Raw genomic sequence first — 43,098 nt, 5'->3', positions numbered from 1 at the left:
CGGTTTCATAATCCCAGGATGCGACGTAGAGTTGCCGCTCAGGATCAGAAGTTATCAGCCGTTTTAAAACCGTCCGTGGAAACGGGGTAGAACCCGAGTCTACGTTGCCCACTTACGGTCGAACAGACGAAGGCGTTGCGTCTTTACTACTCCGAGTACCTCGCTCATCTTGTCTCGGCAACTGAGCTGTTGCTGGAGAAAGAATACCCGCATCGAAAAGCATTCAAGAAACTTCTTGAGGAGCAGTTTGTATTTGAGGAGTATCCAGATGGTAGTGCTAACTACTCATTTGTTCGGGAACTTCGTAACAGCGTAGTACACCGCGTCTATGACATCACTTCTGCTGCCCACGTTGAGGGCGATCTGCTATTAGTCATTGCACCACCCTCAGTAACTAATAGAGGTGGATCTAAGATATATCAAGGTCTCGGCTATTACCTGCTAGAGGTGATTGCCAAATGTGAAAGCGTTATCGGTCCAGTCATTGCGAGGCACTTGTCGGAAGTGGGGCTTCTTAGCGCTTCCGTAGAGCCGGACCAAGCCGTTGATGAAGCAAAAGAGTCTATAGAGGCATCTCATGCTATGCCTCCTTGGGCTAAGGAGCTGGCATTTGGCAGCCTCGACCAAGTAGATTTTACCGAGGTGCGGCTGGCTCAGATCGACGCTCTCGTCAGGATTCTGAACACCAATGGACTTCAGGAAGGTAGCATCCAACAAGGCGCTCCATCCGCAGGAGGAGAAAAGCGATGCCGGAAATGATGAAATGGATCATCTTTCCCGTGTTGGCTTTTCCTGCTCTTGGGTTAGCTGAGGCTGAGTCGGAATTTAATTTGTGCTCATCCTACGTGGAAAAATCTGAAGTTGGGGCGCCGTCAGATCTTGGCTGGCCGGTTTTCGTGAAGTTGACCGAGGTCGGTACCACGAGTTTGGCGGCATTCAAGGAAGCAAACACCGGCAAAGAGATTCGAATTGTTGTCGGTCGTCGCGAGTTCTCTAGGGCGACAGTGTGGGTGCCAGTTCCCAGTGGAAATTTACATGGGATGTTCAACTCCCAGGAAGTTGCTACCGATTGGCAACAAACTTTAGCAAGCGGGCTGCCGGCAGCCCCGTGCGGGGCAAGGAATTGAGGGTGCCTGCTATTGACCTTGGCGTCACCCCTGGAGAATTTTGACCATCGCATCTTCGATCTCGCTGCTTCTTTCCGGGCGGACGACCCGTGCCATTTCTTTGCCATCCTTCAAGAAAATCAGAGTCGGCCAAAGCTTAACGCCAAACGTTCGCCCCAATCTGCGCCCTTTTCCATCCTCAACCTTCACATGCGGAATGTCTGGGTGATTGTCCATTGCCGTCTTGATGTGCGCCTGCGCGCCCTGGCAGATCCCGCACCAGTTGGTGCCGAATTCGATCACCATTGGACCCGTGTTCTGGTCCAGTTCATCACGGCTCTGGGTTTCTGGTGTGTATTGTCTGGTGTATGACATGGTGTCTCCTCTTATGGTTATCGGAAATGATGGCGCTTGAGTCTGGCTGATTTGCTCAATATTTAACCTCATCACAGATTCGATATTAATTCATGGTTAGCATTGCCATATCGATCAAACTCCACGCAGGGGTCATGTGATGAAAAAACAGATCTGCGCTTCACTTTTTGCTTTGGTGGTTGCTTGTGCATCCCAGGGCGTTGTGGCTGAGGAGCGGGGTCTGCCCGCAGAGGGCATGAAATCGGACGTTGCTTTCGCTGGCTCAGGGCCGGGCGTTGGCGCTATGGGTTTGGAAACCCGCACCCGCGATGATGCGCTTCAGGAAGGGCAGGCTGTTGCAAGCGTGCAATTTCGGCACGGTGCCGTCTTTTTTGGGGGCGAGGCGCGTTACCAGGCTACCGCTGAAGATCGGCTTGGGGCTAGAGGCTGGGACGCCGATAATTTGCGTGTGTTGCTCAAAGTGGGCGTGAATCTCTAGTAAACCAGGCCCTGCTGATGCCCCAGCTGTTGAATGAAATCTGACCACCGAAATATCTTCTCTAACCCGACAAGTTATCCGGCTCCCCGCCATCTCCCGTATCGCCTTCCTTGCCACTCCGCAGATATCCCGTTATGACCATGCTCGGTACAACGTGCCTTGTTGAGCTACATTTATGGGTAAGGATGCCACGGAATCGGGTGTCTTCAGTGAGGCCAAGTCGTCATCAATACAATACCAGCCCAACAAAAATGGAAAGGGGGAGTTGTATGAAGTTCTTGCTGGCACTGGGTGTTATTGCGGTCATTGTGTTCGCGGTGCTAAAGATGAAGCCCAAGGGGGGTAACAGGAAAAACCGGGATAAACAGTCGCGTAAACGCGTCGGTCAAGTAGGGGCCGGTAACGGCCAGTCCGCCTTCAGTGCCACTACAATCGTTCCGGGAAAGAGTGCCTGCCAGGCAGCACGGGACTTACAAGGCAAGCTCTTTCTGGACAGTGAACTCAATGTGCCCAAATTACCCCTGCAGGAATGTACCCAGGTTCAGGACTGTCATTGTAGATACAGTCACCAGGGTGATCGGCGTACGGATGAGGGGGATCGGCGCGCCCATACACTAGAGACCGAGCTTTATCCTGTTGCTGAAGGCGAGGACAGGCGAGAGCTAAAGCGGGGGCGCAGGTCTACTGATTAAACTTCGGTATCGCTAATTTCCTATCCTTTCAATTGCCTCAAGAACCGCATTGGCGCCATCACGGATCTCGGCAATCACGCCTTCTGCGGCGCGTGATTGCTGACGGCCTTCCACGGCGACATCCAGAACGTCGGTGATCTGCTTTTCCACGCCCCCGGACAGTTCCAGAATGGTGTGAATCACCTCGGCAATTTCGTCGGTGGCCTCGCTGGTATTCGCCGCCAGTTTACGCACCTCATCAGCAACCACGGCAAACCCTCTGCCGTGTTCGCCGGCCCGGGCGGCCTCAATGGCTGCGTTGAGTGCCAGCAGGTTGGTTTGGTCGGCCACGCCGGAAATGGTATCCACCATTTTCTCGATGCTCTGGGAACGTTCGTTCAGCTCGCCAATAATGTTGTTGGCCTTGTTCACGCCGGTTTCAATGGTTTCGGCGGTTTCTTTCGATTGCTGCAAGGCCTGCTCAGCTCGGCCGATGATGCTGACGGTCTGGCTGGCTGTGGACGATGCCACGGCGGCGGCGTCCTGGGTCTGAATGGCCTTTTCCACCCGATCAGTGATGTCACTGGCAAATTTCACCACTTTTTCCACTTCGCCGCGCTCGTTAAGAACCGGGTTATAGCTGGCTTCAAGCCAGAGGTCAGAGCCATCGGCCCGGCGACGATGAAAGTGCCCATTTTGATATTCGCCGGCGGACAGCTGCTGCCAGAAATCCGGATTTTCCCGGTAGAAGTCGTCATCACAAAAAATGCGGTGGTGTTTGCCGCGAATGTCATCAAGACGATAACCAATGGTCTGGAGGAAGTTGTCGTTGGCTGTGATGATCGTGCCATCCGGCTCAAACTCGATGATTGCCATGGAGCGGTTGATGGCCGTAAACATTGCGCGCTGGTCACGTAAACGGTCGTGCTCGGGAGTGACATCGCTGGCAATTTTCAATATCCGTTCAACCTGGCCCTGGTCATCTTTAACCGGAATGTAGGTGGCTTCCAGCCATATCTTTCTTCCATGGTTGTCACGACGGGGAAAGGTATCTGATTGGGAGTGGCCTGCCCGCAGGGCATCCCAGAAGTCGCGATAAGCTTGGGAAGTGACGGTGTCCTGGTCGCAGAAAATGCGGTGGTGCTGTCCCTGCACCTCGTCCCGCGCGTAACCCACCACATCAAGAAACAGGTTGTTTGCATCGAGAATGAAGCCGTCGGGCGTGAACTCGATGGTTGCCACTGAACTGTGGATGGCCCTGGTAACGGCCTCGCTCTCACGGGCTCGGTCCTGGCAGTCGGCAATTTCCTGTTTCTTTTTCTCGGTCATGAACATAGAGATGTCTCTCAGGGCTTGGCTGGTTTGTTCATCACCTTGTACGTTGCATTCTGTCTACTGGTTTTCTGGAAACAAAAAAGGCCAATCCCGAAGGATTGGCCTTTCTCGTATTTCTGATTGGTCGGGACGGCAGGATTTGAACCTGCGACCCTCTGCACCCCATGCAGATGCGCTACCAAGCTGCGCTACGCCCCGTTAACATCGCAAGCGCTGAAAAAGAGGTTTCTTTCAGCGGCTTAGCGGGAGCGAAGTCTACACTAGCTTTGGGCGAAAATAAACATCCCTGTGCAGCTTTTTGTTGGTGTTCAGCGCAGCTTGGTTTTACGTAATTCCTGTATGAACCGCGGGGGTTCGAAGTTGTGGGGATCTGCCTCGCGCCAGTATTTGTCGTAGAGGGCCACGCCGGTCTGGCCTTCCAGCAGGGAGCCGGGCTCCAGGAAGGGGAAGAGGTCCAGATAGCTGTGGACTTCGGTCTTCGAGACGCGGCGAATGATGTTCTCCGGCCCCAGTTCCGAGGGGTGGTTCAGCCCGGAGGCTTCAAGCAGGTTCTTGAGGGCATCCAGGGTCTTGTTGTGAAAATTATAGACCCGCTCGCTTTTCAGTGGCACGTCCAGCTTGCTGCCACGGCGCGGGTCCTGGGTGGCCACGCCGCTGGGGCAGCGCCCGGTATGGCAGTTCAGTGCCTGTATGCAGCCCAGGGAGAACATGTAGCCGCGGGCGGAGTTGCACCAGTCCGCGCCCAGCGCCAGGGTGCGGGCGATGTTGAACGCGGAGGTGATCTTACCTGCCGCGCCAATGGCGATGTCTTCCCGCAAATTGGTGGCCACCAACGTGTTGTGGACCAGCAGGAGTGCTTCGGTCATCGGCGTGCCCAGTCGGTTGATGAACTCCAGAGGCGCCGCGCCAGTGCCGCCTTCGCCACCATCCACGACAATGAAATCCGGCCTTTTGCCCGTTTTCAGCATGGCTTTGACCAGGGCAAACCATTCCCATGGGTGGCCGATTGCCAGTTTAAAGCCCACTGGCTTGCCGCCCGAAAGTTGTCGCAACCGGTCCAGAAAATCCATCAGCTCCAGCGGTGTTGAAAAGGCCGAGTGGTGGGCGGGCGAGATGCAGTCTTCACCAGGCTCAACGCCACGGGCCTCGGCGATTTCTTCGCTCACCTTGGCGCCGGGCAGAATGCCGCCGTGGCCGGGCTTGGCACCCTGGGAGAGTTTTACCTCGATCATTTTCACCTGATCCAGGGTGGCGTTTTTCTGGAATTTCTCTTCGCTGAAGGTGCCGTCGGGGTTTCGGCAGCCGAAATAGCCGGAGCCGATTTCCCAGACCAGGTCACCACCCGGTTTACGATGGTAACGGGAAATCGATCCCTCGCCGGTGTCGTGATAGAAGCCACCTTTTCGCGCGCCGGTATTCAGGGCCAGGATGGCGTTGGCGGAGAGCGAGCCGAAGCTCATGGCGGAAATATTGAACACGCTGGCGTTGTAGGGTTTCTCGCAGTTTTTGCCAATCAGTATCCGGAAATCACTGTCAGGAATTTCAGTGGGAGCCATGGAATGACTCATCCATTCGAAACCCTCTTCGTACATGTGTAACTGGGAGCCGAAAGGCCTTTTGTCGAGAACATCCTTAGCGCGCTGGTAGACGATAGCGCGCTGCTCTCGGGAAAACGGACGCTCTTCGGTATCGGACTGAATGAAATATTGACGGATTTCAGGGCCAACCGATTCAAACAGGTATCGGAAATTGGCCATGATGGGGTAGTTACGGCTGACGGTGTGGCGGCGCTGGAGAAGGTCCCGGGTGCCGATGGCTGTCAGGATGGCGAAGATCAGGGGGAAAACATAGCCGGCATCCATCCAGATGGTAACCGGCAGTGAAATCACAAGGCCCGCTATGCTGATTGCGTAGGCCGAGTAGCGTAGCGGGAAGGTTGTGGTTTTCGCCATGGAGACTCCTTTGCTTCTGGCGGAATTTGGCTATGCTCAATATGTTAAACGATTGTTCGTTTTTTTGATGTTTTGAGATCAAAGTAATAGCATTGCGCGCTTGTAACGTTTGAATGCCAATCATAACGACAAGAAATCCGAACTCATATTCAGATGTGCAGAGAAATCACACCAAAACCAGGAGGCTCATAACGTGGGCGAGGTAGTGAAAGACGAATATCAGACGGATTACGTCGCAGGCCAGGATAATATTAATCCGTTTGGCCTGGATCTCCACAACTGGGTTTTCCCAGTGTCTGCCATTATTGTGGTGCTGTTTGTTGTCGGCACCCTGATGTTCCCGGCTCAGTCCAAAGAAATGTTGGATGGCGCGAAGTGGGACATTATTGCCAGCTTTGACTGGTTTTTCCTGCTCAGTGCGAACATCTTTGTGATCGTCAGTCTCGCGCTGATCTTCTTGCCAGTGGGTAAGATCCGCCTTGGCGGGCAAGATGCGAAGCCTGAGTTTTCAACGATGTCCTGGTTTGCCATGCTGTTCGCAGCAGGCATGGGCATTGGCTTGATGTTCTGGGCCGTCGCAGAACCTGTCGCCTATTACACAGGCTGGTACGAAACCCCATTTAATGTGGCACCAAACTCCCCGGCAGCGCAGGACCTTGCCATGGGGGCGACCATGTACCACTGGGGTCTGCATCCCTGGGCGATCTACTCGATTGTGGCATTGTCTCTTGCGTTCTTTGCGTTCAACAAGAACATGCCACTGACCATCCGTTCGGCCTTTTTCCCGCTCCTGAAGGACAAAGTCTGGGGCTGGCCTGGCCACATCATCGATGTGCTGGCGGTAGTTGCGACCATTTTTGGTCTGGCAACGTCTCTGGGCTTCGGCGCGCAGCAGGCGGCATCGGGCCTGGATTACCTGTTTGATCTTGGATCAGGCACCAACATTCAGATGGCCATCATTGTCGGCGTTTCTGCCGTGGCTCTGGTTTCCGTGCTTCGCGGTCTGGATGGCGGCGTTAAGGTGTTGAGTAACATCAACATGGCCACCGCTGGCGTGCTGCTGTTCTTCATCATCTTTGCCGGTCCGACAATGACGATTCTGGAAACACTCTGGACAACGGGTTCTTCCTATGTGGCGAACGTTGTGCCGCTGAGTAATCCGTTTGGTCGCGAAGACGAAGCCTGGTTCCAGGGCTGGACTGTCTTCTACTGGGCCTGGTGGATTTCCTGGTCACCGTTCGTAGGTATGTTTATCGCGCGGGTTTCCAATGGCCGTACGGTCCGTGAATTTGTGACTGCGGTATTGATCATCCCGACCTTGATTACCTCTGTGTGGATGAGTGGCTTTGGTGGTACTGCCCTGGAGCAGATTCAGCAGGGTGTCGGGACGCTGGCTGAAAATGGCCTGACTGAAGTGTCTCTGGCGACGTTCCAGATGTTCGAGCATCTGCCACTGACGGGCATTATTTCCTTCGTGGGGATTATCCTGGTGTTGGTGTTCTTCGTGACCTCTTCAGACTCTGGTTCGCTGGTCATTGACAGCATTACCGCCGGTGGCAAGACCGACGCCCCGACCGCTCAGCGGGTGTTCTGGGTGGTTATGGAAGGCGCCATCGCCGCAGCGCTGATTTTCGGTGGCGGTGAAGACGCCCTTGGCGCAATCCAGGCGGTTGCCATCAGTGCAGGGCTCCCGTTCACGGCGATCCTGCTGGTTATGACCTGGGGGCTGCTGAAAGGCCTCTCTCACGAGAGGAAGCTGCTGTTGCAGCGTGGCGAGCTCTAATCGTGACCAGGTAGTGAAAAAAACCGGGGCTTTCGAGCCCCGGTTTTTTTATGCCATGACGCTTAGCTTTGGTCGAACGTGGTCATGGCGTATTGAGCCCGTTCGGCCGGGCTGAAGTGCAGGCGCTTGAGGCTTTCGATATGTTTCAGGCGAGGTAGCAGGCCGCAGCCATTGGCCATCTGGATGGCCAGGCCCGGGCGGGCATTAAGTTCCAGCAGCAACGGCCCCTCTTTGGCGTCCACCACCAGATCCACCCCCATGTAGCCCAGCCCCGTTGCTTCATAGCAGCGCGAAGCCATTTCCAGCATGGTTTCCCAGTCTTCAATGCGAATGTTTTCCAGTGCCAGGCCAGTGTCCGGGTGGAGGATGGCCGGGCGGTTGAACTGAACGGCGTTCAGGCTGTTCCCGGTTCCAATATTCAGGCCCACGCCAATGGCCCCCTGGTGCAGGTTGGCTTTGCCGTCGGAGGCCTTGGTGGCCAGTCGCAACATGGCCATGACGGGGTAGCCCTGAAAGACCACAATGCGGATGTCCGGCACCCCCTCGAAGGAGTATCGCGCGAGTGACGGAATGCACTGCACGAGGCTTTCGACAATGGCGACATCGGGCGTGCCGGCCAGGGAATAGAGCCCTGCCAGAATGTTGCTCAAATGGCGCTCCAGTACTTCCGAGGATTCGCGGGCGCCGGAGCCCTTGATGAATTCGTCCCCGTCGCGACCGGAGATAACCGTGATGCCCTTTCCGCCGGAGCCTTTGGCCGGTTTGATGGCAAAACCATCCAGCTCGCTGGCCATTTCACGGAAATGGGAAATCTCGTGCTGCTGGCGAACCACCTGGAGCAGCTTGGGGGTTTTAACGCCGTATTCCCGTACCGCAAGCTTTGTTCTCAGCTTGTTGTCCACTAATGGGTACGACGAGCGTTCGTTGTACCGACCAATGTAATCGACATTGCGCCGGTTCATGTTCAACATTCCGAGCCTGTTCAGCCGGCGGGCGGAAATCCAGCTCATATCACTCGTAGGCCTTCATGGGTGAAAAACGACGCAACTCACTCAGCTTGTAGCCGGTGTATTGACCCATTAACAGGATCAGGCCCAGCACCACCAGATGGAGTTCCGGGAAGTTGAACGTCAGGTGTCGTGACAGAGGCGCATCCATGGCCAGGAAGGCAAGAATGGCGACGATCAGGCTGCCGGACCCTTGAATCATGACTTCCCGGGCCCCTTCCTCCTCCCAGAGAATGGACATGCGCTCGATGGTCCAGGCCAGGATCACCATGGGAAAGAAAGTGATGGTCATGCCGGTGTTAAAGCCCATCTGGTAGCCGACAATGCTCAGCCCGGCGGTGATGAAAATCACCAGGATGATGAGTGCCGAGATCCGGGATACCAGCAGAAGGTTCAGGCTGGAGAGATACCCACGGAGCAGCAGGCCGATGGCAACCACCGAGAGAAAGGCGATCAGCCCGGGCAGAAGCGTGGTCTGCACAAAGGCGATGGCAATCAGCACGGGCATGAAGGTCCCGGACGTGCGGATGCCGACAATGATCCGCATGAACGCGACGATCAGGGCACCCAGCGGGAGCAACATCAACATGCGGAACATGCTTTGCTCTTCAATCGGTAACTGGTAAAAGCCCAGCACGCCCAGGCCGTTTTTGTTGGCCTCCATGGTCGCCAGTTGCAGCGCCGGCAGGGTCTGGCGCAGCATTGAGAAGCTGACTTCCGAATTGTCACCACCAACCACATCCAGCAGCGATTCCGAGCCCTGGCGCCAAAGCAGCAGGTTGCCCGGCACGCCCTGTTCTCCGGTGCGCGGGTCAAAGGTCAGCCATTGGCTGCCGTCGTAAATCTGGAGAAAGGGAATCAGGTGCTGGCGGCGTCGTGCGTCTTCCAGGCGCAGGCCGTCGGCGGTACGGGCCGGGATGCCTGCGTGGTTGAGTATGCGCCCGAGCATGGGTATCCGGTTGTTCTCCGATACCAGCAATGCGGCGTTCTGGGTCTGGCTGTCGGGCTGGAGTAGGCGGATCAGTTCCCGGGTGAAGCTTTCGGGGCTGCTGGACCGCTCCCGCGCCTGGTCAATGAGCTCCTGTACGGCGGTGGCCTCTGGTTCTTCCCAGAATTCGTTGCTGGCCTGCGGTGCCTGCTCAGGGATCGAGGCCGGGCGAGTCTGATCTGGAACAAACTGCGCCTTGAAATAGAGCGTCTGTGGCCCGGAGACATTGCGTTTGGTCCATTCCGCCCGGCGACTTCCAGAATTATCCAGAATCGAGAAGCCATAGCCGGGGGAGGCGGCCTGTTCGGTCAGGATGCCGAACCCGGGTGGGTCCTGGGGTATGTGAAGGCTGACTTTGGCGGCCTCCCCGAGGCCCTCAAAGTCCACGCGCGCCTCAATCATCCAGACGGGACGCTGCTCTCCGGTCATCCAGGGTACGCCAAGTTCCAGGTGGCGCCAGACGGCAATGGCAATCCCTGCCGCAATCAGCAGCAGGACGAAAGCGTAGAAAGGAACTCGGGATTTCGCCGTCATTCGGCTTCTCCACCATTGTTGGTCTCCAGATAGGAGGAAGGTAGTTCGGTGGCGAATTCCTTGCCGACGTCAATCAGCATCACGTCCCGCAGAATGTTTCGTCCAATGAGTACGTCGTAGGTCAGATTTTTTCGGTTGGCGAGGGTAAATTCCGCCACCTGGTGATGGTCTCCGATGGCAAACTGCAATTCCACGACCACCCGGTGCTCAGCTTCTTCGGAGTTGGCCTGGATGATTCGTACCCAGCGTGACACTTCTTTTTCCAGGGTGACCCAGGATTCGGAGTTTTCACCAGGTACCGGAACATCAAACCGGACCCAGTTGTTCCCGTCCCGCTCAAAGGGCTGAACGTTACGGGCATAGATGGACGATGTTTCGGCGCCGCTGTCGATTCGGGCGTTGTATACCAGCCCCGGCCCCGCCAGATAGAATTTTTCCAGTTCACCCACAATCAATTTGCCTTCCAGTCGCGCAGACTGTTCACTCTTGGCCAGGGCGGCTTTACATACCGGAGTTTCCTCGGGAGGCGGGCAGTTGGGCTTTTCCACCTGGGTGGCAATGGCATCCAGAATGGTTTGGGTGGACTGGGCGTTTTTGTTTAAAAGCTGCTCATGGCGGGTGGCAGCGTTTTCTTCCATGGTAACCAGCGTCGCTCTTTGGGCACTGACGGATTGCTGAACGCTTTCAAGGTTGTTCTTCGGCACCATCAAGTAGCGGTCTGCCGTGCAGCCGGTGAGAAAGACAAGCAGTGCCGAGGCAATCAGGAAACGCGAGCGGGAGCGAGTTGGTCTATACCCCATGAATACCCTCTGAAACGACCGTAAAGATGCGAGTGTGGTCCGTGGATGTGTTGTTAAACGAGCGGGCAAGTATACTACAGGCTTCAACCCCAATGAGTTTACAGATGGTTAAGGCGCTCTGGATGACTGTATTACTACTAAGTCCAGGTGCTTTGGCCAGCTTGAGGAGTTTTGACCAGTGATGGAGGCATTGAGCCAGGCAATGGTGGCAAACCCGGCCGGGATGGCGGGATGGTTTTTGGTTCTGGGGGCGGCGACTGTGCTGGCGCTGGGTGGTTTTGTTTGGGCCGTGCTGGCCCAGAAACGTGAGCGCCAGCAACGGTCCGCGGGCGAGGCAGCCCTGGCAGAAGCCCGAGATCAACTGCAGTCGGCACAGCAGGCCCAGGCATTGCACGATCAGCAAACCCGGCATCTCGAAGGTTTGCTGGAGGAGCAGAGAAGCCGGGCGGGCCAGTTGGAAGAAACCATTGAAAGCTGGCGCCAGAAAGCGGCGGGTCTGGAAAACCGTCTGGCGGCGGCGGATTCGGACCTGGCGGCGCGCCGTGAGCGTATCGACCGGCTGGAGCAGGAGGCACAGGCCCATCGCAACAAAGCCGATTCCCTGGCCTCGGAGTTGGGGCAGGTTCAGGTGGAGCTGCGGGAACAGCAGGTGACCCTGGACAAAGAGCGCCGCGCCGCCAACGAAAAGCTGGAGCTGCTGGAGAAAAACCGGGACGCCCTGAAGCAGGAATTCGAGAACCTGGCCAACCGCATCTTCGACCAGAAAAGCGAGAAATTCAGCCAGCAGAGCAAGACCAGTCTGGATTCATTGCTCGCGCCGTTCCGTGACCAACTGCAGGATTTCCGCAAGCGGGTGGATCATGTCTATACCAGCGAAAGCAACGACCGCCAGGCCCTGCGCAGTGAGATCAAATCCCTGCAGGAGCTGAACCGCCAGATCACCGAGGAAGCCTCCAACCTCACCAGGGCCCTGAAAGGTGACAAGAAGATTCAGGGCAACTGGGGCGAGCTCATCCTGGAGCGCGTGCTGGAGCGCTCCGGGCTGCGCAAGGGCGTGGAATACGAGACCCAGGGCAGCTATCGTGACAGCGACAACCAGCTGCTGCGCCCGGACGTGGTGGTGCACCTGCCGGATCACCGGAACCTGATTATTGATTCGAAAGTGTCCCTGCTGGCCTACCAGGAGTGGGTCAACACCGAGGACGAAGCCCTGCGGGAAGATGCCCTCAAGCGCCACGTGGAGGCGGTTCGCAGCCACATCCGCACCCTTAGCGAGAAGGACTACAGCCAGCTCAACGGCCTGCACTCGCCGGATTTCGTGTTGCTGTTCATGCCCATTGAACCGGCCTTCGTGGCTGCGTTCCAGCAGGACGAGAACCTGTTCGCCGAGGCCTTCGAGCGCAAGATCATCGTGGTGACGCCCACCACCTTGCTGGCCACGCTTCGCACCATCGAGAACATCTGGCGCTACGAGCGCCAGAGCCAGAACGCGAAGAAAATCGCCGAACGGGCCGGCGCGGTGTACGACAAGTTGCGGGTGTTTGTGGAGTCCATGGAGCGCCTTGGCGGCCAACTGCACACCGCCCAGGGCACCTACGACGCCGCCATGAACACCCTGACCCGGGGCCGGGGCAACCTGATTTCCCAGGCCAACCGTTTTGTGGAGCTGGGAGTTCGGGTCAAAAAGGAGCTGCCCAAGGGTATTGTGGACCAGGCCGAAGTGGATGCTGACGAGATAGAAGAGACTGCCGAAGAGCCGTCAGCGGTTAAGGAGCCATCAGCCCATAAGGAGCCATCAGCGGATAAAGAGCCATCAGCCGATACGGAAACGCCCTCCACGGAACGCCAGGAAAGCTGACCACCGGAGCGTTCTTTCGCTTCGCCTTCTGTCGCATCACGCGCCTGTCGGAATTTCTGGTAAACTCTCGCTTCTTTATTAAAGATCGGAGCTGCCATGCGGCTCCGAGACTTCCTACAATCAGAAAGCTGATGAGGCGACTATGACCACCGTTATCCGCCAGGACGACCTGATCGAAAGCGTAGCCGACGCGCTGCAGTTCATCTCTTATTACCATCCGAAAGATTTCATCGACGCCGTACACGAGGCCTACCAGCGGGAAGAATCCCAGGCCGCGAAAGACGCCATGGCCCAGATCCTGATCAACTCGCGCATGTGTGCCCAGGGCCACCGCCCGATCTGCCAGGACACCGGCATCGTGACCGTGTTCGTGAACATCGGTATGGATGTGAAATTCGAGTGCGATCAGCCGCTGGATGACGTGATCAACGAAGGCGTACGCCGCGCCTACACCCACCCGGACAACGTACTGCGTGCGTCTGTGCTGGCCGATCCGGACGGCAAGCGCCAGAACACCAAGGACAATACACCGGCCATCATCCACTACAAGATGGTGCCGGGTAACACCGTGGAAGTTCACGTGGCGGCCAAGGGCGGCGGTTCTGAAGCCAAGTCCAAGTTTGCCATGCTGAACCCGTCCGACGACGTGGTGGAGTGGGTACTGAAGATGGTGCCGCAGATGGGTGCCGGCTGGTGTCCGCCGGGCATGCTGGGCATTGGTATTGGCGGTACCGCCGAGAAGGCGATGGAACTGGCCAAGGAATCCCTGCTGGACCCCATCGACATCCACGACCTGCAGGCCCGTGGCGCCTCCAACCGTGCTGAAGAGCTGCGCCTGGAGCTGTTCGAGAAAGTGAACGAGTTGGGCATCGGTGCCCAGGGCCTGGGCGGTCTGACCACCGTTCTGGATGTGAAGGTCAAGGACTACCCGACCCACGCCGCCAACAAGCCGGTGGCCATCATCCCGAACTGCGCCGCGACCCGTCACGCGCATTTCACCCTGGATGGCACAGGTCCGTCCCTGCAGACGCCGCCAAGCATTGAAGACTGGCCGGAAATCACCTGGGAAGTGGGCGAGAACGTACGCCGCGTGAACCTGGACACCGTCACGCCGGAAGACGTGAAAGACTGGCAGCCGGGTGAAACCGTTCTGCTGTCCGGCAAGATGCTGACCGGCCGTGACGCGGCCCACAAGAAGATGGTCGACATGATCCAGAACGGCGAAGAACTGCCGGTGGACCTGACTGGTCGCTTTATCTACTACGTGGGCCCGGTTGATCCGGTGGGCGAAGAAGTGGTTGGCCCGGCTGGCCCCACCACCGCCACCCGCATGGACAAGTTCACCCACACCATGCTCGAGAAGACCGGCCTGACCGGCATGATCGGCAAGGCCGAGCGTGGCCAGGTGGCCATCGACTCCATCAAGGAATTCGGAGCTGTTTACCTGATGGCCGTGGGCGGCGCAGCGTACCTGGTGTCCAAGGCCATCAAGGACGCCAAGGTTGTGGCCTTCGAAGAGCTGGGTATGGAAGCCATCTACGAGTTTGAGGTGGAAGACATGCCGGTCACCGTGGCCGTGGATTCCCGTGGCAGCTCCGTGCACCAGACCGGTCCGGTCGAGTGGCACGAAAAGATCATCGCCGCCAAGGCGGTCTGATCGGCTGACTGCATCAGTGCAGCCCTGGGCAACCGCTCAGGGCTGCCACTGAAAGTCCTTCATTCTTACCCTTCCTTTAATCACCTCAACTCCTTCCATCCGTAGCTTCTCGGTTTGCAGCTGACGCGCTTCCGTGCCTTCCCCGAAGGCAATCTGGCCATTGCTGCGAATCACCCGATGCCAGGGGATGCTGTGCCCGCCGGGCAACCTGCCCAGGGCCCGACCCACAAACCGCGCCTGCCGGCCAAGGCCCGCCATGGCTGCGACCTGGCCGTAGCTGGCCACGCTTCCTTCCGGAATCGCCGCTACCACCTGCCATATTTTCTGCTCCCGGGAGGGTTCTTGCTCGAAGGTATCCATTTATTACCTGTGTGTTATTCGTCGGTGCCTTCCTTGAACTTTCACGGTTTGCCCTAACCAAGTTATCAGGTAGTTTTATTTCTACGTGTCTGAGCGAGTTACAGGAGGCATCTTGCCCGTTTTCCTTTTCCTTTTCATTATCATGCCCGTCACCGAGCTGGCGGTGCTGATTCAGGTCGGCAGTGTGATTGGTGTGATGAACACCATCGGGCTGGTGCTTCTGACCGCCGTTGTCGGTGCCTGGCTGCTGCGCCAGCAGGGCCTGGCAACCCTGCTGCGTGCCAATGAGCGCCTGAACAGTGGTGAACTGCCTGCCAAGGAGGTGGCCGAAGGGCTGATTCTGGCGGTCGGCGGTGCCCTGTTGCTCACCCCCGGGTTCATCACCGACACCTTCGGTTTTCTCTGCCTGATTCCGGTGACCCGCCACTGGCTGGCGGCTAAGGCATTGAAGCGCATGACAACCACCAGCCGAGGGCAGGGCTTTCATTTCCAGGCCGGTTCCTTCCGCCAGGGGCCCTTTGGCGGCCAGAGCCCGTTTGACCGTGATGCCAACGGTGACATCATCGAAGGGGAATATGAAGAAGAGCCGGAAAAGGACCGCGATCGGATTGAAAAAAAGTAAAAAAATTTTTCAGGGCAGGTGTTGAAAACCGTTACCCCAACCCCATTTATCCTGCACGAGTTCGCTACGGGCTGAAAAGCACTGGCTATCAGCTGCTTGAGGCCCTGGCACATTGTCGGGCCTGTCCCGGTCCGGCGTTTTAACATGCAATTGTCATTGCCACATTAATCTGACTACTGGAGAAACAGAGCAATGAAAATTCGTCCGCTACACGATCGTGTTGTCGTACGCCGTAAGGAAGAAGAAGAGAAAACTGCGGGTGGCATCGTGCTGCCGGGTAATGCCAAAGAGAAGCCTTCCCAGGGTGAAGTTATCGCTGTGGGTAACGGCCGTATTCTCGACAATGGCGAAACTCGTGCACTGGCGGTCAAGGTGGGTGACACCGTGGTCTTCGGCCAGTTTGCCGGTAACACCGTGAAGGTTGACGGTGAAGAGCTGCTCATCATGAGCGAGAACGAAATCTACGGCGTGCTTGAGTGATCGCGAACGCGACAGGTACCAACGCTCATTAATCCGATCAAACAACTTCGGTTTAACGAACAGGAATAGGAAACATGGCAGCAAAAGACGTTAAATTCGGTGATAGCGCTCGTAAGCGCATGGTCGCAGGTGTCAACGTACTGGCGGACGCAGTTAAGGTAACTCTGGGCCCGAAAGGTCGTAACGTGGTGCTGGAGAAGTCCTTTGGCGCTCCGACAGTAACCAAAGACGGCGTTTCCGTGGCCAAGGAAATCGAACTGAAAGACAAGTTCGAGAACATGGGCGCCCAGATGGTGAAAGAAGTGGCTTCCCAGGCCAACGAAACCGCCGGTGACGGTACCACCACTGCGACCGTTCTGGCTCAGTCCATCGTTAACGAAGGCATTAAGGCAGTGACTGCCGGCATGAACCCGATGGACCTGAAGCGCGGTATCGACAAGGCGACTGCGGAAGCTGTTAAAGCCATCCGCGAAATGGCCACGCCGTGCAACGACAGCCGTAACATCGCCCAGGTTGGCACCATTTCCGCCAACGGCGACGAAACCATCGGCAAGCTGATCGCAGACGCCATGGAGCGTGTGGGTCAGGAAGGCGTGATCACCGTTGAGGAAGGTCGCAGCCTGGAAGACGAGCTGGACGTGGTTGAAGGCATGCAGTTCGACCGCGGCTACCTGAGCCCGTACTTCATCAACAACCAGGACAACATGTCTGCCGAGCTGGATGACCCGTACATCCTGCTGGTCGACAAGAAGATCTCCAACATCCGCGAGCTGCTGCCGGTGCTGGAATCCGTCGCCAAGGCTGGCAAGCCGCTGCAGATCATCGCCGAAGACATCGAAGGCGAAGCACTGGCCACTCTGGTAGTGAACAATATGCGTGGCATCGTGAAGGTGAACGCAGTTAAAGCACCTGGCTTCGGTGACCGTCGCAAGGAAATGCTGCAGGATATCGCCATTCTGACTGGTGGTACTGTGATTTCCGAAGAAGTGGGCCTGACCCTGGAAAACACCACCCTGGATGACCTGGGTACCGCCAAGCGCGTGAACGTCACCAAGGAAAACACCACCATCATCGGCGGTGCTGGTGCCGAGGCTGACATCGAAGCGCGTGTTGAACAGATCCGCAAGCAGATCGAAGACAGCACCTCTGACTACGACAAAGAGAAGCTGCAGGAGCGCGTTGCCAAGCTGGCCGGCGGTGTTGCCGTGATCAAGGTGGGCGCTGGCTCTGAAGTGGAAATGAAAGAGAAGAAGGCCCGCGTTGAAGACGCGCTGCACTCTACCCGCGCTGCCGTTGAAGAAGGCATCGTAGCCGGTGGTGGTGTAACCCTGATCCGCGCCATCCAGGCACTGGAGAAGGCCGACGCCATCAACGAAGAGCAGAAAGCCGGTGTCAACATCCTGCGCCGTGCCATGGAAGCTCCGCTGCGCCAGATCGTATTCAACGCAGGTGGTGAGTCCTCCGTGGTTGTCGCCAAGGTTCGCGAAGGCGAAGGTTCCTTCGGCTACAACGCTGCTACTGAAGAGTACGGCGACATGCTGGAAATGGGTATCCTGGACCCGGCCAAGGTCACCCGCTCTGCACTGCAGGCGGCTGCGTCCGTGGCTTCCCTGATCATCACGACCGAAGCCATGGTTGCTGATGAGCCGGAAGAAGAAGGTGCCGGTGGCGGTATGCCGGACATGGGTGGCATGGGCGGTATGGGAGGCATGGGCGGCATGATGTAATGCCGGCCAGTCTCTCTGGAGTCGGCTAGTTCCGGCTCCAGCCTGACACCTTGAAACCCCGTATCGGCTCGCCGGTGCGGGGTTTTTTATTGGCGGCCCGGCGGCGAGGGCAGAGGACCGGTGCTATAGTTCGGGAAGCAATGCTCCGGTTTCAGGGACTCTTTGCCAGATGAAAAAACATCAACGCTGGTTCACCCGCACTGTCCTTTGCGCCCTGTTTTTGTTGTTGATGTCGTCGGCCCAGGCCCAGGAGGAAACCTGGCAGATTAACCTCCGGCAGGCGGACATCCGGGCGTTTATTACCCAGGTGGCCGATATAACCGGTCGCAGCTTTGTGGTGGACCCTCGCGTCACCGGCCAGGTGACAGTGCTTTCCAGCACACCCATGACAAAGGATGAAATCTACGAACTGTTCCTTTCCGTGCTTAATGTCCATGGTTACGTTGCCATTCCCGGGGCAGAGGTCACCAAGATCCTTCAGGAAGTGGATGGCAAGCAGTCGGGCAAGCCCCAAACCAACGTCGAACCCATACCCTCGGAGCAACTGATCACCCGTGTGATCAACGTGGAGTACGCGTTGTCGCAGGAACTGGTGCCGGTGTTGCGGCCCCTGGTGGCCGAGTATGGTCACCTCGCGGGTGTTCCCCGGACCAACGCCCTGATCATTAGCGACCATCGAGCCAATATCGAGCGTATCGAACAGATCGTCCGGGAACTGGATTCGCCGCCGAAGTACGAAGTCGATGTCATTCAGCTTGAGGAAGCCTGGGTGGGAGACATGGTTACCCTGCTGCAGGAGCTGGCGCCGGGAGAGCTGGGTAGTGGCGGTGGAAATACTGCCACGGGCAAGTACAGCGTAACGGCGGATGAGCGCAGTAACCGGCTGATTCTCCGGGGTGACGAAAACTTTCGCAAGAAGATGCGCGGCTTGATTCAAAAGTTGGATCAGCCCACCGCGACGGGCGGAACCACCAAGGTAGTTCGGCTGAAACACGCCGACGCGGTAAACCTGACCGAGATTCTCAAGGGCGTCATGGGCGAGTTATTGAAAGAAAATGGTTCCGGGGCCTCCGAGGGTCAGCCCGGCAACAGTTTTGCGGTTTTTGCCGACGAGGGACTTAATGCCCTGGTGTTGCGGGGGGATCCTTCATTGATGCAGGAGGCAGAGGCCATCGTGGCCCAGCTGGATGTTCGCCGTGCCCAGGTGATGATTGAAGCCGCGATTGTCGAGATCAGCGATGAACTGGGAGACCAGCTTGGGGTCCAGGTCGGGGCTTTGGATGAGTCATCCGATGCGGGACCGATCGTGGGAACGAACCTGGCCACCGGGCCCGGTATGCTGGGCCTGAACTCCGTCATCAGCGCCTTGGTGGGCGACACGCTACCACAGCTTGGAGGAGGGCTTACCGCTGGCGGAGGCAACCGGGATGAGAACGGTCTGACCTGGGGGGTGCTGATCCAGGCGCTGTCGTCCTCCGCCGCCGCCAACCTGTTGTCAACGCCCAGCATTATCACACTGGATAACCAGGAATCCGAAATCATCGTCGGCCAGAACGTTCCCTTCCGGACTGGTGAAACCATCGTAAACGGCGATGGCACCACCAACCCCTTTACCACGATCGAACGCCGGGACGTCGGCCTTTCCCTCAAGGTTACCCCCACCATCAGCGCCGATGGCCTGGTGCGGCTGGTGGTGGAGCAGACCACCGAAGACATCGCCACGACCAATGTGGCCGGTGCCTCGGATCTGATCACCAACAAGCGTGAGATCAAGACGACGGTGCTGGCGGATGATGGGGAAACCGTGGTGCTGGGCGGTTTGATCCGTGATGATCTTCAGATCAATAAGAGTAAGGTGCCGCTGCTAGGGGACATTCCGGTACTCGGTCGCCTGTTCTCCTCGGAATCAGAAACCCGGGTGAAACGGAACCTGCTGGTGTTCCTGCGCCCGACCATCATGCTGGGCAAGGAAGAGGCCAGCGCGGCCACCAGTGAGAAGTTCAACCGTCTGTGGGACGTCAGCCTGGAAGTTCGGGAAAAGCTGGGCCTGCCGGACAAGGATGACCAGCCCACCGTTGATATGTTGTTTGAAGGGCGGCGCGACTGACGCCGCTGCCGCCACGAGTGGTCACAGCGGCGGCATGGGGCTGTCCAGTTGGTCCGCCACCAGGCGCATCAACTCATATTCCTTGACGGCCACTTGGCCATCATGGGTCACGCAGTGGGCGCAGGCGTCGATCACCGCTGGCTTCAATAGGGGTGACAGCCGATTTAATCGAGCCAGGGCCTGGTGCAATTCCTTCAGGGAAACACTGGCCGGCACTTCAGCCTTTTCGGCTCGAACGCTAAAGCCCGCCATGGCCTCATGAAAGAGTTTTTCCGCTTGCTCCCGGGACTCCGTGCCAGCACGGGCAAACAGACCCAGCAGGCGCTCCAGATCCGTAACCACGGGCTTGTACTTTCGGTACTGCACTGGCACGGCCCGCTCTGCATCGTCTCCCAGGTGTCTTTCCAGGAAACTGATCAACGACAACTCGAACAGGCTGATGCGCTGGTCCGCCGCAGCCAGCTTGCGCACATTGGCGATCAGTTGGCGACGTTCTTCCGGGTCCAGCTTGCGCAGGGCTGGCATGGCCAGTTCCAGGACCGGGAAACGCACGCCGTCACCCAGGCTTTGCAGCCCCTCGATCAGCTTTTGGGCCAGCTCCTGGCGGGGAGCCAGGGAAGGGTGGTCGGGCAGCAGGGCCAGGTTGTCAGTCTGTGAGGTTTTGGGGAGATGGTACACCAGCAGGGCATAGCACAGCTGGATGGCCCCGGTGCGGGTGTACAGAAGAGTCCGGAACGTGGCCGGTAGCTGGCTCAGCCATTGTATGGCGAAAGCTTCGCTTTGCCTTGATACCGTGCCTACCCGGCGCGACAGGGTAGGGGCGCCTCGGTCGGCTGTTGGCTCTTGAGGCGCCCTGGCGGCCACCGGAGACAACCGGCTGGCGCTGGCAATCGGACTGGTAACCTGGCTGACCAGATCACTTACCCGGGTGCTGGCTTCGCCGGCCAGGTCCTGGCGCAGGTTTGCCGAGGGCTCGGTATCGCGCAGGCGGCTGCGAAGGCGCGCCACCAGGCCCGGCTGAATGGCGTTGATACGTTCCTCAATGGGCGGGTGTGAGGCGAGCATTGAGGTAAACTTCATGCGCGCGGATTCGCCGAAGCACATATGGTTCATGTCGCTGGCGTGGCTTGTGGAATCCAGGTAGCCGCCTTTCATGCCGATCTTGAAGAGTGCGCCGCCTATGCCTTCGGGGTTGCGGGTAAACTGGACCGACGAGGCGTCGGCCAGCATCTCCCGCTGGCGGGAGACCGCTGCCTGTATCAAACGGCCGAAAAAGACACCAACATACCCGATGATTAACAAGGCCAGGCCAATGAGCCCCATGGCAGCCTGACCACGGCTGTCCCGGCTACTGGAGCGAAAGCGTCGGCTGCCCGAGCTGTAGAAGCCCGCCCGCAGCAGGAACTGGCCGATCTGACCGATCATCAGGATGCCGGCGAGCAGGGCGATCAGCCTGACGTTAATGCGCATGTCGCCATTGAGAATATGGCTGAACTCGTGGGCGACCACGCCCTGCAGTTCGTCCCGGTTCAGTTGTAAAAGGGCGCCGTGGGTCACCACCATGATCGCTTCGCCGCTGCTGTAACCGGCGACAAAGGCGTTAATGCCTGGCTCCTGCTCCATAACGTACAGGTCAGGAACCGGGACGCCGCTGGCGATGGCCATTTCCTCAACAATGTTACGCAGTTGGCGTTCGTCGGAATCCCGCGTGTCTGGCTCTATAAGACGCGCGCCCACCATTTTTGCGACCCGGGAGCCACCGCCGGCCAGGTCGGCCCACCGGATCATTGAGCCAATGCCGATCAGGCCAACCACGCTGCCGGCGGTAATCAGGCCATGATTGGACAATAACCAGTGGTGGAACGGCAGGTAGGAGTCTTCGCCCCGGGTAATGAAGTAGCCCAGCAGGCACACCGCCAGAGTGATCAGTGTGACTGCGGTGGTAAATAGGGCGGTGAGCACACCGGTGTTGCGCCGGGCATGGGCCTGGCGCTCAAAAAAGCCTGGATTTGCCATGGATCAGGCCTTCAGAAACTGACTTTCGGGGCCTGACGGGCTTCCGGGGTTTCCAACTGCAGTTGCGCCCGGTCTTTGAACGCGAACATGCCGGCAATGATGTTGTTGGGGAATTTCTCGCGGAAGATGTTGTAGTGCATCACGCCGTCATTATAGGCCTGGCGAGCAAAGGACACCCGGTTCTCGGTGCTGGAGAGCTCTTCCATGAGATCCTGAATGGTTTGGTCCGCCTTCAGCTCCGGGTAGTCTTCGACCACTGCGTTGAAGTTGGCGAGGGCTTTGGTCAGCATGTTCTCGGCACTACCCAGGCGCTGCATTTTGTTGCCATCGCCGGGATCCTTGGCCGCGTCTTTTTGGGCGCTGACGGCGTTGTTTCTGGCTTCCATGACCTGGGTGAGGGTGGACTTTTCATGTTCCAGATACGCCTTGGCCGATTCCACCAGGTTGGGAATCAGGTCATGGCGGCGCTGCAACTGCACATCAATCTGCGCAAAGCCGTTCTTGAACTGGTTTCGTAGCGAGACCAGACGGTTGTAGATGACGACGAGGTAGATAACGACAACGGCAATAACTGCAAGGCCGATGACTGTGGTTTCCATGTTGATTCCCCGGTGGTTGGTTTTTAGCTGTGATTATCCACGGTTTCAGCGTGGAAGGCTTTGACGAACCTCTCGAATTCCCTGGCAATGACGGGTTTGCTGTAATAGTAGCCCTGCCCAATCTGGCAGCCCCGCTCGTTCAGGTAGACCTCCTGTTCTTCCGTTTCAACACCTTCGGCGATAACGGTCAGGTTCAGACTCTTGCCCAGGTCAATGATGGTGTTGGCGATTCGGGTGTCGTCTTCGTTGTTCAGCAGGTCGCTAATGAACTGTTTGTCGATTTTCAGATACTGCACGGGCATCTGCTTGAGGTATGTCAGGGAGGAGTAGCCGGTGCCGAAATCATCCACCGCGATGCGAATACCGGCACGGTTCAGCTTGTGTAGCTTATCGACCGCGTCCTTGATGTTGGTCATGAAGCTGGTTTCCGTGACCTCCAGTTCGAGCTGGCTGGCGGAGAGCTTATGGCGTTTCAGCGTTTCCAGAATGTCGTTGACGATCGATTCCTGGCGCAACTGGACCGCTGACAGGTTCACGGCAATGCGTATGGGCGAGCCCTCACGGCTCCACTGGGCGGCCTGCCAGCAGGCCTGATCCAGCACCCATTGGCCAATCTCAACAATGGTGCCATTGGCTTCGGCAATGGGGATGAAGCGGTCCGGCGGGATGAGCCCTTTTTCCGGGTGCTGCCAGCGCAAGAGGGCTTCGGCACCCACCACGCGACTATTGGCGAGATTCACCTGCGGTTGGTACACCACGAACAGTTCGTGGTTGGGCAGCGCCAAAGCCAGCTCTTTCTCAAGCTGTTTCCGTTCACGGATGTCGTGGTCAATGCTGGCCACAAAGAACTGGAAGTGGTTATGACCGACCTGCTTGGCCAGGGCCATGGTCTGCTCTGCACTTTGTAGCAGGCGCTCACCGTCCTTGGCATCTGACGGGTAGAGGGCAATGCCAATGGTGGCCGTCATGGATACCCGGTGATTGCCGGAGTTGATGGGCGTGGAGAAGCTTGCCAGCACCTTTTCAGCCGTTTCAGCGGCCTGGAAGCCATCGCGCAGGCGTTTTTCCACGATCACGAACTGGTCACTGCCCAGGCGGGCCAGCATGAATCGTTCGGAGGACAGATTCGCCGTCAAACGGCTAGCCACGGTTTGCAGGATGGTGTCGCCGGTACGGAACCCACACTGTTCGTTGATCGATTTGAAGTCGTCGATGCCACAGACCATGAGTGCCATGGAGACAGACTGCGGGCTTGCCTCGCTGATCATTTCCTTCAGGTTGTCCATGAAGGTGTCGCGGCTGGGCAGGTTGGTGAGCTGATCGAAGCGCGTGAGTTGCGACGCCCGGTTTTCGGCTTCCTGGTGTTTCTGGTGGCTGTCGGCAATGGAGATCAGCAGGTTGTTGGTGGCATTCACCCACAGCCCCAGCTCATCGGCCCGGTGGCCTTTGGGGATGGAAATCAAGCGGTCATCGGGCTTATCTGGATCGACTTTTTTAACCGAGGTGACAATGCGGAGTAGTGGGCGTGTGAGCAGCAGATAGAAGACAAAATACAGCACCGTGCCGAGAATCAGGGCCAGGGCAATGCCAGACGCAAAGGTGACCACTGCCCGGTTTAACCATAGCTCGGCGTAGGGGGCTGTATCGTAATAGATATCCAGGTAGCCGTAGAGCTCGCCGGGGCGTGTGGTCAGTTCCAGGGGCTCATGATATCGGCGGATGGTGCCAAAAATCGGGTCGGTTACCGGGCGGAAGGCGGCATCCTGGAGCGGGCGTTGCCGGCTGGCCAGCTCTTGCCCGTCCGGGTGGGTAATTTGTACTCGGTGAATCGCATCCAGGGCAAACAGACCGTCCACAACCTGTCGGGCGAGCACCTTATCGATACTGAACACTGCCTGAGTGGCGGCGTCCCTGACCATGGTGACGGTTTGGTGTGCCTGATGCTCCAGTTCACTGGAAGCTCTTCTGGCGTCAATGACCACCTGGGCGGTACTGGCGAGTATGCCACCGAGCAGGGCGATCAGCATTATCCAGCGGAGAATGCGGTAGCCGAGTCGATGTTGCACTTCAAAATGTTTATGCATTCCGCCGTTCTTAATGACTCACACTGAATGTTGGTGTCGTGGTGATATTTGAGAGATTTGAGATTATCACGTTAACAAGTTGCAGAGTATGGACGAGTTTTTTTGCAACTTCATGGAGTTTGGTCGAATTTTTCTTTTTTGCGATAAAAAACACCCGCCGGGCGGGGCCCGACGGGTGTTTGGGTAGCAGTCGAAGCTGCTGTCAGCCAATGGCTGCTGATCAGGCCAGGTTTTCGTTCACGAAATCCCAGTTGACCAGATTCCAGAACGCTTCCAGATAGTTCGGACGGCTGTTCCGGTAATCGATGTAGTAGGCGTGCTCCCACACATCAACAGTCAGAACCGGCTTGTCTTCGCCTGTCAGCGGAGTTTCCGCGTTGCTGGTGTTGACGATGGCAACGCTGCCGTCCGCCTTCTTGACCAGCCAGGTCCAGCCAGAACCAAAGTTGTTGGCGGCCTTGTCGTTGAACTCTTTCTTGAAGTCTTCGAAAGAGCCGAAGGCCTTTTCGATGGCTTCCTTGGCGGGACCAGTCGGCTCACCACCGCCATTCGGAGCCAGGCAGTGCCAGTAGAAGGTGTGGTTCCAGACCTGAGCGGCGTTGTTGAACAGCGGGCCGCTGGCGCTCTTGATAATCTCTTCCAGAGATTTGTTGGCGTTGTCGGTACCTTCAATCAGACCGTTCAGCTTGGTCACGTAGGTGTTGTGATGCTTGCCGTAATGGTACTCCAGGGTTTCCTGGGAGATGTGCGGTTCCAGTGCGTTCTTTTCGTACGGCAATGCGGGAAGTTCAAATGCCATGAGGTCGTTCTCCCTGTCTCTCTGTTTTCGTGAATGTACGTCTCAGGAATATAGGGTTGGTTTGAGTTAAATCAACCCCTTGTTTTCATTTTCCTGTTAAGGAGCTTTCAAACTCCGGGCAACCGGGCAGAAACTGGGCGCAGTTTTTCACTCGCCACACCAGTTCTTCGTAGCTGTCCGCGAGGATGTTCACGTGGCCCAGCTTCCGGCCCGGGCGTTCGCCCTTGTTGTACAGATGAACATGAGCGTAGGGCAGTTCCAGGATTCGTTCAATGTCACCGTGTTCGCCGATGATGTTGATCATGCAACTGACACCGCGAGCCGCGACGTTACCCAGTGGATGGCCGCTGACGGCGCGAATGTGATTTTCGAACTGGCTGGTCATGGCGCCTTCGATGGTCCAGTGCCCGGAGTTATGGACGCGCGGTGCCATTTCGTTGGCCATCAGGCCTTCCGGGGTTTCGAACAGTTCGAGGGTCAGTACGCCGACGTAGTTCAGTTCGTTCAGCAGTGATTTGATGTAATCCTCGGCGTCGGCCTGCACGTGTGGTTGCAGTTGTGGTGCCGGGGCAATGGAGTAGCGCAGGATGCCTTCGTGGTGGGTGTTCTCCGCCATGGGGTAGAAGGCCAGTTCGCCGTCTTCCGCACGCACCGCGATAATGGAGACTTCCCGGGTAAAATTGACGAATTTTTCGACGATTACCCGCGGGTGGCCAATGGAGGCCCAGGCCTGTTCGGCCTCTTCCGGGCTTTTGAGCACGGCCTGGCCCTTGCCGTCGTAGCCTTCAGTGATGGATTTGGCTACCACCGGGCAGCCCAGTTCCTCGGCGGCTGATTTCAGGCTCTCGGCGCTGTCGGCAACCTGCCACTGTGGGGTGGGGATGCCAAGGCGGCCAAACAGGGTTTTCTCGGCCTCACGGTTCTGGCAGACCTCCAGGGCGCGAGGGCAGGGGTGTACCGGTTTGTGCTCGGCGAGCTTCTCGGCCACTTCCACGGGTAGGTGTTCGAATTCGTAGGTGACCCGGTCAACTTTGTTGAGGAAGTCGTCGAGCTGGGTGCCTTCGGGGTCGACAATGGTCTCGCCAATGCCGGCGCTGGGCTTGCCGGACATGTCGTAGAATACGAAATCTTTGGCCAGTGGATAGCCGGCCAGGGCCAGCATGCGGCCGAGTTGGCCTGCGCCTAGTACGCCAATTTTCATTCGGGGTCTCCTGCTTTATCCAGCTTTCGGAGTATGAGCCTGCCGGGTAGCCCTTTCCAAAACACGCTCCTTGCGGCACCTCCCTGTGTCGCTTGGGCTCCGCCATCCCTGGCTCCGCACAGTTTTGGAAAGGGCTACCCGGCAGGCTCAGTCAAGCTCTGAAGTTAAACTCATTGATCCCTTGGATCAGGATTGTCCAGGACGCTTTGGGTCTGCTCTGCGCGGAACGCATCCACTTTTTTCTGCAGCTCGCTGTCGGCGGTTCCGAGAATCTGTGCAGCCAGCAGTCCGGCATTTTTGGCGCCGGAGTTGCCAATGGCAAGGGTGCCCACGGCTACGCCGCCCGGCATCTGGGCGATAGACAGCAGGGAGTCCAGACCGTTCAATGCCTTGGACTGTACGGGAACGCCCAACACCGGCAGGGAAGTCTGGGAGGCCACCATGCCCGGCAGGTGAGCCGCGCCTCCGGCGCCGGCGATGATGACTTTCAGGCCCCGCTCGTTGGCGCTTTTGGCGTAGTCAAACAGTAGGTCCGGGGTACGGTGGGCAGAGACGACTTTGGTTTCGTAGGGCACGCCGAGTGTGTCGAGCATGTTGGCGGCGTGTTCCATGGTGGGCCAATCCGACTTGGAGCCCATGATCAGTCCTACAAGCGGCTGCATATGCAACGTCCTGAGAAGATAATTGGAAAGCCGGCCATTGTATGTCCTGGCTAATAGGCGTGCAACTTTCAGCTGTGTACACGGATTGGGTATGATCAGGGCCGCAACCAAACAAACTGCAGGAGCGTAAATGGAACCCATTCGCCCGGATGATGATGAGTTAAGAACAAGAGCGCCGGTTGGCGGAGCCGATAAAAAAGAGTCGGACACCGTTAAGAAAAACAGTCCCAAGGGGCATTCCGGTCGGGATTCCGGTGGTTCGCAGGTGGTTGCCTCAGACGCTGGTGGGGGGGCCGGTTTCCGCACTCCCGTAGGGCTCTGGCTGTTGTTGCTTGTGGTTGCGCTTGGGGCGGGCGCAGGGTGGTATCTCCAGCATGAGCGTATCAATGAGCTTCAGGCACAGTTGGAGGAAACCGATCAGTGGGCGCGGCAGAGTAAGCTGGCGCTGGCGCGGTTTGAGGGGGATCTGTCGGAAACCGGTGAATCCCTTCAGGAACGGGGTGCGTCGCTGGAAGACCAGATCGCAGCGAATGCCGGGCGGCTGGATACGGCGGACAGTGAGATTCGTAAACTCTGGGCGATTGCCAACGAGAGGAACAAGCAGCGTCTGGACGATCATCAGCAGCAATTGACGGAGTTAAGTGGCAAGCTCACGGAGAACAGCAAGGCGGTGGCCGATGTGAAGACCACGTTGGAGCAGACCCGCTCCTCGCTCGCAGGCGATCTGGAGCAGTTGCGTCAGCGTTTGAGCGGTGCTGTGGCCGAGTTGGAGCAAGCTGACCAGGGCATGACCACGGAGTTGGCCGCACTGCAGGAGCAAATGGCGGGTGTGGGCGAGCAGGTGGACCGCCGCCTGCAACGATTTGCACGTGAGCAGCAATTAACCATTGATGGCCTGGATAGTCGTATCGCCTCCCTCGAGAAGCAGGTGGATGCTCTCGCGGGGGATCAGCGGGTTCAGGTGCTGCGTAATGAGCTGAACCAACTGAAGGACACCGTGCGTGCCATTGATGCTTCCCGCTCTCAATTGACCTCGCGGTTAGTGCGTTTGTCCGAAGAGGTAAACCAGCTCCGTTCCCAGTGATTGGGTGGCGATGCTTTTTTGTCCAAGGTACTGATTTTTGTTTATTAACTGTTCGTTTTCATGGGTGTGATTAAAAACTTTGGTTTTTTTCCGGAAAACGTTTGACACAGCCAGGGAAATGCTTAAAATGCGCTCCCACTTGAGTTGAGACAGCAACGCTGCAAGCGGGTGGTTAGCTCAGCTGGGAGAGCATCGCCCTTACAAGGCGAGGGTCGCAGGTTCGATCCCTGCACCACCCACCAAACTCAAGTCTGCGGAGCGGTAGTTCAGTTGGTTAGAATACCGGCCTGTCACGCCGGGGGTCGCGGGTTCGAGTCCCGTCCGCTCCGCCATCTTCCAGGGTGGTTAGCTCAGCTGGGAGAGCATCGCCCTTACAAGGCGAGGGTCGCAGGTTCGATCCCTGCACCACCCACCAGATTTTAAAGAAAGCAGATCCGACCGGATCTGCTTTTTTTATGCCTGCCTGTTTTGTCTTTCGTTACACTCGTAGTGACTGTGCCAAAAGTTTTCATTCGATTCAGACTGGATTCATTCGCCGAGTATGCCATTGTCCAAACACCTGCATTTCCTGGTTGCCACCGCATGCTTTCTGGTCCTGCCATGGTTTGCTCCCGTTGTGCTTGCCGATCAGATCAGGGTTAAGGTCGAGGGTGACTTCAGCGAACTGGAGGAAAACGCAAGGCTGCGGGTCGGGGAAGTGGAGGGGCGCACGGCCGACGGGTTGCGCCGCTATGCCTCTACTGCCGTGGACCAGGCCCGGCAGGCGGTACGGGCTTTGGGCTATTACCGGCCTGACATCCGCTGGGAGGTTTCCGAGCCCGAGGGCGAACCCGCGCAGTTAACCCTGACTATTGAGCCAGGAACCCCGGTTCGGATCCGCACACGGGACGTGGTGATTGAAGGCCCTGAAGGCGCCAGTGCGGATTTCAGGGATGTGCTGCCAGTGAGTCCCGCGGAAGGCGATATACTCCATCACGGGCGATACGATGCCCTGCGCAATGCCATCATGGCCCGCGCCAGTCGGCTTGGATATTTTGACGGTGAATTTATCACCCGACGCCTGGAAGTGGACCCTTCGAAACAGGTGGCGGATATCACCCTGCATTATCAGACCGGTCCTCGTTATTACCTCGGCGAAGTCAATTTCCGGGAAGGGCATGGGTTCGATGATGAGCTCTTGGAACGTTTTATTCAGTTTGATCCCCACAGCCCTTACCACGCCGACAAGGTCGCCCGTCTGAGTCGCGATCTGTCCAACAGCGGTTATTTCTCCGGCGTTGATGTCGATGCCTCACCCACTTCCGCCAAGGACGGTGTGATCCCTGTTAACGTGAACCTGACGCCCCGGCCTCCGCGATCCATCTCTGCCGGCGTTGGCTTTTCCACCGATGTGGGCCCGAGATTTCGTGGGAATTGGCGAGAACACTACATCAACCCGCAGGGCCATAAGCGAGGTGCCGAAACGGAGTTGTCCCAGCTGCGTCAGAACGTGGCCGGCTGGTATGAGATTCCGCTGGATCCGCCCATGACCGATTCGTGGCGGGCGACGGCGGGTTATCAGCGCGAGCAGATTGAAGATGTGGACTCCCAACGCCTGACTTTGGGCCAGCAGTGGAATCACCAACTGGATTCCGGATGGATGCAGGTGTTGTCCCTGAAGTGGGAAGAAGAGCGCTTCCGCATTGGTGACGACGATCGGGAAACGTCCAGCTTGCTGTTACCTGGTGTCAGCTATTCGAAACTGCAAGCCGATTCACCGATTGACCCTTCCCGGGGATTTCGCGTTCAGGTGGATGTGGTCGGGGCCCACCGGGCGGTGCTGTCCGATGCAGATATCCTGCATGTGAATTTTCTGACCAAGGGGCTATATACCCTGGCGGACAACCATCGGTTCCTGGCCCGGTTTGATGTTGGCGCCATAGCTACAAATGACTTTGAGGATGTGCCGCCGTCCCTGCGGTTTTTTGCCGGTGGTGACCAGAGTGTGCGTGGCTATGGCTATGAAACTCTGTCACCGGAAGATGAGGATGGTGATGCGGTGGGCGGCCGCTACATGCTGGTGGGCAGCGTTGAATACCAGTATGAATTTATTGAAGACTGGCGCGTGGCAACTTTCATTGATCGCGGTAATGCCATGAACAATCTCACGGATGAGCAGGCAACCGGCGTGGGTATGGGGGTTCGTTGGGTCAGCCCACTGGGCCCCCTGCGGTTGGACCTGGCCAGGGGGCTGGATGAAGAATTCGGCGGCGGCTGGCGCATTCACTTCTCGATGGGGCCGGAACTGTGACCGAGCAGCAATCACAACAGGCACCGGAGGGCGGCTCCTCTGAGCAGGCTGTGAAGCCACCGTTGCGGCGTCGATGGTGGTTCTGGGCGCTGGTGCTGCTCGGCCTGCTGCTGATATTGCCATTGGTGCTGATCACAGTGATTCTGCTTGCCCTGCGTTCTGAAACCGGCACCGCCTGGGTGATTGATCAGGTGCCTGGCCTGGAGGCCGAGGCTGGCCGGGGGTCACTGCTGGGGCAGTGGCAGGCCGAGGAACTGGATTGGCAGGGGTATGGTGTTACGTTGCGAATCGATGACCCGGTTATTGCCTGGTCGCCGAGTTGCCTTTTGCGAAAAACCGTCTGTCTGGACACCCTGAAGGTCACAGATGTCAGCGTCGATGTCCAGCCCGCAGCGGACCCTGGCCCCGCTCGGACCACCGCCCTCGACCTGCCTGAAATCAACCTGCCGGTGGCGGTTGCGATCAATGATGTTGACCTGGGAGCCCTGACGGTTAATGGGACGAAAATCTGGGACCAGTTGACGTTGGCTGCCGGTGGTTCCGGAGCCGCCATGACGCTGGAGCAGGCGCGATACCAGCGTGACGACATTGTGGTTACCGCCGAGGGGCGGGTGGAATTGCGTGGCGACTGGCCCCTGGATGTGGACCTGGGCGTTCAGCTGCCTCCGCCTTCCGGTGATAATTGGGCGCTGGACCTGAACCTGGGCGGCAGTGTGCGGGATGTGCGTCTGACGGGCACAAGCCGGGGTTATCTGGACGCGGAATTTTCCGGCACGGCCCAGCCGCTCGATCCGTCCCTTCCGGCTGAGTTAGGGCTCCAATCCCGCCAATTTCTGCCATACCACACCCTGCCTGAAACGCTGACCTTGCAGGACTGGGCGCTATCCCTGCAGGGATCGCTGGCCAAGGGCTTTCGTACCAGGATTAACGCATTGCTGCCCGGAACAACGGGTGATATTTCCGCATCGGCCAAAGGCCTGGTGACCACCCAAGCGGTGGAAGAGCTCAAACTCAGGCTCAGTGGTCCTGCGGCCGGGGGTGGCGACGGGACTGGTCACCTGGAAATGAACGGGCAGGCCTCCTGGGACGAAGAACTGAGCGCCCAGGCTGAGGTCGATATGCAGCGCTTCCCCTGGTATAGCCTGATCCCGGACCTGTCCGCGCCGCCGGTGGTGATTCAGCAACTGCAGGGAAGCGCCAGCTACCGTAACGAATCTTACAGTGCGGACCTGAAAGCCGACGTCACTGGCCCCCAGGGCGACGCCAGCCTGGATGCGTTGCTGGAAGGGGATCTTGAATCTGTGCGCATCACCCAATTAGACATTAGCACCGGTGCCGGTTCCCTGACCGGTGACGGCAAGCTGGCTTTTGCCGGGCCGCTTGCCTGGCAGGGGCAGTTTCAGCTGGAGCAGTTCAACCCGGGCTATTGGGTGCCCATGCTCGAGGCCAGTTTGAACGGGCAGGTTAGCACCGAGGGCCGGTTGGTTAGCGGGGCGCCGGACATGACACTGGATTGGGATCTGCAGGGCCGTTGGCAGAAGGAGGCAGCGGCTGCCCGTGGTGCCCTTGCCGGTGACGGTCAGAATTGGGTTTTGGAAGATCTGTTGATCACCGTGGCGGACAATCGGGTCGAGGGTAGCGGCCGATACGGCGAGGAGCTTCAAGCCAATCTGTCCGCCCGCCTACCGCAGCCGGAACGTTTGTTACCCGGCCTGGAGGGAAGGCTGTCGGCGGAGCTTGAGCTGTCGGGGACAGTCGAGGACCCGACGGGAACAGCGTCGTTGCAGGCCCAAGGGCTCGCCTGGCAGGACGCCGTCGCCGTGGATGAAGCCGACTTGCGGGCCGATCTGACATCCGGGGGCGTTTTGTCCTCTGAGCTGGAGGTCTTGGGGCTGAACGCGGGTGGTCAGGTGTTGCAACGCATTGATGCCAACCTCAATGGCACCCGGGGGCAGCATGAACTGTCGGTGCAGGCCAGCCATGCAGATGCAACGGTAGCATTGACCCTGGCTGGAGGGTTGGAGTCGGGGGACTCCCTCTGGCAGGGCGCTTTGAATCGGGGTGACATTGAAATTCCCGGCCCAGGCCAGACCTGGCAATTGGAAGGTCCCGCGAGCCTGACCGTGAGCCAGTCAAGAGAAGTTACCCTTGGCCAGCATTGTTGGCGCTGGAATGACAGTTCGATCTGTGCGGAGGACCAGCAGCTCTGGCCGAATACCCGGTTGGCGTTGAGAATGCGGGATTTCCCCGCGCAAGCACTGGAGCCACTGTTCCCCGAGACTTTCCGTTGGGACGCCCAGCTCAATGCCACTCTCGATCTGGCGCTGACAGACACAGGTCCAGAAGGCGAGCTTCGTCTCGATGCCGGGCGTGGAGGCTTCGAATTCCTGGTGCTGGATGAATGGGAGAGGCTGGAGCACCGACGGATGGAGCTTGGCCTGGAACTGGAGCCCCGGCAGGCGGACCTGACGGTGGTTATGGCAGGGCCTAAGCTCGGTAGGTTCAACGCCAATATTTCGGTGGACCCAATGTCAGAAGGCCGGTCGATTGATGGCCGTTTCAGTCTGGATTCCCTGGATCTGTCCCTGGCCCAGGCCCTGTCCGGCCTGGAAAAGGTCAATGGCACCATCAATGGCCAGGGGCGGTTATCCGGGCCGCTGATGAATCCGGAGGTCTACGGCGAGTTGGCGCTGACCGAAGGGAGTTTCTTCGACCCCGATTTGCCGCTGCCCATGGAAGACGCTGTGCTGGTGTTGGAGTTCCAGGGTCGCAGTGCCGATATCAGTGGTCGATGGAAGAGCAATGACCGCAGCAGTGGGCAACTTGACGGTAGTCTGGACTGGACCCAGACACCGGAGCTGGCGATGAACATCACCGGCGAGCGCCTGCCGGTGACCTACGAACCCTATGCGCGGGTCGAGCTGGAGCCGGATCTGGACATTCGCTTCCGGAGCGGTGAGCTGTCCATCTCAGGTGAGGTGGCGGTGCCCCGTGGGGACATCGAGATCCCCGAGATCCCGGAATCCGCCGTTACGGTGTCCGAAGATGAAGTCATTGTGGGTGTGGAGCGGGAGGAGCCAACCATTCGCAACATGCCCATGGATGTCACGGTCATTGTCGGTGAGGATCAGGTGACGTTCGAGGCCTTCGGCATCACCGGTGATCTCGAAGGCACGTTGCGTATCAGCGATAACATGGAAACGCGGGGCGCCCTGCAGCTGGTTGACGGCAATTATGAAAAGTTCGGGGTGGAACTCGAATTGCGTCGGGCGCGCGTCCAGTTCGTCGGTCCATTGACCGAGCCGTACCTGGATATCGAAGCGATCCGTACCGTTGATACCGTGGTGGCGGGCATCCGCATCAGTGGGCCGGCAAGTGCGCCGGAAACCGAAGTGTTCTCCGAACCACCCATGCCGCAGGCTGACGTCTTGTCCTATCTGGTGCTGGGGCGACCACCCCGGGGCGGTCAGGCGGAAGATGGGCAGCTGAGTCAGGCCGCCATATCCCTGGGCCTGACCCAGGTCAGCGGGATAACGCGTGGTATTGGTAATGAATTGGGCATACAGGACCTGACCCTCGAGACCGAAGGATCCGGCGATGAGGCCTCGGTCGTGGCCAGTGGCTACATTACCGAGGACCTGAGCCTCCGCTATGGCGTGGGCATCTTTGAGCCCATCACCACGGTTGCGCTGCGTTATGATCTGGGCCGGTATTTTTATCTGGAGGCGGCCAGTGGGCTGGCCGCGTCACTGGATATCTTCTATACCCGGGATTTTTGAGCCGGGATCAATCCAATTCGAAGGTTGCGCTTACGCTGGCGTTGATTTCCCGGGGCCCAATGCTTGAAACCGCGTCCCCGCCTGAGCTTGCCTCTGCCCGCATCATGGTGACGGGGCGACGACCACCATCAACACTCAGTGAGACAACCTCGCCGCAGCGTTGCTCCAGCTGGCTGGCGACAAACTGGCAGCGCTCCCTGGCGTCCTGAATGGCTCGGGCCAGCGCCTGTTTTTCCAGTTCTGCGTCATCCGAATGGAAAAACTGCTGGGGGCCCAGGTGGTATTGCAGGCCAATCTTCTGAGCCTGGTCGATCAGAGGGTTCAGCAGCTCCAGATCGGCAATGGTGAAACTGACGGTCTGGCTTGCGACGGCCCGTGTTTCCTGTTTTTCGTTGTTGTCGCGTACCGGAAGCCGGCGGGTATACAGGGTGAGATTGGCGTCCGAGTAGTCTTTCAGTTCATCCCGGTAGGGTCTAATGGCTCGGCGCCACTGTTTCATGGCCTCGGCCACCTGTTCAGAGGCCTTCTCCGGTCGCTCATGCTCGGCACTGGCTGTGAATTGCAGTCGGGCGCTATCTGGCGTGTAGTTTACCGTGCCTTCCCCTCTTAGGCTGATCTCGCCGGCGGCAGCCGTCAGTGGCAGGGCTGCGGTGCCTAGTACGCCTGCTGCCAGCACCAGGGTGCTTAAGGTCTTCTTCATGACTCTTCTCCTTGTTCGGCTGTTGCCGACCGTTGTCTGTGCAGCCGTTCCAGTTTCCGGGCCCGTGCTGCATGGACAAAGTGACTGAAAATGCGCCGATGGCCGGCATGGTAAAGCAGGTATTCCGGGTGCCACTGGATGCCCATCAGCCATTGCTGTCCGGTGTTTTCAATGGCCTGTACGAACAGATCGTCGTCCAGCCCCGTTACCCGGAGGTTGCGCCCCAGGCGTTTGATGGCCTGACTGTGGATGCGATTGGCGCCGATCCGGGTGTCGTGCATCAGCCGGCCGATCCGGCTGTCCTGTACGAGCTGAACCCGCTGCAGGGGCAACAGGAGGGGGCGATGGCGTGTTTTGTTTCGCAGGGGGGTGACGTTCTGGCAGAGCGATCCCCCGTGGAATACGTTAATAAACTGCGCCCCACGGCAAATGCCCAGCACCGGTATGCGCAGCTCCTCTGCCTTTTCCAGAAGCTGGTAATCGGTACGATCCCGTTTCGGGTCGTAGCTGGCAATCACCTGGGGCTCCTGTCCATAACGCTCCGGGTGCACATGGGTACCACCGGACAATACCAGTCCGTCCAGCATCGACACGTCGATCCGGCTGCCGGGGCGGATGTAATGGGTGCGGGCACCGTGCAGGCGTAGCCCCAGGTTGATGAGTCGCTGGGCCGTGCCGAAACGCCGGGGGCCGCTGATGCCAATGGTCAGTCCGGGGTTGTCGGGAATATCGGTGAGTTCAGACATAGCCCTTCCGATTGAGCCATTGAGCGGTGGCCTCCCACCACGGATGAGTCAGGTTATGGACGCTCAAGGTCCGACACTCGTGATAGTGCTGACGCAGGGCCTCCAGGTCGTCTGGAGTGTTGGCCAGGTTGTCGAGGATGACCCAGTCGTTCCACACCGAGGAAAAGTGCCATTTGGGGTTGCCGATATCACAGTCCGGCAACCGGTAGTGGAAGGTGGGGCGGCTTTTGATCCGGGGATCATGCACGTAGGTCTCCAGTAGCGACTGGTCCAGGTGTGCAAACAGCGGCAGCAGGTCCAGCGCCCGGTTGCGGGTCGGGTTGTGGGCCAGGTAATCGGCCATGAGCGTGGGCAGCTCAGGGCAGTAATTGTCCGCAAGCAGGATCTGCACATACCGACTGCTCCAGGGCTCGATGTAGGTCGTGAACTTGCGACTGATATCGAGTTGGTGGCGAATCCTGAGCCAGTCGTAAAGCAGTGCGAAGGCCTGGAGGTAACGGACGATAGTAGTGGCTTCCAGGTCCGGCAGTTCCGGGTTCAGTTGCAGGCCGAACGCGAAGTAAATGGCTTCACGACTGCCCTGTGCTCCGGCATTGTGAAGCTCGTCCACCAGGGTTTCCACGATATCAAGCCGAGAGAAGGGCACCGGTGGGCTGACGATTTCCAGCGGTACGACCTTTTCAGCCGCGGAATCAATCATCGTCATGGCATGGGTGCCCAGACTGCGAACAGACTCCGGCAGGCGTGGATCATCCAGCTCCAGCTGTTTGATCGGGTCCGCATCCAGTTCGACGATAAACGGGCCATTTTCCGTGTCGATCCGCGTGACATAGCGGGACGCCAGCTCGGTATTGCCATCCAGGATACGCGCGGCGCAGGCCACCAGGTTCTGGTAGCTGAGCCCGGACATTTCGATTTCCACGCCCACGTGTCGTTCCCGATCCTCGGCCGTTCGACTCGCGACCGGCATTCTGCAACGGTCAGGTGTGTTCATTCAGGCACTTCCATTTGGATGTATTGCTTCAACCATAACATAGCTGTGGAGCGTGTCCTGCTGGATTGCAAGGGGCTGTTGACTCCCGGTATAACCTGAAAAGAAACCGTCCGGAGCTTTACACTGGATAAAACACTGTATATAGTCAAATGACTGTATATAAAACCAGGCCTAAATCCGGAGCAAGCCTATGAAACTGACCGCCAGACAATCCCAGGTGCTTGAGATTATCCGCCGGTATGTTGATGAAACCGGTTATCCACCCACTCGCGCTGAAATCGCGGCGGAGCTGGGTTTCCGCTCGGCCAATGCCGCGGAAGAACACTTGCGGGCGCTGGCCAGAAAAGGCGCTATCGAGATGGTGCCGGGCGCCAGTCGGGGCATTCGTCTGCCAGAAGCGGAGCAGGACCCCGGCCTGCCGGTGGTCGGGCAGGTGGCCGCCGGTAGTCCGATACTGGCGCAAGAGCATATCGAGGACCACTGCGCCGTGCAGCCGGAGTTCTTCTCACCCTCTGCGGACTACCTGCTCCGGGTTCGCGGGATGAGTATGAAAGACATCGGCATCCTGGATGGCGATCTGTTGGCGGTGCACTCCACGCAGGATGTGCAGAACGGACAGGTTGTGGTCGCCCGCATTGGTGAAGACGTAACGGTCAAGCGTTTCCGGCGGGAAGGTTCCAAGGTCTGGTTGATTGCCGAAAACGAGGAGTTTGATCCTATTGAGGTCGACCTGGCGGAACAGGAACTCTTCATTGAAGGCTTGGGTGTGGGCGTCATTCGGCGTTCAGATCTGCACTGAAGGCGGATGATCCGGAGTTTTGAGCAGGTAGGGGGACGTTATGGAACAGTTAAGCTTTAACCAGAAAATGGCCTTCCAGGGTGCGGCCCCAGTGCCTGCCGAGGTGGTGCCGCCAAAAGAGCGTCTGGCCGGTAATGTTACCGAGATTATCCTGCCGGAGGGGCAGGTGGAGAACTTCCAGCTACTGCTGCCCATGCTGACCCAGCTTAACCAGGAGAAGCGCTGGCTGGCCTGGATCGATCCGCCTCATGGGTTGGTGTCCAAGTGGCAGAAGATGCACGGCATTGTGGCCAGTGAAATTCTGGTGCTCCGTTCATCCGCAGATTACTCAGCCTTGCAGTTGGCGGAGCGGGCACTGGGTGCCGGTACCTGTCATGCCGTCGTACTCTGGACCGGCAAGCTCGGCCGCAAGGCTTTTGAGTCCCTTCAGAAAGCCTCGGTCAGTGGCAGTAGCCATGGCGTCATATTGCGCCAGAGATAACGGGCTCAGTGTAATGTATGGCCGGAGTGAGGTTCTGCCAGCTCGGCCTCATCCTCTTCCCAGTCGATGTCGTGGGTGATGTCGCCAGCGGCTTCAATTCCCGCTGCGATCATGGCCTTGGCAATGTTCATGTCCCGGTCTTCCATCATGTCCCGGGCTTCCTGTGAAAATGAGATGCGCACCAGAGGTGCCGATTCGTCATCATCTGCACGGCGCAGTGCATAGTCGCCGTTAGCAAGCTGTACAATTTCAAAAAACGATGGAGACATTCGTTAAACCTTTATCCTGATGGGATGTTGGGTGAATTCCTGAGTGTTGAGGGTTGGTGGGTGTTACCACTCACTGTGTTGTTCGTCCAGTTCACGGGCAAAACTCGCCATGGCGCTCCGGATTCTTTCGAGGGCTGAGGGTGAGAAGTCAGCCCCCTCATCCGCCGCGACAGCAATCAGATTCTCTTCGGCTATCGCCTTTGGGGCGGCAGCGGGTTCTCCCAGCGCCTTGTCCAATTCCGCCAGTTGCGCCCACCAGCCGGTTTTGTCGTTCGCCAGCTCCTCCAGGGCACCGACATCGGGCACCTCGTAGGCAAACAGTTCTTTGAGTTCCGTTAGAGAAGCAGGGTTGGCCGTCTTGTGCTGATGGTAGCGCGCGACCATGACCAACAGGGCGCGTTGGGCCCTCAGTAGCATTTCCGCACTGGCCTGTGCCAAGGCCTGTCTGGCCACCGCCGGTGGTTGGCCATCGGGCAGTGCGCCGCTATCGATCTGTTCGAGTTGGGCCAGCAACACCTTGGCCAGATACAGCTTTTGAGAAACCACCGAAGACCACTTTGATGCCATGGGATACCTGCGTACGGACTCGCTCGGGAATCTGGGTGAGCGCTACTGAATTTGACCGCCCATAATACCAATTTTGTTCGCGCATTTCTCCCTGCGCGGAGTCTTTCCAGTGTCTGATCCGGTAGGCGGCTCTTCTTGTCCCATCGGTAATCCCGTATGATTCTGGAATCAGTGTAAATGCGCCAGTCGCAGGCAGGAGAAAGGCCATGGCAGAGTCGCAAAGCCCGCTTCAGGAACTGGACGACCTCAAGTCCCGGTTGGACGCCGCATTGGCGGAGCAGGATTGGGATGCGTTGGTTGAGTTGAACCAGGAAATCAAGCCAACGGTTGAGCCGGTAATGGCGGCGTTAAAACACCAGGAGGTGGACCCCGAGGAGGTTCGTGTTCGCCTTGAAGCGCTGAACCGGTTTATTGAAACCGTTGACCAGGAGGCGGTTCAGGCGCGGGATGAGGCCCGGCAGTCCCTGAAAGGCGTTAACCAGAACCGCAATGCCGCCCGGGCCTATCAGGGCGTTTCATCCGGTCGCCCCAAATAACCATGGAAAAATCAGTGTCATAAAATTGACTCCGGGAACGGTACAGTCTTAAATACGGCACAAATCCCCCCGACAGAGAAGTCTGTGAATGTCAGAAAATAACACGGTACTGGTGCTGAGCGGTGACGACGCCAGGCGTCGTGATCTGGTCACGATCCTTGAATTCGTTGGAGAAGAAAGGGTGGTTTCCGATGCGGATGCCAAGGCCCTGCTTGCTGACGAGGCCGCCCGGGAAAATGCAATGATGGCCATCGTCAACGGTGAAGAGGCGGACCCCTTGCCGGCGATTGAGCACCTGTGTAAGAACATTTCGGGGCTGCCGGTGCTGCTGGTTGGTAATCCGAAGCTGGATGGTCTGGCGGAGGAATACGCCTCCAGGGTCATTGCCCGCATGGAATGGCCCCTGAACTACACCAAGTTTATCGACTCTTTTTACCGGGCCCAGCTCTACCGTGACCAGTACAGTCGCACCCAGGAGCGTGGCAGACAGCGGGGGGTACAGCTGTTCAGAAGCCTGGTGGGCACCAGCCGCCGGGTTCAGCAGGTGCGGCAGTTGATGGAGCAGGTGGCTGATAAAGAAGTCAGTGTTCTGATCACCGGTGAATCCGGTACCGGTAAGGAAGTGGTTGCCCGTAATCTGCACTACCATTCCTCGCGTCGTGACAAGCCCTTTGTGCCGGTGAACTGCGGGGCGATTCCTGCCGAATTGCTGGAAAGCGAGCTTTTTGGCCATGAAAAAGGGGCCTTTACCGGCGCAATCACCGCCCGGGTTGGCCGCTTCGAGTTGGCCGAGGGTGGCACGCTGTTTCTGGATGAAATCGGTGACATGCCCCTGAACATGCAGGTCAAGATCCTGCGCGTGTTGCAGGAGCGCACGTTCGAGAAAGTGGGCAGCAACAAGACCCAGACAGCCAATGTGCGTGTGATTGCCGCCACCCACAAGAACCTTGAAGACATGATCGAGGCGGGGGATTTCCGGGAAGATCTGTATTACCGCCTGAACGTGTTCCCCATTGAAATGCCGGCCCTGCGCGAGCGCGCCGAAGACATTCCGCTGCTGATCAATGAACTGATCGCTCGTATGGAAAAAGAGAAACGGGGATCTCTGCGACTCAATTCAGCGGCGATCATGAGCCTGTGCCGCCATGACTGGCCGGGTAATGTCCGGGAGCTGGCCAATCTGGTGGAGCGATTGGCGATCATGCATCCCTACGGCGTGATTGGCGTTCAGGAATTGCCCAAGAAATTCCGCTACGTGGATGACTATGATGAGAGTCCGGTGCTGGAGGAGGAGGGCGGACTGCCGTCCGACGCTCCGGGACTGGTCGGGCTGGATGCCCCGGCCCTGCTGCCGGTCAATGGCCTCGATTTGAAGGATTACCTCGCCACCTTGGAGAAGCAGTTGATCCAGCAGGCCCTGGATGAAGCCGATGGCGTGGTGGCGCGAGCGGCGGAGAAGCTCTGCATCCGTCGAACCACGTTGGTGGAAAAAGTCCGCAAATACGGTCTCCGGGAGGAGTCCGAAGAAGCCTGATCCTTCCCCTTTGGCGGCGTCAAAGGTTCGTAACCGCTGACGCCGCCTCTCCTCAAAAGCCTGACGGAAAATCGTCGCCCCGCTTTCTTCGAATCCTTCTAGATATTGAAAAATAAGAGAAAATAGAAACTGGCACGGTTGTCGCTTAACTGCTCGTAACGATACATCCGATCGCGCTGGCCCACAGAGGGCTGGTTCAGGGAGAAAGTTATGAGTCAGGCACAATTTGTCTTGGAACCCGAATACGCCGCAGTTGATCCGAATGCTGCTGCGGATGTAAACGACAAGGTGACAGCGCTGTTTCCAGAGCAGGAAGACGAAGCCGTCGATTCCGCCCTGGACCTGTTCAACCGCATGTCCCGGCAGATTACCGATTCCTACCGTACTCTCGAATCCCGGGTGAACCAGTTGTCTGGAGAGCTGAACCAGGAGTCACTTCAGCGCCAGCAAGAGCTGGAAGAAAAGGAACAGCTGGCGGACCAGCTGTCCACACTGCTCAAGGCCCTGCCTGCTGGCGTCGTGGTCCTGGACAAAAACGGTGTGGTCTCCCAATGCAACCCCGCCGCCGTTGGGCTGCTGGGTGAGCCCCTGGATGGCGAGCGCTGGGTGGATGTTATCCGTCGCTGCTTTGCTCCACGTCGCGATGACGGTCACGAAGTCTCCCTGAAGGACGGCCGCCGGGTAAGCATTGAGATCCGGACCATGGAGAATCAGCCTGGTCAGCTGATCCTGCTGACCGACCTGACGGAAACCCGCCAGTTGCAGTCCCAGCTCGCTCACGCCCAGCGCCTTTCTGCCATGGGTAAGATGGTGGCCTCACTGGCTCACCAGATCCGTACCCCGCTTTCGGCGGCCATTCTTTACGGTGGCCACCTGAGCCAGCCGGATCTGGAAGAAGAGATGCGTCAACGCTGCACGGATCGGCTGATGTCCCGCCTGACTCATCTGGAGCAGCAGGTGCGCGACATGCTGATCTTTGCCCGCGGTGAAACCCGGCTGGCCGAAGAGTTGTCGGCGGACAAACTGGTGGGTGCGCTGGAAGCAGCCATTGAAGGGGTGAAAACCGCCCCGGGCTCTTCGGTATCGCTGGTTAACCGGATCAATCGTCACTGCCACCTGATGTGCAATCGGGATGCCCTGGTGGGCGCCTGTACCAACCTGGTCAACAACAGCCTTGAGGCGGGTGCCACCGACGTTCAGGTGGTTATCGAAAGCACTCACGCAGGACTGACCGTTCGGGTTATCGACAATGGCCCCGGTTTTCATGCCGATGAGGCCGGGCGTATTACCGAGGCTTTCTACACCACCAAGTCCCACGGCACCGGCCTTGGTCTTGCGGTGGTCCAGGCGGTGATCAAAGCCCATAAGGGTGAGTTTTCCATACATTCGCCGGAGCAGGGTGGCGCGGTTGCACAATTGCAGTTGCCGACCCTGGCCGGTCACGAATAATAAATTGATTGGAGGCAGACAGCATGGCTAAGGCTCAAATTCTCATTGTGGAAGACGATCACGACCTGCGTGAGGCGCTGGTGACCACTCTGGAGCTTGCCAAGTATCAGGTGCGTGAAGCCGCCAACGGTGAGCAGGCGCTGGCAAGTCTGGCGAAAGGCCCGGTGGACATGGTGGTCAGCGATGTGAACATGCCTGGCATGTCTGGTCATGAACTGTTGGGTGAAGTGCAGCGACTGTACCCTGGCCTGCCCATGATGCTGATTACGGCGTATGGCCAGATCAGTGATGCGGTTTCCGCTATGCAGTCTGGAGCCACCGACTACCTGGTAAAGCCCTTTGAGCCCAAGGTGCTGGTGGATGCCGTCAGCAACATCGTCGGTGGCAGTCGTCAGAAATCCGACGACCAGCCGGTGGCCGAGGACCCGGTCAGCCTTCGGATGTTCCAGCTCGCCAGCAAGGTGGCCAACAGTGATTCCACCGTGATGATTTCAGGTGAAAGCGGAACCGGTAAAGAAGTGCTGGCTCGCTACATCCATCAGCAGTCGCCCCGGGCGGACCAGCCCTTTGTGGCCATTACTAATGGGTACGAAAGTAAGCGAACATCATTTATAATGTAGCGGTCGTTCGCCAAGCTTATCGGATATCTACACTCATGCGTCACGATGA

At 58.1% G+C, this 43,098-nt stretch carries 36 protein-coding genes, 4 tRNA genes and 1 pseudogene; 22 read left to right on the top strand and 19 right to left on the bottom strand.

What is annotated here, in order from left to right; genetic code table 11:
- Positions 1-189: 189 nt before the first annotated feature.
- Both BY454_RS13680 and BY454_RS13675 read left to right on the top strand, forming a co-directional pair.
- Entirely contained in the window at positions 190-759 is a 570-nt protein-coding gene (locus BY454_RS13680; RefSeq protein WP_146082718.1) for a hypothetical protein, read from the top strand.
- On the top strand, positions 747-1,127 hold the full coding sequence (locus tag BY454_RS13675; protein ID WP_104415935.1) for a hypothetical protein: 381 nt from the start codon (positions 747-749) through the stop codon (positions 1,125-1,127). Before BY454_RS13680 ends, BY454_RS13675 begins: the two co-directional genes overlap by 13 nt.
- A 24-nt stretch (positions 1,128-1,151) precedes the next feature.
- Here BY454_RS13675 and BY454_RS13670 read toward each other — a convergent pair whose 3' ends face one another.
- Positions 1,152-1,481, bottom strand: a complete 330-nt coding sequence (locus BY454_RS13670) for a thioredoxin family protein (protein WP_104415934.1) — start codon at positions 1,479-1,481, stop codon at positions 1,152-1,154.
- 139 nt (positions 1,482-1,620) lie between these two features.
- Between BY454_RS13670 and BY454_RS13665 the strand changes: the two genes are divergently transcribed.
- Positions 1,621-1,959 carry a hypothetical protein gene (locus tag BY454_RS13665; RefSeq protein WP_104415933.1) on the top strand — a complete coding sequence of 113 codons (339 nt, stop codon included), beginning with the start codon at positions 1,621-1,623 and terminating at the stop codon, positions 1,957-1,959.
- A 704-nt stretch (positions 1,960-2,663) separates the two neighbouring features.
- Here BY454_RS13665 and BY454_RS17150 read toward each other — a convergent pair.
- The 3 genes from BY454_RS17150 to BY454_RS13645 form a co-directional block, all read right to left on the bottom strand.
- Positions 2,664-3,965 carry a methyl-accepting chemotaxis protein gene (locus BY454_RS17150; RefSeq protein WP_104415931.1) on the bottom strand — a complete coding sequence of 434 codons (1,302 nt, stop codon included), beginning with the start codon at positions 3,963-3,965 and terminating at the stop codon, positions 2,664-2,666.
- Between the two features lie 121 nt (positions 3,966-4,086).
- Positions 4,087-4,163, bottom strand: a tRNA-Pro gene (locus BY454_RS13650).
- A 110-nt stretch (positions 4,164-4,273) separates the two neighbouring features.
- Positions 4,274-5,917: an FMN-binding glutamate synthase family protein gene (locus tag BY454_RS13645; protein ID WP_104415930.1), complete on the bottom strand. Its 1,644-nt coding sequence runs from the start codon at positions 5,915-5,917 to the stop codon at positions 4,274-4,276.
- A 193-nt stretch (positions 5,918-6,110) separates the two neighbouring features.
- On the opposite strand from BY454_RS13645, the gene BY454_RS13640 reads away from it, so the two are divergent.
- Entirely contained in the window at positions 6,111-7,700 is a 1,590-nt protein-coding gene (locus BY454_RS13640; RefSeq protein ID WP_104415929.1) for a BCCT family transporter, read from the top strand.
- A 62-nt stretch (positions 7,701-7,762) separates the two neighbouring features.
- On the opposite strand, the gene BY454_RS13635 is transcribed toward BY454_RS13640, so the two are convergent.
- Genes BY454_RS13635 through BY454_RS13625 form a run of 3 tightly spaced genes read right to left on the bottom strand, consistent with a single transcriptional unit; the run spans position 7,763 to position 11,029 of the window.
- Entirely contained in the window at positions 7,763-8,710 is a 948-nt protein-coding gene (locus BY454_RS13635; protein WP_104415928.1) for an alpha-L-glutamate ligase-like protein, read from the bottom strand.
- A gap of 1 nt (position 8,711) precedes the next feature.
- On the bottom strand, positions 8,712-10,229 hold the full coding sequence (locus tag BY454_RS13630) for an inactive transglutaminase family protein (RefSeq protein WP_104415927.1): 1,518 nt from the start codon (positions 10,227-10,229) through the stop codon (positions 8,712-8,714).
- Positions 10,226-11,029: an ATP-dependent zinc protease family protein gene (locus BY454_RS13625; protein ID WP_104415926.1), complete on the bottom strand. Its 804-nt coding sequence runs from the start codon at positions 11,027-11,029 to the stop codon at positions 10,226-10,228. The genes BY454_RS13630 and BY454_RS13625 overlap by 4 nt, the downstream gene beginning before the upstream one ends.
- A 181-nt stretch (positions 11,030-11,210) precedes the next feature.
- Here BY454_RS13625 and rmuC point away from each other — a divergent pair, with 181 nt between their 5' ends.
- Together rmuC and BY454_RS13615 are read left to right on the top strand one after the other, a co-directional pair.
- Positions 11,211-12,887 (top strand): DNA recombination protein RmuC, encoded by a 1,677-nt coding sequence (gene rmuC, locus BY454_RS13620; RefSeq protein ID WP_258075661.1) that lies wholly within the window; start codon positions 11,211-11,213, stop codon positions 12,885-12,887.
- A 142-nt stretch (positions 12,888-13,029) separates the two neighbouring features.
- On the top strand, positions 13,030-14,544 hold the full coding sequence (locus BY454_RS13615; protein ID WP_104415925.1) for a fumarate hydratase: 1,515 nt from the start codon (positions 13,030-13,032) through the stop codon (positions 14,542-14,544).
- Positions 14,545-14,580: 36 nt separating this feature from the next.
- On the opposite strand, the gene BY454_RS13610 is transcribed toward BY454_RS13615, so the two are convergent.
- The gene (locus BY454_RS13610; protein WP_104415924.1) at positions 14,581-14,904 is read right to left on the bottom strand and encodes an MGMT family protein; all 324 of its coding nucleotides are present in this window, start codon (positions 14,902-14,904) and stop codon (positions 14,581-14,583) included.
- A 112-nt stretch (positions 14,905-15,016) separates the two neighbouring features.
- Between BY454_RS13610 and BY454_RS13605 the strand changes: the two genes are divergently transcribed.
- The 4 genes from BY454_RS13605 (at position 15,017) to gspD (ending at position 19,840) form a co-directional block, all read left to right on the top strand.
- On the top strand, positions 15,017-15,526 hold the full coding sequence (locus BY454_RS13605; protein ID WP_104415923.1) for an FxsA family protein: 510 nt from the start codon (positions 15,017-15,019) through the stop codon (positions 15,524-15,526).
- A gap of 192 nt (positions 15,527-15,718) precedes the next feature.
- The gene (gene groES, locus BY454_RS13600; protein ID WP_091702145.1) at positions 15,719-16,006 is read left to right on the top strand and encodes a co-chaperone GroES; all 288 of its coding nucleotides are present in this window, start codon (positions 15,719-15,721) and stop codon (positions 16,004-16,006) included.
- Between the two features lie 74 nt (positions 16,007-16,080).
- Positions 16,081-17,733: a chaperonin GroEL gene (gene groL, locus BY454_RS13595; protein ID WP_104415922.1), complete on the top strand. Its 1,653-nt coding sequence runs from the start codon at positions 16,081-16,083 to the stop codon at positions 17,731-17,733.
- 169 nt (positions 17,734-17,902) lie between these two features.
- Positions 17,903-19,840, top strand: coding sequence for a type II secretion system secretin GspD (gspD, locus tag BY454_RS13590; RefSeq protein WP_104415921.1), 1,938 nt, complete (start codon positions 17,903-17,905; stop codon positions 19,838-19,840).
- A 21-nt stretch (positions 19,841-19,861) separates the two neighbouring features.
- Here gspD and BY454_RS13585 read toward each other — a convergent pair whose 3' ends face one another.
- The 6 genes from BY454_RS13585 to purE all read right to left on the bottom strand — a co-directional run bounded on the left by BY454_RS13585 (position 19,862) and on the right by purE (position 27,201).
- Positions 19,862-21,856: a M48 family metallopeptidase gene (locus BY454_RS13585; protein ID WP_104415920.1), complete on the bottom strand. Its 1,995-nt coding sequence runs from the start codon at positions 21,854-21,856 to the stop codon at positions 19,862-19,864.
- Positions 21,857-21,867: 11 nt separating this feature from the next.
- Complete coding sequence (locus tag BY454_RS13580) at positions 21,868-22,455, bottom strand: LemA family protein (protein ID WP_104415919.1); 588 nt, start codon at positions 22,453-22,455, stop codon at positions 21,868-21,870.
- Positions 22,456-22,478: 23 nt separating this feature from the next.
- Positions 22,479-24,539, bottom strand: coding sequence for a putative bifunctional diguanylate cyclase/phosphodiesterase (locus tag BY454_RS13575; RefSeq protein WP_104415918.1), 2,061 nt, complete (start codon positions 24,537-24,539; stop codon positions 22,479-22,481).
- A 220-nt stretch (positions 24,540-24,759) separates the two neighbouring features.
- The gene (gene sodB / locus BY454_RS13570) at positions 24,760-25,338 is read right to left on the bottom strand and encodes a superoxide dismutase [Fe] (protein WP_104415917.1); all 579 of its coding nucleotides are present in this window, start codon (positions 25,336-25,338) and stop codon (positions 24,760-24,762) included.
- An 85-nt stretch (positions 25,339-25,423) separates the two neighbouring features.
- Positions 25,424-26,539, bottom strand: a complete 1,116-nt coding sequence (locus BY454_RS13565) for a 5-(carboxyamino)imidazole ribonucleotide synthase (RefSeq protein ID WP_104415916.1) — start codon at positions 26,537-26,539, stop codon at positions 25,424-25,426.
- 170 nt (positions 26,540-26,709) lie between these two features.
- Positions 26,710-27,201, bottom strand: coding sequence for a 5-(carboxyamino)imidazole ribonucleotide mutase (gene purE, locus BY454_RS13560; protein WP_104415915.1), 492 nt, complete (start codon positions 27,199-27,201; stop codon positions 26,710-26,712).
- Positions 27,202-27,331: 130 nt separating this feature from the next.
- Here purE and BY454_RS13555 point away from each other — a divergent pair, with 130 nt between their 5' ends.
- From BY454_RS13555 to BY454_RS13530, 6 genes are all read left to right on the top strand, one after another.
- A complete protein-coding gene (locus BY454_RS13555) occupies positions 27,332-28,285 on the top strand; it encodes a hypothetical protein (protein ID WP_104415914.1) in 954 nt (317 codons plus the stop codon).
- A 166-nt stretch (positions 28,286-28,451) separates the two neighbouring features.
- Positions 28,452-28,527: transfer RNA gene (locus tag BY454_RS13550), tRNA-Val, on the top strand.
- Positions 28,528-28,540: 13 nt separating this feature from the next.
- Positions 28,541-28,617, top strand: a tRNA-Asp gene (locus BY454_RS13545).
- 7 nt (positions 28,618-28,624) lie between these two features.
- A tRNA-Val gene (locus BY454_RS13540) sits at positions 28,625-28,700 on the top strand.
- Between the two features lie 126 nt (positions 28,701-28,826).
- Positions 28,827-30,575 carry an autotransporter assembly complex protein TamA gene (locus BY454_RS13535; protein ID WP_104415913.1) on the top strand — a complete coding sequence of 583 codons (1,749 nt, stop codon included), beginning with the start codon at positions 28,827-28,829 and terminating at the stop codon, positions 30,573-30,575.
- Positions 30,572-34,354 (top strand): translocation/assembly module TamB domain-containing protein, encoded by a 3,783-nt coding sequence (locus BY454_RS13530; protein ID WP_258075660.1) that lies wholly within the window; start codon positions 30,572-30,574, stop codon positions 34,352-34,354. The genes BY454_RS13535 and BY454_RS13530 overlap by 4 nt, the downstream gene beginning before the upstream one ends.
- 7 nt (positions 34,355-34,361) lie before the next feature.
- On the opposite strand, the gene BY454_RS13525 is transcribed toward BY454_RS13530, so the two are convergent.
- From BY454_RS13525 to BY454_RS13515, 3 genes are read right to left on the bottom strand one after another with little or no spacing between them, the layout of a single operon-like run.
- Positions 34,362-35,054: an SIMPL domain-containing protein gene (locus BY454_RS13525; RefSeq protein ID WP_104415912.1), complete on the bottom strand. Its 693-nt coding sequence runs from the start codon at positions 35,052-35,054 to the stop codon at positions 34,362-34,364.
- Positions 35,051-35,800, bottom strand: coding sequence for a gamma-glutamyl-gamma-aminobutyrate hydrolase family protein (locus BY454_RS13520; protein WP_104415911.1), 750 nt, complete (start codon positions 35,798-35,800; stop codon positions 35,051-35,053). Before BY454_RS13520 ends, BY454_RS13525 begins: the two co-directional genes overlap by 4 nt.
- Complete coding sequence (locus tag BY454_RS13515; protein WP_104415910.1) at positions 35,793-36,794, bottom strand: amidoligase family protein; 1,002 nt, start codon at positions 36,792-36,794, stop codon at positions 35,793-35,795. The genes BY454_RS13520 and BY454_RS13515 overlap by 8 nt, the downstream gene beginning before the upstream one ends.
- A gap of 190 nt (positions 36,795-36,984) precedes the next feature.
- Between BY454_RS13515 and lexA the strand changes: the two genes are divergently transcribed.
- Together lexA and BY454_RS13505 are read left to right on the top strand one after the other, a co-directional pair.
- Positions 36,985-37,593 carry a transcriptional repressor LexA gene (gene lexA / locus BY454_RS13510; protein ID WP_104415909.1) on the top strand — a complete coding sequence of 203 codons (609 nt, stop codon included), beginning with the start codon at positions 36,985-36,987 and terminating at the stop codon, positions 37,591-37,593.
- 40 nt (positions 37,594-37,633) lie between these two features.
- Positions 37,634-38,074 (top strand): cell division inhibitor SulA, encoded by a 441-nt coding sequence (locus BY454_RS13505; RefSeq protein WP_104415908.1) that lies wholly within the window; start codon positions 37,634-37,636, stop codon positions 38,072-38,074.
- 5 nt (positions 38,075-38,079) lie between these two features.
- Here BY454_RS13505 and BY454_RS13500 read toward each other — a convergent pair whose 3' ends face one another.
- Both BY454_RS13500 and BY454_RS13495 read right to left on the bottom strand, forming a co-directional pair.
- Positions 38,080-38,343, bottom strand: a complete 264-nt coding sequence (locus tag BY454_RS13500) for a hypothetical protein (RefSeq protein ID WP_104415907.1) — start codon at positions 38,341-38,343, stop codon at positions 38,080-38,082.
- Positions 38,344-38,406: 63 nt separating this feature from the next.
- Positions 38,407-38,910, bottom strand: a complete 504-nt coding sequence (locus tag BY454_RS13495) for a DUF6586 family protein (protein ID WP_104415906.1) — start codon at positions 38,908-38,910, stop codon at positions 38,407-38,409.
- Between the two features lie 206 nt (positions 38,911-39,116).
- On the opposite strand from BY454_RS13495, the gene BY454_RS13490 reads away from it, so the two are divergent.
- The 4 genes and pseudogenes from BY454_RS13490 to BY454_RS13475 form a co-directional block, all read left to right on the top strand.
- Positions 39,117-39,446, top strand: a complete 330-nt coding sequence (locus BY454_RS13490; protein ID WP_104415905.1) for a flagellar protein FliT — start codon at positions 39,117-39,119, stop codon at positions 39,444-39,446.
- Between the two features lie 88 nt (positions 39,447-39,534).
- Complete coding sequence (locus BY454_RS13485) at positions 39,535-40,980, top strand: sigma-54 dependent transcriptional regulator (RefSeq protein ID WP_104415904.1); 1,446 nt, start codon at positions 39,535-39,537, stop codon at positions 40,978-40,980.
- 210 nt (positions 40,981-41,190) lie between these two features.
- Positions 41,191-42,429, top strand: a complete 1,239-nt coding sequence (locus BY454_RS13480) for a sensor histidine kinase (RefSeq protein ID WP_104415903.1) — start codon at positions 41,191-41,193, stop codon at positions 42,427-42,429.
- Positions 42,430-42,452: 23 nt separating this feature from the next.
- Positions 42,453-43,007: pseudogene (locus tag BY454_RS13475) on the top strand (sigma-54-dependent transcriptional regulator); the annotation flags it as partial.
- Positions 43,008-43,098 lie beyond the last annotated feature (91 nt).

This window comes from Marinobacter persicus (assembly GCF_002934325.1).
Taxonomy (GTDB): domain Bacteria; phylum Pseudomonadota; class Gammaproteobacteria; order Pseudomonadales; family Oleiphilaceae; genus Marinobacter; species Marinobacter persicus_A.
The sequence above is the reverse complement of the archived record's forward strand: the minus strand, read 5'-3'. Positions and strand labels throughout refer to the sequence as shown.

Excerpts from the sequence above, each read along its gene's own strand:
- BY454_RS13635 (WP_104415928.1), bottom strand. The coding sequence starts at position 8,710 with ATGAGCTGGATTTCCGCCCGCCGGCTGAACAGGCTCGGAATGTTGAAC.
- BY454_RS13615 (WP_104415925.1), top strand. The coding sequence starts at position 13,030 with ATGACCACCGTTATCCGCCAGGACGACCTGATCGAAAGCGTAGCCGAC.
- BY454_RS13495 (WP_104415906.1), bottom strand. The coding sequence starts at position 38,910 with ATGGCATCAAAGTGGTCTTCGGTGGTTTCTCAAAAGCTGTATCTGGCC.
- BY454_RS13565 (WP_104415916.1), bottom strand. The coding sequence starts at position 26,539 with ATGAAAATTGGCGTACTAGGCGCAGGCCAACTCGGCCGCATGCTGGCC.
- BY454_RS13500 (WP_104415907.1), bottom strand. The coding sequence starts at position 38,343 with ATGTCTCCATCGTTTTTTGAAATTGTACAGCTTGCTAACGGCGACTAT.
- BY454_RS13505 (WP_104415908.1), top strand. The coding sequence starts at position 37,634 with ATGGAACAGTTAAGCTTTAACCAGAAAATGGCCTTCCAGGGTGCGGCC.
- BY454_RS13555 (WP_104415914.1), top strand. The coding sequence starts at position 27,332 with ATGGAACCCATTCGCCCGGATGATGATGAGTTAAGAACAAGAGCGCCG.
- BY454_RS13485 (WP_104415904.1), top strand. The coding sequence starts at position 39,535 with ATGTCAGAAAATAACACGGTACTGGTGCTGAGCGGTGACGACGCCAGG.
- BY454_RS13585 (WP_104415920.1), bottom strand. The coding sequence starts at position 21,856 with ATGGCAAATCCAGGCTTTTTTGAGCGCCAGGCCCATGCCCGGCGCAAC.
- BY454_RS13580 (WP_104415919.1), bottom strand. The coding sequence starts at position 22,455 with ATGGAAACCACAGTCATCGGCCTTGCAGTTATTGCCGTTGTCGTTATC.
- lexA (WP_104415909.1), top strand. The coding sequence starts at position 36,985 with ATGAAACTGACCGCCAGACAATCCCAGGTGCTTGAGATTATCCGCCGG.
- BY454_RS13610 (WP_104415924.1), bottom strand. The coding sequence starts at position 14,904 with ATGGATACCTTCGAGCAAGAACCCTCCCGGGAGCAGAAAATATGGCAG.
- BY454_RS13645 (WP_104415930.1), bottom strand. The coding sequence starts at position 5,917 with ATGGCGAAAACCACAACCTTCCCGCTACGCTACTCGGCCTACGCAATC.
- BY454_RS13535 (WP_104415913.1), top strand. The coding sequence starts at position 28,827 with ATGCCATTGTCCAAACACCTGCATTTCCTGGTTGCCACCGCATGCTTT.
- BY454_RS13630 (WP_104415927.1), bottom strand. The coding sequence starts at position 10,229 with ATGACGGCGAAATCCCGAGTTCCTTTCTACGCTTTCGTCCTGCTGCTG.
- BY454_RS13665 (WP_104415933.1), top strand. The coding sequence starts at position 1,621 with ATGAAAAAACAGATCTGCGCTTCACTTTTTGCTTTGGTGGTTGCTTGT.
- BY454_RS13480 (WP_104415903.1), top strand. The coding sequence starts at position 41,191 with ATGAGTCAGGCACAATTTGTCTTGGAACCCGAATACGCCGCAGTTGAT.
- BY454_RS13525 (WP_104415912.1), bottom strand. The coding sequence starts at position 35,054 with ATGAAGAAGACCTTAAGCACCCTGGTGCTGGCAGCAGGCGTACTAGGC.
- BY454_RS13670 (WP_104415934.1), bottom strand. The coding sequence starts at position 1,481 with ATGTCATACACCAGACAATACACACCAGAAACCCAGAGCCGTGATGAA.
- BY454_RS13575 (WP_104415918.1), bottom strand. The coding sequence starts at position 24,539 with ATGCATAAACATTTTGAAGTGCAACATCGACTCGGCTACCGCATTCTC.
- BY454_RS13520 (WP_104415911.1), bottom strand. The coding sequence starts at position 35,800 with ATGTCTGAACTCACCGATATTCCCGACAACCCCGGACTGACCATTGGC.
- groL (WP_104415922.1), top strand. The coding sequence starts at position 16,081 with ATGGCAGCAAAAGACGTTAAATTCGGTGATAGCGCTCGTAAGCGCATG.
- BY454_RS17150 (WP_104415931.1), bottom strand. The coding sequence starts at position 3,965 with ATGTTCATGACCGAGAAAAAGAAACAGGAAATTGCCGACTGCCAGGAC.
- BY454_RS13625 (WP_104415926.1), bottom strand. The coding sequence starts at position 11,029 with ATGGGGTATAGACCAACTCGCTCCCGCTCGCGTTTCCTGATTGCCTCG.
- gspD (WP_104415921.1), top strand. The coding sequence starts at position 17,903 with ATGAAAAAACATCAACGCTGGTTCACCCGCACTGTCCTTTGCGCCCTG.
- sodB (WP_104415917.1), bottom strand. The coding sequence starts at position 25,338 with ATGGCATTTGAACTTCCCGCATTGCCGTACGAAAAGAACGCACTGGAA.
- BY454_RS13490 (WP_104415905.1), top strand. The coding sequence starts at position 39,117 with ATGGCAGAGTCGCAAAGCCCGCTTCAGGAACTGGACGACCTCAAGTCC.
- purE (WP_104415915.1), bottom strand. The coding sequence starts at position 27,201 with ATGCAGCCGCTTGTAGGACTGATCATGGGCTCCAAGTCGGATTGGCCC.
- rmuC (WP_258075661.1), top strand. The coding sequence starts at position 11,211 with ATGGAGGCATTGAGCCAGGCAATGGTGGCAAACCCGGCCGGGATGGCG.
- groES (WP_091702145.1), top strand. The coding sequence starts at position 15,719 with ATGAAAATTCGTCCGCTACACGATCGTGTTGTCGTACGCCGTAAGGAA.
- BY454_RS13515 (WP_104415910.1), bottom strand. The coding sequence starts at position 36,794 with ATGAACACACCTGACCGTTGCAGAATGCCGGTCGCGAGTCGAACGGCC.
- BY454_RS13675 (WP_104415935.1), top strand. The coding sequence starts at position 747 with ATGCCGGAAATGATGAAATGGATCATCTTTCCCGTGTTGGCTTTTCCT.